We start from the raw sequence: 57,671 nt of genomic DNA on the forward strand, positions 1-57,671 counted from the left end.
CACGTGCAGCGGCATGTTGAATCGCTGCGCGTATTCGACGCAGCGCAGCGCGAGTACCTTCGAGCCGCACGACGCCATTTCGAGAATCGCGTCGTAGCCGGCGTACGGGATGCGTCGCGCGGTGGGCACGATGCGCGGGTCGGCGGTGAAGATGCCGTCCACGTCGGTGTAGATCTCGCAGATGTCGGCGCCGAGCGCGACGGCGAGCGCGACGGCGGACGTGTCGGAGCCGCCGCGGCCGAGCGTGGTCGCGTCGCCCTTCGCGTTGATGCCCTGGAAGCCGGCGACGATGGCGACGTCGCCGAGGGAGAGCGCGTTCTTCACGCGGTCCGGCTTGACGGCTTTGATGTGGGCGGCACCGTAGCGGGCGTCGGTGAAGAAGCCGGCCTGCTGTCCGGTGAACGAGTGGGCGCGGCTGCCTTCCGCGTGGATGGCCATGGCGAGCAGGCTCATGGAGATGCGTTCGCCGGCGGTCATCAGCATGTCCATCTCGCGCTCCGGCGGGTTGGAGTCGATGCTCAGCGCCTGATCGATGAGATCGTCGGTGGTGTCGCCCATCGCGGAGACGACCACGGCGACCTTGTTGCCTTTTTTCTTCGTTTCGACGACGCGCTTGGCCACACGTTTGATCGAATCGGTATCGGCGACCGACGAGCCGCCGTACTTCTGCACGATGAGAGCCACTGCTATCCAATCTTCTTCCGCTGCCTCCCGCCCTCTCGTGGGACGGGAGCGTTTGCCGCATATGCTACGTAAACGCAATGATTATAAGGAGCGGCGTGAACCGCCCGCGAACCCACACCACCATGCGGACACGCGGGGATTGCCGGCATTCCGGGCCGCGCGCCGGCCTCCGAGAGCCCCGACACGGGCGTCGTCGGCGTATCCCATGGGGATTGCCATGGTGTTCCAAGGTTTTCGCATCGTTGCGTTGAGGTTCGCGCGGTTATATGTAATCACCGGCGAACGGAAGCCCGAACCGATGAAGTCCATCATCGGAGGCTGGCGAAAGCGGACCGGCGAGGACGTTTCCCTTCTTCCCGTCCCCATAACGATAACTGAACACCTTCTTTCTTCTTCCTCTCTCCTTCGCGAAAGGCCCGGCCCCCATCGGCCGGGCCTTTCGTTTTGTGTGGGGTCCGTGTTGGCCGCTTTTCGAACACCCCCTCAGTCGCGCTTTGCGCGACAGCTCCCCCTGGAGGGGGAGCAGGGAAGGTGCGGTCCCATTGTGGTTATCCACCATAGATATGGCGCATGGGAGGGTTGTCCACAACTAGATGTGGGAGAACGGGTGGTTATCCACCGGGTTGTCCACAATCCGCCGCCGCCACGCCGCGACACGCCGAATGACGCTGTGGATAAGAAAAAGTTATCCACATTTTCGGCCGGTTTTGGCGGTGGAAATCCACTGAGTTATCCACACTATGGGGATAACTTGGTGGATAACTTGGGGATAACGTGTGGATTACTTTCCCACCCATGGACACCGACTTGCGCGACACGTAACACCGTGGTAACAGCATCGGAATCGCGTATGAACGGGCGGTGAACGGGGCTGCGCCACGCCGGCGAAGCCGGCTACTACCCCTCAGTCGGCTACGCCGACAGCTCCCCTGGCAAGGGGAGCCGGGAGGCTGGAATCCCCTCGACTACAGTGGACGGGCGGAAACGACCGACGACGAGCAGGAGCACGAGATGACCACCGACACCGGCAACTCCGAAACCTCCCCGCTCCCGGACACCCGCCGTACTACCGCGCGAATCGCGGCGCTGGCGATTCCGACGTTCGGGCAGCTCATCGCCGAACCCGCGTTCATCCTCATCGACACGGCCATCGTCGGCCATCTCGGCGAGGCCTCGCTCGCCGGCCTGTCCATCGGATCGACGATCGTCCTCACCACCGTCGGACTGTGCGTGTTCCTCGCCTACGGCACCACCTCGCAGGTGGCGCGGCTCATCGGCGCGGGCCGCCGGCGCGAAGGCCTCGAAGCCGGCATCGACGGCATGTGGCTGGCGCTCGGCATCGGCGTCGTCGTATCCGTCATCCTGTTCCTCGCGGACCGGCCGCTGTGCGCGGCGCTCGGCGCGGAAGGCCCCGTCCTCGACGAGGCGGAACGCTATCTCGACGCGATCGTCTTCGGCCTGCCGGGCATGCTGCTCGTCTACGCGGCGAACGGCATCTTCCGCGGACTCCAGAAAGTCCGCATCACCCTGATCGCCGCCATCGCCGGCGCGATCGTCAACACGCTGCTGGACATCCTGTTCGTCATCGCGCTCGGCTGGGGCATCGCCGGTTCCGGCGCGGCCACGCTCATCGCGCAATGGTTCATGGGAATCTTCCTCACCGTACCCGCGATCCTGTGGTCGCGCGCGGAAGGCGCGTCCGTGCGCCCGCGGCTCGCCGGCATCGCGCACAGCGCGGGAGACGGAGTGCCGCTGTTCCTGCGCACGCTCGCCCTGCGCGCATGCCTCGTCGCGACCGTCATGCTCGCCGCGCGCATGGGCGTGACCGTGCTCGCCGCATACCAGGCGGTCAACGCGACGTGGAATTTCGTGCTCAACATGCTTGACGCGATCGGCATCGCCGGCCAGGCGCTCGTCGCCGCGGAACTCGGCGCGCGACGTCGCGCCGGTGCGCGCGCGACGACCGCCGCGGCCGCGCGCGCCGGCGCCGTCGCGGGCGCGACGATCGGTGCCGGCATGATCGCGGTCGGCTTCGCCGCCGCTCCCCTGTTCTCGCCGGACGCGGCCGTCCAGTCGCTGATCGTCGTCGGCATGGTCACGCAGGGCGTGTTCCTGCCGTTGTGCGGATGGATGTGGGCGCTCGACGGCATCCTCATCGGCGCCGGCGACTACCGCTATCTGGCCGCGACGTGCGGCGCGACCGCCGTCGCGTACCTGCTCGCGCTCGCCTGCGTCGGCGCGCTCGCCGGCACGGCGGCGTTCGACGCGCCGGCCGCGCGCATGGTCGCGTTGTGGGCGGTGCTGAACGTCGTGTTCATCGGATTGCGCGCGACGTTCAACGGGATTCGCGCGCACGGCGACGCGTGGATGGGTGATTGAGCGGGCCGCCGCAAGATAAAGACGAGTTCACGTCCTTGATTGTCACGGTCCCATCCACGACCGTCACGACTCGCTCCTTGGTTCTCCACGGTATTCCGTGGCAAAACATGGAAGGAACCGTGACGGACGGGGATTGAAAGGTGACGGCGGCGGAGGGAACCGGGACAAACGGGACTACAGGTGATAGCGGGTGGCGGCGACCATCTGCTTGACGAGGGTCTCGCGCCACGTGCTCCAGCCGTATTTCTTCGTGATGGCCTCCTCGGAGGTCGCGCCGAGCGAGGAGCCGTCGGCGCGCGTCAGATCGTAGAGCATGTCGAGCAGCATCGGATCGTGGCGCAGACGGTTCGCGAGGTCGGAGCCGGTGTTCGGATCGTTCGGATTGCGGCCGGTCGCGAACTCGCTCAACGTGAGATGCTCGCGCACCAGCAGCGTCGCCATGCGGATCGTGTCCGCGTCATAGCCCATGCGCTTCAGGATCACCGGCGCGTGGCGCGCGCCCTCCGCCGCATGGTCGGCGACGCCGGAACGCTTGCCGATGTCGTGCAGGATGCCGGCGAGCAGCAGCGCGGTGTAGTGCGCGTCATCGTATTGCGGCGCGCTGGAGCCCGCGCCGCCGGTCACGACGCCCGCGGACCTGCCTTCGCGGTCCGCGATTGACGGGAATCCGATGTCGCGCGTGAGACGCGAGACGACCTCCACCGAGTGACGGTCGATCGTGTAGCGGTGCGCCGCCGACACCGACGGACGATTGCGGATGCCCAGCCATTCCGGCATCCACTTGCCCGGGATGTCGGCGAAATCGATCTCCTCCCACACGCGGATCAGCTCCGGACCGGACGCGAGCAATCGCACGAACAGGTCACGCGTCGTCGCATCCCACTGATTGCTGTGGATCGGGCATCGACGCAGATTCTCCAACGTGCCCGGATTGATCGGCAGCTTGCGGCGCGCCGAGGCGAGCGCGACGCGCAGCGCGAGCGAGGCGTCGCGCGACGGATCGGCGCCGGGCGCGAGCACGATCTCATGTTCGTGGACGGCCACGCCGGGCGCGACCTTCTCGAACTTCGGCGCCTCGCGGTGGCCGCCCGCACGCTGCGACATCATCTGGAAGAACGCGAACCGGGGCTTCTCGTGCGTGAGCGAATGCTCGGCGCGGGAGGCGGTCGAGTCGAGCGAGAACGCGATGCGCCGGCCGATGCGCGCGAGCAGCGTCTGCATGTCGTCGATCGACTTCGCCTCGCGCTCGCCGCCCGCGGGCAGGGTCGGATCGGCGAGGCCGAGCATCGCGGCGACCTTGTCCTGATACGGGGTGAGCAGCAGGTTCGTGTCCTTGTTCGCGACCAGGTGGATGCAATCGCGCACGTCGAGCAGCCGGTCGACCGCGTCGTCGTAGGCGCCGTGCGGGCGGTCGGCGAGCCAGGAGACGGCGAGCGCGGAGACGAGCACCGAGTCGCGCAGGCCGCCGCGCGCCTCCTTGATGTCCGGCTGGTTGATGTATTGGAGGCGGCCGAACTCGTCGAGGCGGCTCGTGGCGGAGGCGAGCAGTTCGGGCAGGCGTTTGCGCGCGGCCTTGCGCCAGCGTTCGAGAATCGAATCGGCGGTGGTTTTGATGAGGTCGATGTCGCCGGCGACGGGCTCCACGTCGAGCCATCCCATCGCGGCGGGCAGGTCATGGTCGGTCACGGATTCGCATTGTTGGCGGGTGCGCACCGAATGGTCGAGGTCGAGGCCGGAATCCCACAGCGGGTACCAGAGCTTGTTGGCGAGTTCGTTGAGTTTCTGGTCGTTCAGGGCGTGGGAGTCGTAGATGAGGACGAGGTCGAGGTCGGAGCTGGGGCCGATCTGGCCGCGGGCGAGCGAGCCGACGGCGGCAAGGCCGATGCCGTGGTCCGGCACGTCGAAGTCGACGTTCGCCTTCGCCTCGTCCCACAGGCGCGTGAGGCAGTCCATCGCCAGTTCGGTGCGGGCCCTGCGTTTCGCCGCGCCGTCGCGGTAGACGCCGTCCGCGTCCGGCTGGCTCATCGCCATGAATCGTTGCTTCAAACCATCGACCGCCGATGCCATTTCGCGTGTGCTCCTTGTTTGTTCTTCTTGCCCCCCCCGACGAAGAAGGTGGCCGCCGAAGGCGGACGGAGGGAGGTCACTCCCCCACCCGCTGCGCGGGAGCCCCCTCGTCAGAGGGGGCCGATGAGGTAAGAAAAGGTCCCCGCACGGCTTGGGGGCTGCGTGCGGGGACCTCTTGTCTCTTTGATGGCCCGACCCATCCCGGCGATCGGTGAACGATATGCGCCGGGCGGGAGGGACGTCTGCTATCAGATCGCGGCGGAGCCGGACTCGCCGGTGCGCACGCGCGTCACCGAGTCGAGCGGGGCGACCCAGACCTTGCCGTCGCCGATCGTGCCGGTGCCGGCGGCCTTGACGATCACGCCGACGAGCGTCTCGGCGTCGGCGTCGTCGGACAGGACCTCGACGCGGATCTTCGGAATCAGGTCGACGGTGTACTCGGCGCCACGGTAGACCTCGGTGTGTCCGCGCTGACGGCCGTAGCCGTTCGCTTCGGAGACGGTCAGACCGTGCACGCCGGCGGCCGCGAGGGCCTCCTTGACGTCGTCGAGCTTATGGGGCTGAATGATTGCGGTGATGAGCTTCATCTCACCTCACCTCCTTGAGGACGGAGCTGGCGGTACCAGCAAAATCGTAGGCACGTTCACCCTGGTCGGCAAGGTCGATGCCGCCGACTTCCTGGGCTTCGGTGACGCGCCAGCCGACGGTCTTCTCCAGCGCGAAGGCGATGATGCCGGTGATCACGGCGGAGTAGACGATGGCGCACAGCGCGATGAGGATCTGGACGACGAGCTGCTTCCAGTCGCCGCCGGCGAACAGGCCCGTGCCCTCGCCGAAGAAGCCGATGAGGACGGTGCCGGTGAAGCCGCCCACGCCGTGGACGCCGACGACATCGAGGGAATCATCGTAGCCGAGCTTGAACTTCAGGCCGCAGGCGAGGCAGGTGAGCACGCCGGCGATCGCGCCGAGGACGATGGCCCACAGCGGGGAGACGACATCGGCGGCCGGAGTGATGGCGACCAGGCCGGCGACCATACCGGAGGCGGCGCCCATCGCGGTGTAGTGGCCGGAGCGGATCTTCTCGGTGAAGCCCCAGGAGAGCATGGCGGCTGCGGTCGCGGCGGAGGTGGACACCCAGGCGTAGCCGGCGGTGCCGTTCGCGGCGAACGCGGAACCGGCGTTGAAGCCGAACCAGCCGAACCACAGCAGGAAGGCGCCGAGCATCACGAACGGGACGTTGTGCGGACGGAACGGCTGCACGGCGAAGCCCTTGCGCTTGCCGATGATGAGGACGATCACCAAGGCGGCGACTGCGGCGTTGATGTGGACGACGGTACCGCCTGCGAAATCGTGGGCGGCGGCGCCGATGGCGGTGGAGATCGCGCCGGAGCCGGACAGCAGGCCGCCGTTCCAGACCATGTGGGCCATCGGGGCGTAGTCGAACGTGACCCACAGCGCGACGAAGATCATCCACGTGCTGTACTTGACGCGTTCGGCGATGGCGCCGCAGATCAGGCCGACGGTGATCATCGCGAACGCGACCTGGAAGGCGACGTCCACGGACACCGGGTAGTTGTTGGAGTTCAGGCCGGTCGTGGTGAACACGCCGTCCTTGGCGACCATCGAATCCTTCAGCAGGAAGCCGGAGGCCGGATCGCCGAAGATGCCGGCGACGTCGGTGCCGGCGTAGGCGATGGACCAGCCCCACAGGGTCCAGATGATCATCGTGACCGACAGCGCGGCCGCCTCAAGCATGAACATGTTCAGCACGGCCTTCGCGCGGACCATGCCACCGTAGAAGAACGCCACGCCCGGCGTCATGAGGAAAACCAGGGACGCGGAAGTCAATATCCATGCGGTGTTTCCGGAATCCATGTCTACCTCCCTCTCTTTCACATCTTTCGCCCCGCTTCTCGGGCGGGGCCATTCGTTCTTTCGTCGTCCCCCCAGCGGGGGCTAACGGTTCGATAGTGAACGCCCGGATGGTTTTCGTTTCGTTACGGCAGGTTACGCGCTTGTTAATCGCGGTGGCGATGCGGGGTGCGTTCGCGTTGATTCCTCGGGGATTTCGCGGGGATTCGGCGAGGACGGATCGAAACGTGACGAAAACGCAAAGGTCCCGGACCATGTTCCATGACATGATCCGGGACCGTGGTCGCCTCCCTCGTCAGAGGGAGGCACGGGGGTCAGGCGAGGATGCCGTCGACGAAGCCTTCCGGGTCGAAGGGGGCGAGGTCGTCGGGGCCTTCGCCGAGGCCGACGAGCTTGACGGGCACGCCGAGCTCCTTCTGCACGCTGATCACGATGCCGCCCTTGGCGGAACCGTCGAGCTTGGAGAGCACGACGCCGGTGATGCCGATCGCCTCGGCGAACACCTTCGCCTGGGTCATGCCGTTCTGGCCGGTGGTCGCGTCGAGCACGAGCAGCACCTCGTCCACGGGAAGGTTCTTCTCGGTGACGCGGCGGATCTTGCCGAGCTCGTCCATCAGGTTCGCCTTGTTCTGGAGACGGCCGGCCGTATCGATGATGAGCACGTCGGCATCCAGCTCCTTGGCCTTGGCGCTCGCCTCGAACGCGACGGACGCCGGGTCGGCGCCGTCCTTGTCGGAGCGGACGACCGGCACGTCGACCTTCGCGCCCCACGTTTCGAGCTGATCGGCGGCGGCGGCGCGGAACGTGTCGGCCGCGCCGAGCACGACGCTCTTGCCTTCGGAGACGAACAGGCGGGCAAGCTTGCCGGCGGTCGTGGTCTTGCCGGTGCCGTTGACGCCCACCATGATGATGACGCCCGGACGGTTCGCGCCCGGCTTGTCCGCGTTGAGGCGGCGGTCCGTATCGCGGCCGACCAGGTCGAGCAGCTTCTCCTTCAGGGCGGCGCGTACCTCGGCCGGATCGGCCTTGCCGGTGACACGCGCGTCGGTGCGCAACTCGTCGACGAGCTGTTCGGAGGCTTCGGCGCCGACGTCGGCGAGCAGGAGCGTGTCCTCGACGTCCTCCCAATCGGATTCGGAGAGGTTGTCCTTCGCGAGGATGTCGAACAGCGCCTTGCCGAACGGGTTGCTCGACTTGGCGAGCTTCGCCTTGAGCCGGGCGAGACGCCCGCCCACCGACTCCGGCTTCTCCGCCTTCGGCGCCGGCTCCGGTTCAGGTGCCGGCGCAACCTCCGCCGCCGGCTCCGGCTCCTCGTTCTCGCCCCCGCTGGCGGGGGCTGCCGGCGCAGCCGACTGGGGGTGGTCCGCGGATTCAGGTTCGGGAGCCTTCTTTTCCTCCCCCTTCAGGGGGAGGTGGCGCTCCGCGCCGGAGGGGGTTTCCGAAGCAGCCTCCGGCAGATCGCGGCGCGCCTCCCGCTCCTCGATCGTCTTGTCAAGATCGCGCTTGCGCGACTTGGAGAACCAGACTGCCAACAAAATCAGGACAATCGCGACTACGGCGACGCCGACCATGGCCAATGTATTGCTATCCATGACCCCCAGTCTAACGACGGCCGTCACCCACGCCGGCACGTCCCGCGACGGCGGCTAAGCTAAGGGGCATGGCCAATTCCTCACGCATGACGTCGTATCAGCGACGCGAACAGCTCATCCGCATCGGACGATCCCTCTTCGCATCGAAAGGATTCGAATCGGTGAGCGTCGAGGAGATCGCCAGCACCGCGAAGGTCTCCAAACCGATCGTCTACGAGCATTTCGGCGGCAAGGAAGGCCTGTACGCGGTGATCGTCGACCGCGAGATGCAGGCGCTCACCGCCGCACTCACCGCCGCACTCGACGACCCGGACATGCATCCGCGCCAAATCGTCGAACGCACGGCGCTCGCGCTGCTTACCTACATCGAGGAGAACGCGGAAGGGTTCCAGGTGCTGTCGCGCGACTCGCCGAGCACCGACCCGTCCGGATCGTTCAGCTCGCTGCTCGGCGACATCTCGATGCGCGTCGAGGACCTGCTCATCGCCGCGTTCAAACGGCAGAAACTCTCCCCCAAAGGCGTGCCGTACTACGCGCAGATGCTCGTCGGCATGACCGTGTTCACCGGACAATACTGGGCGGACCGGCCGAAAGTCAGCAAGGAGCAGCTCGCCGCATACATCGTCGATCTCGCATGGCACGGACTGAGCCGACTCGACTCGAAACCGAAGCTCATCTTCGAAGGCAAATCCGCGAAAACCGCGAAATCACGGAAAACCACGCGACCGGACACGCGACCGGACGACGGCTCGGCGCGAACGCCGCAGTCGTCCGTTCCGCAGGAACCGGACGACGCGGCGGATGGCGGCGACGCCGGAACCGGCGCGACGCACGTGGCGTGACGGAACATGAACCGGATGTGCAGGATATGCGCATAAGTCCCGTCCGAGTGGGCCCGGTGCTAGGGTGAGGCGTTGAACCGAACAAACCAGATGTGATTTCGAGGATCGTGACTATGACGCAACCGGCATCGACGACGGCCGACGGACAGGCCGCCACCGGCAAGACGCTCACCTTCGTGGTGCCCTCCTACAACATGGAGGAGTATCTGGAGCGCTGCGTGCTGTCGCTCACGGCGGCGCGGCGCAACGACGACATCGAGGTGCTCATCGTCGACGACGGATCCAAGGATTCCACGCTGGAGGTGGCGCGCACGTTCGAACGCCGCTTCCCCGGCATCGTGCGCGCCATCCACCAGGAGAACAAAGGCCACGGCGGCGCGGTGAACACGGGCATCGCGGCGGCGCGCGGCACGTACGTGAAGGTCGTGGACGCGGACGACTGGGTGGGCCCGGACTCGCTCGAAGAGGTGATGGCCGCGCTGCGCGACGAGATCGCGGGCGGCGACCCGGTCGACATGCTCGTCACCAACTACGTGTACGACAAGGTCGGCAAGCGCCGCAAGCACGTGGTCAACTTCCGTCATGCGATGAAGGCCGGCGAGCGCCTCACGTGGGACGACATGGGGCATTTCGGGCTCGCCGAGTACATCCTCATGCACGCGCTGATCTTCCGCACGTCCGTGGTGCGCGCGTCCGGCATGCGGCTGCCCGAGCACACGTTCTACGTCGATTTCATCTACGCGTACCAGCCGTTCCCGTGGGTGAAGTCGCTGCGCTACCTGGACACGCCGTTCTACCACTACTTCATCGGACGCGACGGGCAGAGCGTGCAGACCGACGTGATGATCCGACGCGTCGACCAGCTGATCCACGTCAACCAGTGCATGGTCGAGGCGACGCCGGAACGCGGGACCGTGCCGGACGGGCTGTACCGGTACATGATCCACTTCCTCGCAATCGAAAGCTCGGTGGCGAGCGTGTTCCTGATCCTCTCGCGCGATCCGGAGAACTATGCGAAGAAGAAGCGGCTGTGGGCCGGAATCAAGACGTATTCGCCGTCGATCTACCACGACGTGCGCCGCAAGCCGATGTCGCGGGCGCTGAACCTGCATGGGTCGGCGGGCAGGTCCGTGATCCGGTGGGGATACCGCGTGGCGGAACGCGTGGTCGGGTTCAACTGATTGGGGTCGGCTGACCGGGGGCGGCCGCACCGGAACGCCACAGGATTCCCATGATTTTCCCAGCATTTGCACACAACACGTTGAAGAGGCGGGGGTTTACTGGGAATCACGGTTGAAAAGCCGCGATAACTGAATCCCTTCTTCTCTCTTCTCTCTCAAGCCCGGTCTTCCCACCGGGCTTTCTCTTTGCCCTGTGTCTTGCCCCTGCCTCACTTGTGTCCCGCCCGCGCCTCGCTCACGAGCAGGCCAACGTAGCCGACGGACACGGAAACCGGCGGCGCAGGGTTGCAATGTCCGCGCGGCGTGTGTATTTTAGAAACGTTGCCCCTCTAGCTCAACGGTTAGAGCAGCGTCCTTTTAAGTCGTGGGTTGTGGGTTCGAATCCCACGGGGGGCACCGCTGGCAAGCCCCGAAACCAATGATTTCAACGGTTCCGGGGCTTTCGCATATCCGCCGCGATTCGGTAGCGGCCGGAGACCTGCACCCAGATTAGGGACCACCCCCAGTCGGCATAGCCAACAGCCCCCGCCAGCGGGGGCGAGCGCACCCGGCAACCGCCTCCACCTGCGCATTCTCCAGCTGCCGCACCCACCACACCGCACCTACTACAGTGGGCAGCATGTCTTGCACCACACTTCTTGTAGGAAAAGCGGCCAGCATCGACGGATCGACGATCATCGCGCGCGATGACGACTCCGGTTCGGGCCGCTACGATCCGAAACGACTCGTCACCGTCAACCCCAAGGACCAGCCGCGCCATTACCGCGCCGTCCTCTCCCACGTCGAGATCGATCTGACGGACGCCGGCGAACCATGCCGGTACACGATCGCCCCGAACGTGCTCAACAATCGCGGCATCCTCGCCGAGGCGGGCGCGAGCGAGCGCAACGTGGCGATGAGCGCCACGGAGACGATCGCGGTGAACGAACGCGTGCTCGCCGCCGATCCGCTGGTCGAACTGCGCCCGGCCCAGGGCGAGCCGACCAATCCGGACGGCACGTCCAACCCGGACTACCGCCCCGAGCAGCCGGGCGGCATCGGCGAGGAGGACATCATCACGCTCGTCCTGCCGTACGTGCACACGGCGCGCGAGGGCGTCCAGCGCCTCGGCGAACTGCTCGAGCAATACGGCACGTACGAGTCGAACGGCGTGATCATCTCCGATGTGGATGAGATCTGGTACGTGGAGACGATCGGCGGCCATCATTGGATCGCCCGCCGCGTGCCCGACGACTGCTATGCGACCATCCCGAACCAGCTGGGCATCGACGACTTCGATCTGAAGGACGCGTTCGGCCCGCAGCGCGAGTACCTGTGCAGCGCCGACCTGCGCGAGTGGATGGCCGCGCACCGCCTCGACCGCACGATGCCGGCGCACACGTCCGCGGTGCCCACGCGCGGCGCGGGCCTCGGCGCGGCGCGCGGCGTGGTCGGCTTCGCGGCGGACGGCTCGGTGGAGACGCCGGACCGCTTCAACCCGCGCACCGCGTTCGGCACGTCCACGGCGAAGGACCACATCTACAACACGCCGCGCGCCTGGTACATGCAGCGCTGCCTCAACCCGAGCGAGGACTGGGATTCCCCGGCCGCCCGCTACACGCCCACATCCGACGACATCCCGTGGTGCCGCGTGCCGGAGAACAAGATCACGATCGAGGACGTCGACCGCATCCTCGCCTCGCATTTCGAAGGCACGCCGTACGACCCGTACGGCACGCTCGGCACGCCGGAGTCGCGTCACCGCTACCGTCCGATCGGTGTCAACCGCACCGGCCACATGGTCGCGATCCAGGTGCGCCCGTACGTGCCGGAATCGGCGCGCGCCGTCATGTGGACGTCGTTCGGTTCCGGCCCGTTCACGACGGTCGCGCCGTTCTACGCGAACGTGCGCGACACGCCCGTCTATCTGCGCGACACAACGCCGATCGTCTCGACCGGCAACCTGTACTGGACGAACCGTCTCATCGCGGTGATCGCCGACGCCCACTTCTACGAGACGAACAATCTGGTGGAGGGATATGCGGAAGGCGTGCGCGCGTACGGCCATCGTCTGGTCGACGAGACGGACGCGACGGTCACGGCGCAGGTCGCGGGCGGGCGCGGCGGAGCCGACGCCGCCGACGCGACCGCCGCCGAGCGCGCGGACGACGCGACGATCGCGGCGACGCTGGAAGCCGCGAACGAGCGGATGGCCGGCTACCTGCGCGAGCACACGACGACGCTGCTCAATGACGTGCTCTACACGTCCAGCAATCTGATGCACAACGCGTTCGCGATGTCCGATCGCTGGGCGTGAGCCGCACAATTCCGTAACAGCCCGGAAAAAGACCTCCCATACCGTTCATAGGTTGAAACCGTTCGTAATCTGAACGAGACAATGAGATGAGACGAGATGAGGGAGGACACGCATGCGTACAGCACGAGGCGACTCCGGGCTGACCGCCGGGCTGCGGGCCCGTCTGCGGGCGCTGACGGCACTGGTCGCGGCGCTGCTCGCCGCGGTGATGATGGTCGCCGGACTGTCGGCGTCGCCGGCGCTCGCCGCCGACGGCACGGAGGCCGGCGACACGACCAAGAGCATGTCGACCGTGGACGACGCGACGCGCGCGCTCGCAAAGAAGGCGAAGGGCAAGACCTACACAATCGCCACCGACACCACGTTCGCGCCGTTCGAATTCCGCGAGAACGGCAAAATGGTCGGCATCGACATGGATCTGGTCAACAAGATCGCCGCGTCGCAGGGATTCAAGGTCACGATCCAGTCGCTCGGCTTCAACGCGGCGCTGCAGGCGTTGAGCTCGAACCAGGCGGACGCGGTGATCGCCGGCATGTCGATCACCGACGAACGCAAGCAGGTGTACGACTTCTCCGACCCGTACTTCCAGTCCGGCGTGCAGATGGCCATCGCGAAGAGCGATGATGCCGTCAAGGGCTACGCGGACCTCAAGGGCAAGACCGTCACCGCGAAGACCGGTTCCGAAGGTGAGGCCTACGCGAAGTCCATCGCGAAGAAGTACGGCTTCAGCATCAAGTCGGTCGACCAGTCGGCCACGATGTACGAGATGGTGAAGGCCGGCAACGCGGCCGCCGTGTTCGACGACTACCCGGTGCTCGCCTACGGCATCTCGCAGAACAACGGCCTCAAGACCGTGACGCCGAAGGTGCCGCGGGGCTACTACGGCTTCGCCGTCAACAAGGGCCAGAGCGCCGAGCTGCTGGCCGCGTTCAACGTGGGATTGAAGGAGCTCAAGGACTCCGGCGAATACGACAAAATCCTCGTCAAGTACCTGGGCGCGAACGCCTCGACGGACGCGGACACGAACAGCGTGAAGACGGTGGAGCGCGTGAGCTTCTGGCAGCTGGCCGTGCAGTCGCTGCCCGCGCTCATGCAGGGCCTGAAGAACACGATGATCATCACCGCGCTCTCGTTCATCGTGGCGCTGCTGCTCGGCCTCGGCTTCGGACTGATGCGCGTGGGCCGCAACAAGGCGCTCGCGTGGATCTCCCGCGCCTACGTGGCCGTGTTCCGCGGCACCCCGGTGCTCGTGTGGGCGTTCTTCTTCTACTTCGGCGTGCCGCAGCTCGTCGGCCACGCCATTCCGAACTGGATCTGGTTCTCCGGCCTGTTCACGCTGTCGCTCAACTCGGGCGCGTACCTGACGGAGATCATCCGCGGCGCGATCCAGTCGGTCGACCCCGGCCAGGCGGAGGGCGCGCGTTCGCTCGGCCTCACCTACGCGCAGACGATGCGCAGGGTAATCCTGCCGCAGGCCGTGAAAATCGGCACGCCGGCCGTCATCAACCAGCTGGTCATCCTGCTCAAGGATTCCTCGCTGCTGCTCACCATCGGCTTCGCCGACCTGCTCTACCAGGCGCAGCAGCTGTACGCGGCGAACTTCCGCGTCACCGAGACGCTGCTCATGGTGGGCGTCATCTACTTCGTGGCCATCACGCTGCTGACCTGGCTCGCGAACATCGCCGATAGGAGGTTGAACAAGTAATGGCTGCATCGACTGAGAACACGGCGAACGAGTTCGTCGTCGACGTGCGCGACCTGCACAAGAGCTACGGCGGCACCGAGGTCATCAAGGGCGTCGACTTCCAGGTACGCAAGGGCGAGGTCGTGTGCATCATCGGCCCGTCCGGCGCCGGCAAATCCACGCTGCTGCGCTGCCTGAACGGACTGGAGACGCCCACGTCGGGCACGGTGGTCGTCAACGGCCACGACCTCGGCGCGAAGGACACGAACATCGACGAGGTGCGCGAGCAGATCGGCATGGTGTTCCAGCACTTCAACCTGTTCCCCAACATGACCGTCGCCGAGAACATCATGCTCGCGCCGACGCTCGTGCACAAGATGCCGAAGGACGAGGCCCGCGCGCTCGCGAAGAAACTGCTCGCGCAGGTCGGCCTCGCCGAGAAGATCGACGCGCGTCCCGCGTCCCTGTCCGGCGGCCAGAAGCAGCGCGTGGCGATCGCCCGCGCGCTCGCGATGAACCCGGACATCATGCTGTTCGACGAGGCGACGAGCGCGCTCGACCCGGAGATGGTCGGCGACGTGCTCGAGGTGATCCGCGGGCTCGCCGAGGAGGGCATGACGATGATCCTCGTGACGCACGAGATGGGCTTCGCGCGCGAGGTCTCCAGCCGCGTGGTGTTCACCCACGGCGGCGTGATCGACGAGCAGGGCACGCCGGATGAGATCTTCAACCATCCGAAGAGCGAGCGCCTGCGGTCGTTCCTGTCGAAGGTGCTGTAGCGCCGTAGACGTTACGACCGGCCACCCGGCCGGCGCGAAAGCCGCTGTAGCCCACCCGGATACCCACTCGGATAGTGGTGCAGCTCACGGGCCCACTATCCGAACATTTCCCTTAGCCGTCGGCGATACCCCGCCGACGGCTATTACTCTTATTGGTATGAGTGGGAATACCAATTGGACCAATCCGTTGCGCGATCCGCGCGACCTGCGCCTGCCGCGCATCGCGGGCCCGTGCAGTCTGGTCATCTTCGGCGTGACCGGCGATCTGGCGCAGAAAAAGCTGCTGCCCGCCGTCTACGATCTGGCCAACCGCGGACTGCTGCCGCCGAGCTTCGGCCTGACCGGCTTCGCGCGCCGCGACTGGACGCAGGAGCATTTCATCGAATTCGTCAAGACCGCCGTCAAGGCGCGCTGCCGCACGCCGTTCAAGGAGTCGACGTGGAACAACCTCGCGGCCGGCATCCGGTTCGTGCAGGGCACGTTCGACGATCCGGAGGCGTTCGAGCGCTTGAGCGCCACCGTGCAGGAGCTCGACCGCGACCGCGGCACGCGCGGTAACCACGCGTTCTACATGTCGGTGCCGCCGAGTGCGTTCCCGATCGTCTCCAAGCAGCTGGCCGCGTCCGGACTGTCGCGCTCCTCCGAAGGCGCGTGGCGACGCGTCATCATCGAGAAGCCGTTCGGCCATGACCTCGCCAGCGCGAAGGAGCTCGACCGCGTCGTCTCCGAAGTGTTCGACCCGAGCTCCGTGTTCCGCATCGACCACTACCTTGGCAAGGAGACCGTGCAGAACCTGCTGGCCCTGCGCTTCGCCAACGCGATGTACGAGCCGGTGTGGAACGCGAACTACGTGGACCACGTGCAGATCACGATGGCCGAGGACATCGGCATCGGCGGCCGCGCCGGCTACTACGACGGCATCGGTGCCGCACGCGACGTGATCCAGAACCATCTGCTCCAGCTCATGGCCCTCACCGCCATGGAGGAGCCGGTGAGCTTCACCGCGAAGGACCTGACGGCCGAGAAGACCAAGGTGCTTTCCGCCGTGCGCCTGCCCAAGGACCTCGCCGCCAACACGGCCCGCGGCCAGTACGCGAAGGGCTGGCAGGGTTCGCACGAGGTCGTCGGCTACCTGGACGAGAAGGGCATCGACCCGAAGTCCACCACCGAGACGTACGCGGCGATCCGCCTCGACATCGACACGCGCCGCTGGGCGGGCGTGCCGTTCTACCTCAGGACCGGCAAACGTCTCGGCAAGCGCGTCACCGAGATCGCCGTCGTGTTCAAGCGCGCCCCGCACCTGCCGTTCGAACAGACCGCCGTGCGCGAACTCGGCAAGAACGCGATCGTGATCCGCGTGCAGCCGGACGAGGGCGTGACGATGCGCTTCGGCGCGAAGGTGCCGGGCGGCACCACGATGGAGGTCCGTGACGTGAACATGGACTTCAGCTACGGCCGCTCGTTCACCGAGAACTCGCCGGAAGCCTACGAACGACTGATCCTCGACGTGCTGCTCGGCGACCCGCCGCTGTTCCCCACCACCGAGGAAGTGAACCTGAGCTGGAAGATTCTCGACCCGATCGAGGAGTTCTGGTCGACGCTCGGCCAGCCGCAGCCGTACCGCGCGGGCACGTGGGGCCCGGCCGAGGCCGATGAGATGCTGGCGCGCGAAGGCCGCCATTGGAGGATGCCATGATCATCGATATGCCGAACACCCGCACGCGCGAAATCGCGCACAAGATCGACGAGCTGCACGAGGAGCGCGGCGAATCGGCGACCGGCCGCGTGCTCACGCTGCTCATCGCCACCGACGAAGGCGAACTCGAGCATGCGCTCGAAGTCGCCAACGCGGCGAGCCGCGAGCACCCGTGCCGCGTCATCGCGATCGTGCCGGACACGTCGCGCCGCGACGGCGACACCGACGGCGCGGACGGCGGCGCGAAGGCGATGGAGAAGACCGACAACCCGGCCATCGACCTGACCGACGGCCCCGCGGAATCGAACCTCAACGCGCAGGTGCGCTTCGGCGCGGACGCCGGCGCGGGCGAGATCATCATCCTGCGCCCCCGCAACGGGCTCATCAACCATCCGGACACGCTCGTCATCCCGCTGCTCGTGCCGGACGTGCCGGTCGTCGCATGGTGGCCGACCACGCCGCCGTCCAACCCGGCGAAGGACCTGATGGGCGCGATGGCACGCAGCCGCATCACCGATGCGCTGCGCTCCAACAATCCGGAAGCGACGATCGAACGTCTGCGCCGCAGCTGGACGCCGGAGGACATCGACCTGTCGTGGACGCGCCTGACCGTGTGGCGCGGACTGCTCGCCTCGATGCTCGACCAGCCGCCGCACCTGCCGGTCACGGCGGTGAAGGTGACGGGACCGCGCGAATTCCTGCCGATGGACCTGCTGTGCGCGTGGCTGCGACTCACGCTCGACGTGCCGGTCGACGTGGAATACGTCGACGGCGCGACGGCGGTGACCGGCGTGGCGTTCACGCGCGCGGACGGCGTCGTGTCGCTGGAACGCCCGCACGAGGACCAGGCCGTGATCTCGATGCCGGGGCAGGCGCCGCAGGCGATCTCCGTGCCGCCGCGCACGATCGAGGACTGCCTGACCGAGGAACTGCGCCGCATCGACCCGGACGAGATCTACGCCGACGTCATCAACGAAGGCTGGGACCTGATTCGTCACTAAGGAGTTTCACATGGCAAGTCGCACACTCGTCGTCTATCCGGACAAAGACGTGATGATCAAGGCCGGAGCGACCCGTCTCGTGCTGGCGCTGCTCGACGCGCTGGACGAACGTCTGCCGGACGGCTCGCGCCGCACGCGCGTCGACGTGGCGCTCTCCGGCGGCTCGGCCGCGCAGCCGCTCGGACTGATTGCGACCGACGCTTCGATCGCCGCGCTGGCCACGTCGATCGACTGGTCGCGCGTGCACTTCTGGTTCAGCGACGAACGCTTCGTCGCCGCCGACTCCCCCGACCGCAACGCGGTCGAGGCGCGCCGACTGCTGCTCGACGGGCTCGTGGCGTCCGGGAAGCTGCCCGAGGCGAACATCCACGAGATGCCGGCGGACACGCGTCCGGCCGCGGAGATCGCGAAGGTGACGCGCGATGCGGACAGTCCCGACGAGTTCGTGCGTTCCGCCGCCGACGTGGAGAACGAGGCGCTCGTGGACGCCGCCGCACGCGTCTACGCGGACGAATTGGTTCGTGGGATGGGCCCGAAACCGGTGTTCGACCTGATGATTCTCGGCATGGGACCTGACGGGCATTACGCCTCGCTGTTCCCGGCCTCCTCGGGGCACGCGGAGGTGCAGGTGCGCGACCGGCTCACGGTCGGTGTGACCCACTCCCCCAAGATGCCGCCGCTGCGCGTCTCCCTGACCGCGCCGTTGATCGCGCGCTCCCGCCATACGTGGTTCTTCGCGGCCGGAGCGGGCAAGGCGGAGTCGCTGGCGCACGTGTTCGCCGCAGGCGGCGAAGTACCAAGTGGTGACGTCGTGCCGAAGGGAGACCCGGAATACCCGTCTTCGTTCGCTTACGGTGTGGACGAGTTCACCTGGTTCACCACCGAGGAGACGGTGACGAAGCTGTAGCCTCAGGGAGCTTCTCGGGGGCTACTCGGGGAAGCTTCGGGGCTGCTCTCCGAAGCTTCGAGGCTTCCTTCCGAGTCTCCGGGGCTTCCGAGTCTCCGAGTCTTCCCCGTTCCCCTGGTTTCCCTTCCGAGTCTCCCCGTCTTTCCAAGCGCAAGTAATCCCGGAAATAGACGGCTTCGTCCGGGAATCGTTGCACTGACTCCAGCTCAACGCAATGATTCCCGGAAAACAGCCCCGTTCTCCGGGATTTGTTGTACCGAGACGATATCAGCGCAAGTAATCCCGGAAATAGACGGCTTCGTCCGGGATTTGTTGCACTGAACTGTGGTCGGCGCAATGATTCCCGGAAAACGACCCTATTCTCCGGGATTACTTGCGCTGAGACGAGACCAGCACAAGAAATCCCGGACGAGTGGTGTGTCGTCCGGGATTTCTTGCACCGAAAAAGAGCTTCTTGCTCTTCGGATGCTGGGTTGCCCGGCTCGATCAGCAATTATGGACCGGACTACGGCCGGACTCAAATCTGGCTCGGCGGTAAACCGCCTCGCACCGAAGAGGGCCGGACGGCCCACCGGGCCGTCCTAAGCCTGAGATTGAGGAGTTTCACTCCTCAATCTCAGGCTTACCCTCTTCGGCCCACAACGTGTGGAACACGCCGGGCTTGTCGACGCGGCCGTAGGTGTGGGCACCGAAGAGGTCGCGCTGGGACTGGGTGAGGGCGGTGGGGAGGCGCTTGGAGCGCAGGCCGTCGTAGTACGCCAGGGAGCTGGAGAACACCGGGGTGGGGATACCCGCCTCGATGGCCTTGACAATCACGCGACGCCACGCGTCCTGCGATTCGCCGATGATCTTCTCGAAGTACGGGTCGAACAGCAGCGAGGCCGGCGGGTTGTCGCCCTTGAACGCCTCGGTGATGCGGTCGAGCAGGAACTGGGCGCGGATGATGCAGCCGCCGCGCCAGATGCGGGCCACCTCGGACAGGTTGATGTCCCAGCCGTACTCCTTCGCGCCATCCTGGATCTCGTTGAGACCCTGCGCGTAGGCGACGACCTTGGAGGCGAACAGCGCACGACGCACATCCTCGATGAACGCGGCCTTCTCCTCGCCGTCAAGATCGATGGTCTTGTTCGGGCCGGCCAGGTTCTCCTGCTGGGCGGCCTCGCGCAGCTCGCCGTGGGAGGAGAGGGCGCGGGCGAACACGGCCTCGCCGATCGAGGCGACCGGGGAGCCGAACTCGAGACCGGTCTGGACGGTCCACGTGCCGGTGCCCTTCATGCCGGCGTGGTCGACGACCACGTCCACGAACGGCTTGCCGGTGGCGGCGTCCTTGTGGTGCAGCACTTCGGCGGTGATCTCGATCAGGTAGGAGTCGAGGTCGCCCTTGTTCCACTCGTCGAACACGCCGGCGATCTCCTCGGCGTCCATCCCGAGGCCGCGGCGCAGGATGTCGTACGCCTCGCCGATCACCTGCATGTCCGCGTATTCGATGCCGTTGTGGACCATCTTCACGAAGTGGCCGGCGCCATCGGTGCCGATGTGCGTCACGCACGGCTCGCCGTTCACCTTCGCCGCGATCGATTCGAGGATCGGGCCGAGCGTCTTCCAGGATTCCGCGGTGCCGCCGGGCATCAGGGACGGGCCGTTGAGCGCGCCCTCCTCGCCGCCGGACACGCCGCAGCCGACGAAGTGGAAGCCCTTGGCGCGCACTTCCTTCTCGCGCTTGATGGTGTCCTTGAAGAACGAGTTGCCGCCGTCGACGATGATGTCGCCCGGCTCGAACACCTGCTCGAGCTGCTCGATGACCGCGTCGGTCGGGCCGCCGGCCTTGACCATGATGATCGCGGTACGCGGGCGCTTCAGGGACGCGGCGAACTCCTCCAGCGTCTTGGTCGGGACGAACGCGCCCTCGGAGCCGTGCTCCTCCATGAGCTTCTCGGTGCGCGAGTAGTGGCGGTTGAACAGCGCCACCGTGTTGCCGTGGTGCGCGAGGTTGCGGGCCAGGTTGGAACCCATCGCCGCAAGTCCGATAACACCGATGTTTGCCGTAGCTTCGGCCATTTGCCTTGCCTTTCAGTCGATTCAGCTTGTTCCGAGAAAAGTCTATCCCGCTCAGGGCCGATGCGCGAGTGGCATCTTATGTCAAGCGGCCGTATGGGCGGCGGGGACTACCCCTCAGTCATGCTGCGCATGACAGCTCCCCTGCAAGGGGAGCCGGGGTGAGGGGCATACCGACGGGCGAGCAGCATCTTACGCCGGATGAACCGCGTGGGTGGCGGGGACTACCCCTCAGTCATGCGAAGCATGACAGCTCCCCTGCAAGGGGAGCCTGGGTGGGGAGGCGATGTGAGGAAGACGACATTTTCCGTTTTGCGGCGATTCCGGCCGCGGCCGGGCCGACCTCGCCCACGGCGTGTCCTTTGGGATTCCAATGATTTGCCGACGTCAGACGCAGACACTACATCTAGCGAAATCATCGACGACACGCCACTATGGATAGTGTTTACTCGTCAATCAATCCTCGATAGGCTGTCTCCCGCACCACATCACACCCGTCCGATCGGAGACCACCATGACCGTCACCGTGTTCACCAAGCCGCGTTGCCCGCAGTGCGACGCCACCAAGCGCCAGCTCGACAAGCTCGGCATCCCGTTCGAGACGGTCGACCTGACGCAGAACCCGTCCACGCTGGAACAGCTGCAGCAGGCGGGGTTCCGGCAGGCACCGGTCGTCATCACCCCGGACAACTCGTGGACCGGCTATCGTCCGGACCTGATCCGCGAACTCGCGAAAGCCGCGGCGGCGAACGCGACGCAGGACGTCGAGCAGCACACGGTCGCCGCATGAACGTCACACCGAACGTGAGCGGCGGCACGGGAGGGGACCTGTCCGGCCTGACCGGGGCGACGCCCGTCCGTCGCGCGCAAGGCGCGGGAGGCGCGGGAGGCGCGGGAGGCGCGGGAAATCTGTCCGCACTGACCGGCGTCGCGGCGGGCGGACGTCGTCACGGCGCCGCCGCGGCGCGACGTGACGACGCGGACGGCGGCGACGCGACGCGCGCGGGACGCCGTAGCGCGCCCGTCGCGCTGCACGGGATGAGCGAGACGCCGGACCATGACGATGCGACGCCCGGCACGCCGGAAACGGCGGCGGCGGGCGGACGCGCCAAGGCGATCGGCGCGCTCGTGTACTTTTCCTCCGCATCGGAGAACACGTCACGGTTCGTCGCCGGACTGAAGCTCGGCGAGGCGGGGATCAACGTGTACCGGATTCCGCTGAAACCGAACGCGGCGATGCTCAACGTGCGCGAACCGTACGTCATCATGGTGCCCACATACGGCGGCGGAGACGCGCGCAAGGCCGTGCCGCCGCAGGTGAAACGATTCCTCAACCATGCGGGCAACCGCGCGTGGATCCGCGGCGTGATCGCCTCCGGCAACACGAACTTCGGCACCGCATACGGCGCGGCCGGCGACATCATCGCCGCGAAATGCCGCGTCCCGTACCTGTACCGCTTCGAACTGATGGGCACGCGCGAGGACTCCCGCAAAGTGCGCGACGGCCTCGTCAGGTTCTTCACGCGGTGAGGTAAGTCCGCCGAATCGGCGACATGCGCCGCCGTCTCTCCCCCAGTCTCACTCCGTTCGACAGCCCCCTCGTCAGAGGGGGCCAAGCACCTTACCGGCATAACGACGCCGCCTCCCCAACACGACACGACGCAGCCTCCCTCTGACGAGGGAGGTGGCACGGCGCAGCCGTGACGGAGGGAGAGACCCCGACATCTCACCGTGGCGAAAGCCACCGACGCCCAACCGTGACCGAACAATCTCCTGAAGGGTATTCCATGACCACCACCTACGATCCGTCGACCGACTACCATGCGCTGAACGCGATGCTCAACCTGTACGACGAGCACGGGCTCATCCAGTTCGGCAAGGACAAGGAGGCCGAGCGCGCCTACGTCACGAGCGAGATCGAGCCGAACACGAAGCGTTTCGCCACGGCCGGCGAGCGCCTGCGTTGGCTCATCGACCACGACTACTACGACGGCGACGTGTTCGCCCGCTACAGCGCCGACTTCCTCGAATCGTTCTACACGCACGCCGCGCAGGCCGGCTTCGAGTTCGAGACGTTCCTCGGCGCGTTCAAGTTCTTCCGTTCCTACGCGTTGAAGTCGTTCGACGGCAAGACGTATCTCGAGGACTTCCCGCAGCGTTGCGCCGCGGTCGCCCTCGACCTGGCCGCCGGCGACGAATCCGCCGCCACCGCCTATCTCGACGAGATGCTCGCCGGCCGTTTCCAGCCGGCCACGCCGACGTTCCTGAACCTCGGCAAGGCGCAGCGCGGCGAGCCGGTGAGCTGCTTCCTCGTGCGCATCGAGGACAACATGGAGTCGATCTCGCGTGGCATCAACGCGGCCCTGCAGCTGTCGAAGCGCGGCGGCGGCGTGGCGCTGCTCCTGTCCAACCTGCGTGAGCTGGGCGCGCCGATCAAGCACATCGAGAACCAGTCGAGCGGCGTCGTGCCGGTCATGAAGCTGCTCGAGGACTCGTTCTCGTACGCGAACCAGCTGGGCGCGCGCCAGGGCGCGGGCGCCGTGTACCTCAACGCGCATCATCCGGACATCATGCGTTTCCTTGACACGAAACGCGAGAACGCGGACGAGAAGATCCGCATCAAGTCGCTCGCGTTGGGCGTGGTCGTGCCGGACATCACGTTCGAACTCGCCAAGCGCAAGGAGCGGATGGCGCTGTTCAGCCCGTACGACGTGGAGCGCGTGTACGGCAAGCCGTTCGCCGACATCTCCGTCACCGAGAAGTACGACGAGATGCTGGCCGACGACCGCATCAGGAAGACGTACATCGACGCGCGCAGGTTCTTCACGACACTCGCCGAGCTGCAGTTCGAATCCGGCTACCCGTATCTCGTCTTCGAGGACACGGTCAACCGCGCGAACCCGATCGACGGCCGCGTGACGATGTCGAACCTGTGCTCGGAGATCCTGCAGGTGCAGGAGGCGAGCGTCTACCGCGACGACCTCTCCTACGAGCACGTGGGCCGCGACGTGTCCTGCAACCTCGGCTCGCTTAACATCGCGAAGGCGATGGACGGCGGTCTCGCCGGCACGGTCGAGACGGCGATCCGCGCGCTGACGGCCGTCGCCGAGCACACGTCGATCGACGCGGTGCCGTCGATCCGACGCGCGAACGACGAAGGCCACGCAATCGGTCTCGGCCAGATGAACCTGCACGGCTTCCTCGCGCGCGAGGGCCTGCGTTACGGCTCCGACGAGGCGCTCGACTTCACCGACATGTACTTCATGACCGTCGCCTACCACGCCTACCGTGCGTCGCATGATCTGGCGGTCGAGCGCGGCAAGGCGTTCGTCGGATTCGAACGTTCCGATTACGCGAAGCCGGCCGGCGCGGGCAACTACTTCGACAAGTACACGGACGGCCGCGCGCCCGCCGCGCCGCGCACGGAGCGCGTGCGCGAGCTGTTCACGCGCTATGGGGTCGCGGTGCCGAGCGTCGCCGATTGGGAGGCGCTGCGCGACGCGATCCTGCGCGATGGGCTGTACAACCAGAACCTGCAGGCCGTGCCGCCCACCGGGTCGATCTCGTACATCAACCACTCCACGTCGTCGATCCACCCGATCGCCTCGAAGATCGAGATCCGCAAGGAAGGCAAGATCGGGCGCATGTACTACCCGGCGCCGTACATGACCAACGACAATCTCGAATACTTCCAGGACGCCTACGAGATCGGATGGCAGGCGATCGTCGACACGTACGCGGCCGCCACGCGCCACGTCGACCAAGGCCTCTCGCTCACGCTGTTCTTCCCGGACACCGCCACCACGCGCGACGTGAACAAGGCCCAGATCTACGCCTGGCGCAAGGGCATCAAGACCCTCTACTACATCCGCATCCGCCAGCAGGCGCTTGAAGGCACCGAAGTGGCCGGCTGCGTCTCCTGCATGCTCTGATGGAGCGTATACCGCCTTTCCTCGACACTCGACGTACCTCCGTACGCCTTCGGTCTCGGACGGCGGTCTCCGCACACATCAGTCTGATGGAGCGTCGTCCGCGTTGCTCCTCGGTCGACGTACCTTCGTACGCCTTCGCTCGGTGCACCTTGATGCCGCACACGTCACGCACGATTCCATGGGGGTGCCATCTTGCCTCCCTCTGACGAGGGAGGTGACCGCCGAAGGCGGTCGGAGGGAGAGATACCGCCGACGTTACGTTCCGGCTATCTCTCCCCCAGTCCGCTACGCGGACAGCCCCCTCGTCAGAGGGGGCCAAGAAATAAGCCGGCTTGCACACCGCCTGCGAACGCCTCCAGCGTTTGCTCCACGGCGACGTCCCGTCAGAGGGGGCCAAGAACCGTCGCCGTCTCTGCGCCCCCTTTAGGGGGAGCTGGCCCGCGTAGCGGGACTGAGGGGGTATACAGACACCGGGCCCACTTACCTACGTCATCGCACCACACATCACCACATCAGAAGGGGAACATCATGTCGAAAACCGTGTACCGGATGATCCTGCGGCTCACCGCGCCCGAGGAGTTCGCGGACCGCGACAATCGCGACAGCGAAACCGACTGAATCCCGGATCTTCCGAATCACCCCCCTCAGTCGGCCTTCGGCCGCCAGCTCCCCCTTCAGGGGGAGCAAGAGATACGCATGCACCGGCAGGTGTATTCGGAACAATCGGACACACGCACCACCGAATCACCGAAACGTAACGAACCAACCGAAAAGGAGAGAACCATGGCGCCGATTTCCGTGCCGCGCAAACCGCTGAAGCTCATCGACCGCGTCTCCGCGATCAACTGGAACCGACTCGAGGACGAGAAGGACCTCGAGGTGTGGGACCGCCTGACCGGCAACTTCTGGCTGCCGGAGAAGGTGCCGGTCTCGAACGACATCCCCTCGTGGCAGGCGATGAGCGAGGAGGAGCACACGCTCACGATGCGCGTGTTCACCGGTCTCACGCTGCTCGACACGATCCAGGGCACGGTCGGCGCGGTGTCGTTGATTCCGGACGCGCTCACCCCGCATGAGGAGGCCGTGTACACGAACATCGCGTTCATGGAGTCCGTGCACGCGAAGTCGTATTCGTCGATCTTCTCCACGCTGTGCTCGACCGAGCAGATCGACGCCGCGTTCGCGTGGAGCGAGGAGAACGAGTACCTGCAGAAGAAGGCGCAGATCGTGCTCGACTACTACGAGGGCGACAGTCCGTTGAAGCGCAAGGTCGCCTCGACGCTGCTCGAATCGTTCCTCTTCTACTCGGGCTTCTACCTGCCGATGTACTTCTCCAGCCATGCGAAGCTCACGAACACGGCCGACGTAATCCGCCTCATCATCCGCGACGAGGCCGTACACGGCTACTACATCGGCTACAAGTACCAGAAGGGGCTCGAGCGTGCGAGCGAGGCGAAGCGCGAGGAGCTGCGCGAGTACACGTACGACCTCTTGAACGAGCTGTACGACAACGAGGTGGAGTACACCGAGTCGCTGTACGGCGGCGTGGGGTTGACCGACGACGTGGAGAAGTTCCTGCGCTACAACGGCAACAAGGCGCTGATGAACCTCGGCTACCCGGCGCTGTTCCCGGCGGAGATCTGCGACGTGAACCCGGCGATCATCGCGTCCCTGTCACCCAACGCGGACGAGAACCACGACTTCTTCTCCGGTTCCGGCTCCTCCTACGTGATGGGCAAGGCCGAGGAGACCGACGACGACGATTGGGACTTCTGATTCCCGATCGGCAGGCCTCCGGTTCACGATTCCCTCCAGCTCGGAACCGTGGACCGGAGGCCCTAGAGAACAGCCCCTTGGGCGATGGCCTGCAACGCGGCCAGGTGCCCGGCGAGCGCCCGGCGGCCCTCCGGCGTGATGGCCGCCCATGTGACCATGTGACGGGTCGATTCGCCCGGCCGCTTGACCAGGGCGATGTACCCGTCGCCGGCGAGCGTGTTGAGGTGGCGGGAGCACATCGCGTCGCTCAGCCCGAGCGCCTCGCGGATGTCGGCGAAACGCATCTCCCTGACCGAGGAAAGCAGTCCGCAGATGCGCAGGCGCGTCGGCTCGTGGATGACGGCGTCGAACCGGGGCTCAACGGCACCGAAGCCGCGGATGCCTGGAGCCTTGCCCAAGCCCGGCGCTTTGCTTGCATCACCGCCCATGGCGCTCACCGCCCCTCCTTCTTGATCGTCGCGACGAAGTATCGATCGTACAGGTAATCCCAGAGGGCGAGCACCGCGCCCATCACAACGCCGACGACCATGGGCATCTCCGGCATCGCCGATTGATGGAGCATCCACCAGAGCAGCAGGACGAACACGCCGATCTGGACGATGAGCTGCGCAATCAGCACGACCCACATGAACACGTTCCGTGGCCGCAGTTCGCCCATGAACACGCTGTAGTCGGAGCCGATCTGGCGTTTGCGCCACTCTCCCAGCTCGAACAGCGCATAGCACAGCGCTGCGGCCGCGGCCATATACGATACCGATTCGAGCAACGGGAATCGGGCTTCCACAAGCCAGCCGTCCGCATCGAATTCGATGACGGCGAACTGTGCGAACAATTGCGCACACAGCAGGTACATGACCCCGGCGATCACGCCGTTGACCGGATACCACCATTTCGGGGGCATCAGCCGTTCGGCGTTGCCGTCGCGGTCGGCGGCTATCTGGTTCAGCGCCGCCGCGGCCGCCGCCGGGTCGATGGCGGGTTGCGGCGCGCCGGTCCGGCTGTCGGTCCGGTCCGGGGGTCCGGCGGCTGCGCTTGATGCATCGGTGCCGGCAAGGCCGACGGTCTTGACGGTTCCGGCGGCGGCATGGGTCGCTTCGGTGATTCCGACGGTGCTCAGAGGTGTCGTGGCCATGATGGGACTCCTTGCGTTGATGACGGCGCGCCGGCGGCGCGCGCGAAACGTTCCGTGCGATGGGCTGTCTGATTACACAAGCGAATGATGATTCGACCGGGAGGAGATGGCGATGTCGACATGCCCAGTATATCACTTTACTTGCATGAAAGTAAAGTGATACCCCCGATTCCGGTTCACGATTTTCACCCGGGGAATCGTGGACCACGGAGCGCCGCACATTTTATCATCTAAAAATGTGGAAGTCAGCCACATTTTTAGATGATAAAATGTGGGAGTCAGCCACATTTCAGGAGGATAATCATGGGTGAGCGACTCAGCAGAGGCCTGATGAACGACCTGTCGGCATGGAAGCAGCAGCCGAATCGCAAGCCCCTGCTGCTTCGGGGAGCCCGCCAAACCGGAAAGACATGGATCGTCAGCGAATTCGGCAGACGATTCTACGACGACATCCTGCGCATCGACTTCATGCGCGACATCGACGCCATCGGCCTGTTCGACCACACCCTCGACCCTCACACCGTCCTCGACAATCTATCCATCTATGCCGGAAAGGACATACAGCCGGGCAGGACCTTGATCTTCCTTGACGAGATCCAGGAATGTCCGCGAGCGCTCACCGCATTGAAATACCTGAGCGAGGAGACTCCGGAGCAACACATCATCGCGACCGGCTCCTATATGGGCGTGTCCAAGCATCCGGACGCATCGTTCCCCGTAGGCAAGGTCAATATGATGACCCTCCATCCGTTGTCCTTTCTTGAGTATCTGGACAACGCCGGGCAACAACGATTGGCGGATCTGATCAGAAACGGAGAACCCGAACGCATCAACCCGACGTTCACCACGCGCCTGACCGACCTGTTGAAGCGCTACACGGTGGTCGGCGGCATGCCGGCCGCCGTATCCGCTCATCTGGGAGGTTCACCGATGCAAAAAATCCGATCTATCCAACAGGAGATTCTCGACGCATACGATCTGGATTTCTCCAAGCACGCACCACCACGGATGCTGGAACGAATCCGATTGGTATGGCGCACCCTGCCGACCCAACTCGCCAAGGAGAACCGCAAGTTCGTATACGGCGTGGTACGCCCCGGAGCGCGAGCACGCGACTTCGAGGAGAGCATCATGTGGCTGAAGGATTATGGCATCATCCAACAGGTGCATTGCGTCACGGCGCTGCGTGAACCATTGAATGGCTACATCGATACCTCCACGTTCAAAATGTTCACGTCGGACATCGGCCTGCTCGGTGCGCTGGCCGGCCTCGACCCGTCCGTCGTCACCGAAAACCGCCGCGTGTTCACCGAATTCAAGGGGGCGTTGACCGAGCAATACGTCTGCCAACAGCTGGTGGCCCAAGGGTACGAGCCGACCTACTGGTCGAATCCGCAGGGGCACGCGGAAATCGACTTCTCCATCGAGAAAGACGGCGCCGTGTATCCCATCGAGGTGAAGGCGGAGCAGAATCTGCGGGCAAGAAGTCTGAAAGTGGCGTATGCGCGATTCCCGATCGTCCATGCCATACGAACCAGTCTCGCCGACTACCGTGATGAGTCATGGGTCGCCAACCTGCCTCTTTGGGCCGTTGGCGGGCTCGGCCGATTCATCACGCGTCATGCTGATACGTGGAGGGAGCACCACGAATCGGACGCAACGGTGGTTGAATAGGGGTATCTGACTTCGAACAAGGAGCGACCCATGATCAACGAGGAATACAAGGCGATGCTGGGCGGCAAGTCCGTCATCCGCGAGCTGAGCGAGTACGCGACCGCCCGCGGCAAGGAGATCGGCTACGAGAACGTGTTCGACTACTCGCTGGGCAATCCGAGCGTGCCCGCCCCGCCGGACTTCGCGAAGACGATGGTCGACCTGTACGAGCACGGCGATCCGGTCGCCATCCACGGCTACTCCCCGTCGCTCGGCATCCCGTCCGTCAAGGAGGCGATCGCCGACTCGTTGAACCGCCGCTTCGGCACCAGCTACACCGGCAACCACATCTTCCCGACGACCGGCGCGGCCGGCGCACTCGCGCACGCGATGCGCGCCGTCACCAAGCCCGGCGACGAGATCATCACGTTCGCGCCGTACTTCCCCGAATACCAGCCGTACGTGAACGGCACGGGCGCGCACCTGACCGTCATCCCCGCGGACACCGCGAACTTCCAGATCAACTTCGACGCGTTCGAGGCGGCCCTCAACCCGAACGTGCAGGCCGTGCTCATCAACACGCCGAACAACCCGTCCGGCGCCGTCTACTCGGCCGATACGCTCAAGCGTCTCGCCGCGATCCTCACCGCCAAGCAGACCGAATACGGCCACGACATCTTCCTCATCAGCGACGAACCGTACCGCGAGATCGTGTTCGACGGCGGCACCCAGCCGTACCCGGCGAACTTCTACGCGAACACGCTCACCTGCTACTCGTGGTCGAAGTCGCTCTCCCTGCCGGGCGAGCGCATCGGCTACGTGGCGGTGAACCCGACCGCCACGGATGCCGACCTGCTCGTGCCGATGATGGGCCAGATTTCGCGCGGCACCGGCCACAACTGCCCGCCGAGCTCGATCCAGCTGGGCGTCGCGAAGGTGCTCGACGAGACGAGCGACCTGAGCGTGTACGAGACGAACATGAACCTGCTGTACGACGCGCTCACCTCGATCGGCTTCGACGTGGTGCGCCCCGGCGGCACGTTCTACATCTTCCCGAAAGCGCTTGAGGAGGACGCGACCGCGTTCTGCCTCAAGGCGAAGGAGTACGACCTGATCCTCGTGCCGTCGGAGAGCTTCGGCGTGCCCGGCTACTTCCGCATGGCCTACTGCATCGATACCGAGAAGGTCAAGCGCTCGATCCCCGCGCTGGAGAAGTTCGCCCACGAACAGTACGGCCTGTGACGGAACGCTGATGCTCCTTTTCCATCGCCTCCCTCTGACGAGGGAGGTGGCCGCCGAAGGCGGTCGGAGGGAGAGATACCGCGAACAGCCATGTTCCAGCCGTCTCTCCCCCACCCGGCTTCGCCGGGAGCCCCCTCGTCAGAGGGGGCCAAATGAAGGCAGCCGACCCCTACACCCTGCCGGCCTTGGACGGGTCGATGGTCATCGTCTGGAAGCGGTTCGCCATGTACGCGTCGCCGTAGTGCGTGGCGAACCATCGGGTGATGGGCGAATCCTGCGGCAGGCCCGCCATGCGGCCGTACCAGCAATCAAGCGCCATCAGCGTGAACGCGATGTCGACGAGCATCAGCACGGCGCATACGGCGGTGAGCGAATACCGCACCTTCCACGGGATCCGGTTGATGAGCCGCAGCAGCCGCGGCAGGATCCACCGCACCCATACCACGCCGATCAGCCCCCAGAACACCATGTATTTGCCGGACGTGCGCCCGTCGATCGACAGCCATTGCCCGGTGTAGTCCCATGCGGTGATGCCGAACGCCACCTCCATGAACCAGCTGGTCGCGTATTCGAACGTGCCGCCGATCACCGCGCTCGCGCAGAAGATCAGGAACGGGTTCGACTTCCACAAGCGGTTCAGCGCCACGGTGACGAGCACCGCCCCGCACCCGTAGATCGGCGAGAACGGGCCCCAGAGCAGCCCGGCGCGGTCCTGGAGTTCGCCGTGGTACATCGCGAAGTGGTACACGGTCTCGACGGCGAGTCCGAACACGCAGGCCACGGTGAACAGCCAGAAGATGTTGAAGAAGTCGAACGCGATGTACCCTTTGCCGGACGGGTCGCGCCCGAGCATGCCCGCTTCGACGGCGCGCTCGTAGTCGTCGCGGTCGTCCATGCGTTTGAGCGTGCGTTGCAGCCGTCGCTCCTCGGCGAGCCCGGGATCGCACGCGATGGACACGGCGACGAGGATCGCCATGCGCACGGCCGGCGCGATGAGGTTCGCGCCGAGGCCGTCGAGTGCGAGCGACAGCATGCCTTCGGCGAGCGTGACCGGCATCAGCACGTACGCCCATCGGGCCGCGTAGCGTCGCCGGTTGCGCAGCAGCAGCACGCCGAACACGATGAGCGCGGCCGCGTTGGCGATGAGGACGAGCGCCTGCAGTCCGGTGAGGATGGCGGTCAGGCTAGCCGCGTGGAACGTGAGTTCGCCGCGCATGATCGCGCGTACGGCGTCGACGGACGCGAGCACGACGACCGGCAGCGTGACGAGGCCGTCGAGCAGCACCAGCACGCCGTACATGCGGATGAGCCACGGCAGCCGTCGTGCGTCGAGACGGCTTTGTTCGTCAAGTTCGGCGGCGACGAGGTCGGCGGTCACCGCCGCCTCCTCGCCCGCCGCCGTGCGTCCGTTTGTCGTCGTGCGTCCGTCCGTCGCCGTGCGTCCGTCCGTCGCGGCGCCGTTTCGCGATGATTCCGTTTGCGATGACTTGTTTCGCGACGATTGTGACGATGAGGCTTGCGATGACTCGGCCTTCGGCGATCGCGATGACTCGGTCCCCGATGGTCCAATCCTCGATGACCTCCCCATGACGACTCCTTCCCACGCACGATGCCAACAGGCTAACATGCCGGCTACGCGCTCCCGCCGGCGGGACATCGCCGTGAAGCAAACGCCGGAGGCGTTTGTAGGCGATGTGCGAACCGACAGGCGAGCCGATGTGGGGTCGGCCGCAGGCCGTCCGTGATTGCGGGGCCCGCGAAGCGGGACTGAGGGTGGCCCCAGACATCACAAACCCCCGGCTCAAACCCCCGTTCTCCTGGATTTACAGCGCTAAACACCCGTTTCACCCCCATCGAAACGGGTGTTTGACGCTGTAAATCGGGAATATCGTCCATTTGGCACCCCTTTTTTGAGCGGGGAGCAGTGCCTCCCTCTGACGAGGGAAGTGGTCCACGGCGGACGACGCGACCCGTCCGGCCCCGAATTGCCTCCCTCTGACGAGGGAGGTGGCCGCCGAAGGCGGTCGGAGGGAGAGATACCGCGAACAGTCACGTTCCAGCTATCTCTCCCCCACCCGGCTTCGCCGGGAGTCCGACCGCAATCAAGGACAGCCTACGGCTGACCCCACATCAGCTCGCCTGTCGGCTCACACATCGCCTACAAACGCCTCCGGCGTTTGCTTCACGGCAATGTCTCGTCAGAGGGGGCCAAGGCGAACGGGGCCAAGGCGGAGGGGCTTTCAGGTAACGGTCAAGAATTATTCAGAGGTTGCTTTGCAAGGTCGCAGACGACCTGAACGTTTGCGCAAGGGCGCTCCCCGGAACCGGCGGTGTACTGATATCAGCAAGCACGAAAGGCCCGCCACCGCAAGCATCGCGGCGGGCACGACGAAAGGCACGATCATGGGCATCAGGAACACCTCCGGCAAGCGGCGGGGCGGCACCACCTCCACAAGCTTCCGCGAATCGCACGAATCGGCCACGGGCCGCGGCACGCGCCGCCCCCGTGACCCCCGCGGCGCGCGTACCGCACAGGTCACGACCGGCAAGCTCGCCGCGATCGCCGCGGGCACGGCGCTCATCGTCGGCTTCGGCGGCGGCGCGGCAGGCACGGCGATCCTGCGCGGTGCCGCGGGACGCGGCGACAATACAATCGTCTCCGGTCAGATGGCCGGCATGGGCGGCGCGAACACGATGACCTACGACTACTCCGGCTCATACACGGCGGCGCTCACCGCCGACGGCGAGGAAATCACGTCGTCCGATACGACGGCCGCGACCAACGCCGACCAGAACGCGGCCCTCGCGCAGAACGGCGGCACGCTGACGCTCACCGGAGCGACGCTCACCAAATCCGGCGACTCCGACAGCGCCGACAACAACAACTTCTACGGCACGAACTCGGTCAGCCTGACCGTCGGCAAGAAGTCGAAGACCGTCATCGGCGGCTCGAAGCTCACCGCCGACTCGTCCGGCTCGAACGGCGTGTTCGTGACCGACTCCGGCACCGCGCTCGTCCACGACACGACGATCTCGACGACCGGCGACAACTCGCGCGCCCTCGACGCGACCTATTCCGGCACGATTCTCGCCGGCGAAATCACCGCGGATACGCAGGGCGACCACAGCGCGACCGTCGCCACCGACCGCGGCGGCGGCTCGATCTCGCTCAACGAGGCGGACCTCAAGACCGCGGGCTCCGGCTCGCCGCTCCTCTACTCGACCGGCGACGTGCAGGTGACGAACGTGACCGGCACGTCCACCGGCTCGCAGATCGCCGGCATGGAGGGTCTCAACACGATCCTCATCAAGGATTCGACGCTGACGAGCACCATCACGGACAAGACGGCCAGCGACCCGGTCGCCAACGGCGTGATCATCTACCAGTCGACCTCCGGCGACGCCGAGGCCTCGACCGGCGAACACGCGACGTTCCAGGCCGCCGATTCGACGCTGAAATCGTCGATCGAATCCGGCTCGATGTTCTACTTCACGAACACCACCGCCGACGTGGTCCTCTCGAACACGACGCTCGACTTCGATTCGTCGAAGGCGGCGCTCATCACCGCGGCCGGCAACGACGCGAACAACTGGGGGTCCGCCGGATCGAACGGCGCGACCGTCACGTTCACCGGGCGTGGCCAGACGCTCGCCGGCACGGTCAGCGCGGACACGATCTCGTCGGTCACGTTGAACCTGCTCGACGGGTCGACGTGGACCGGCGCCGCGAGCATCACCGAGAACGCGAACGCGAGCGACGGCACGACGAGCGACGCGCCGATCACGGTGAACGTGGACGGCTCCTCCACGTGGGTCGTGACCGACAGCACGACCGTCTCCGCGTTGAACGTCGCGGACGGCGGCAAAGTCGTCGACGCCGACGGGAACACGGTGACGATCAAGGCGGACGGCAAGACCGTCGTGAAGGGCGATTCCGACGTGACGGTCACCGTGACCGGCGACTACGCGACGACCCTGCCCGACACGGCCACCGGCGACGACACCACGCTCGCCACCGACCTGATCGACCGCTCCGACTACGACACCCAGTTCAACACCTCCACCACCTGGACGATGTGACCCCTCCAACTCGGCCTCTCCAACTCGGCCTCTCCAACTCGGCCCCCTCTGACTCGGCCCCCTCTGACGAGGGGGGCTGTCATCCGAAGGATGACTGGGGGAGAGACCACCTCACAACTTCACCCACACTTCCCGCGAAAGGACCCCACCATGACCACCAACGACACGAACAAGACCCAGGTGCTCGACACCGCCAAGACCACCGCCGCGACCGATGCGACGCAGGTCATCCCCGAGAAGGAGCGCCCGGCGTCCGCCGACGCACGCGCCACCGCGGCGACGCAGACCCTGCCGCCGACGGGCAGCGCGGCCGGCACCCCGACCACCGCCGGCGACTCGGCCACCGGTGACTCGGCCCGGGCGACCGCCGGCGCGAAACCGGCGTGGGAGTCCGCCCAGCAGCCGGCCTACCAGCCGATCGGCGACCAGTCCCGCTACGCCGGATACGCCGGCGCCCCGGCCGGCAACGGCACCGGTTCCACCGGCGCGTTCACCCAGTCCGCCGGCTACCCGGGAACGGGCGCGGGCACCGGAGCGAACACCGCCGCCCCGAACGGATTCGCCGCTTCGGGCGCACCGCAGGCACCGTATGCACCGGGTGCCCCGGCCGGTGCCACGCCCACCAATGGCGTGCCGGGAACGCCCGGCGCCGACACCCCCGGAGCACCCGGCGACGGCAAGGCGAAGCATCCGAAGCTGGGCGGCAAGACGGTGGCGATCATCGCCGGCGTGACGCTGGTGTGCGGCCTGCTCGGCGGCATCGCGGGCGGCGCGGTCGTCACCGCGTTCTCCGATTCCGGCCGCAGCGAAGGCACGAGCCAGATGGGCCAGATGCCCAGCGGCTCCTCGAACGGCAACGGCCAGGGCGGCGGCATGGGCGGCCAGATGGGCGAGCCGCCGAGCGGCGGCATGGGCCCCGGCGGTTCGTCCAACGGCCAGGGCGGCTCCTCCAACGGCGATTCCGACTCGTCCGGCTCGGGCTCCTCCGGTTCGAGCAGCTCCGGCTCGTCCAGCAGCTCGTCCGACACTGAATCTGGCTCCACCGCCTCCGGCGACTCCATCGCCTCCTGACCGACGGCTGGCTGGGGGAGAGATACCGCGAACGTCACGTTCCAGCTATCTCTCCCCCACCCGGCTTCGCCGGGAGCCCCCTCGTCAGAGGGAGCCAAAAATAAGCACACATCAGCCATCACAAATTAGGCAGATTGACTAGCGACACGGCAATCGGCGGGGTTCCTTCATCACCCTCCACTAGGGTGAACACTGGAAAATCGTTTCGAGCAACAGCATCGAACGACGGCAAGTAGAAGGAATCACAGGCATGGGCAACGTTCTCGCGATCGTGAAACGCGACCTCATCCGCATGCTGAAAGTGCCGGCCGCATGGGTCATCGCCGCCGGACTGACTTTCATCCCCCCGCTGTACGCATGGTTCAACATCGTGGGATTCTGGAACCCGTACGGCAACACGCAAGGCATCCAAGTGGTCGTCGCCAACAACGACAAAGGCACGAACAGCGCGCTCATCGGCAAGCAGAACCTCGGCGACCAGATCATCACACAGCTCAAGGCGAACCACCAGCTCGGCTGGACGTTCGCCGACGAGGCCGAGGCGATGAACCGCGTCCAATCCGGCAAGGCGTACGCGGCCATCGTCATCCCCAAGGACTTCAGCGACCGTCTCGCCGGCGTCGTGACCGGCGGCGCGCGACCGAAACTCGAATACTACGTGAACGAGAAGGCGAGCGCCATCGCCCCGAAGATCACGGACATCGGCGCGAGCACGGTGGACACGCAGGTCAACGGCACGTTCGTCTCCACGGTGAGCGAGGTCCTCTCCGAAACCGTCAACAAGGCGACCGACACGGTCGAGACCACCGCCGGCACGCTCCAGACGAAGACCCTGCAATCCCTCGACGACGCGCTGCGCGACGTGACGAACACGCGCGGCAAGGTCGAGGAACTCGCCGAAACGCTCAAAGCGACGCCGCAGAAGACGCAACAGGCACGCGAGGCGCTGGCCGACGTGCAGCGCCTCGCCGCCGACGCGAGCACCGGACTCGGCAGCGCGTCGCAGCTCATCGGCACCACGCAGTCGACGCTCAACACGTTCGTGGCGACCACGTCGGGCACGCTCGACACCGGCACGTCGCTGCTGTCGCAGACCTCGCAGCAGGCGACGGACGGCGTCACGCGGGTGGCGGGCGGCATCACCGTCGCGAACGGCGCGGTCGGCGACGCGGTGACGACGCTCACGCAGGTCAACCAGACGAACAAGCAGGTCCTCGACCAGCTCAAGGCCATCGTCGCGAACCCGCCGGCCGGACTCGACACGACCGCGCTGCAGCAGGTCATCGACAAACTCGAACAACGCAACGCGGCCACCGCCGAAACGCTCGCCAACGCGAAAACCCTCAACGACGACACGGCGAAGACCGTCACGTCGGTCTCCGGCCTCGCCACGACCTTCAACACGGCCACCCAGTCGACGCTCACGACGACGACCAACGCGCGCAAGACGCTCACCACCGGCGCGCTGCCGCAGCTCAACAGCGGACTCAACACGCTCGCCGGCACGACCGGCACGCTCGCCGGCGGCCTCGCCGGCCAGGGCACGCTCATCAGCCAGACGAACGTCGTGCTCGACCAGATCGACCGCGCGGCCGCCGACACGGTCACCGCGCTCGGCGACACCGACAAGGCGCTCGCCGGCGTGCAGACGCGGCTCGACACGGTCGCCACCGACCTGCGCGCGCTCGACACGTCCAGCATGCTCGGCGAACTGTTCGGCACCAGCGGCGCGGACGGCGGCATCACGCTCGACACGAAGCGCATCGCCGAGTTCATGCTCTCCCCCACCGTGCTCGACACGAAGATCCTCTACCCGGTGAACGCGTACGGCTCCGGCATGGCGCCGCTGTTCACCAACATGGCGCTGTGGGTGGGCGCGTTCGCGCTCGCCGTGATCCTGAAGCTCGAGACCGACGACGAGGGCATCGAGAACATGACGATCACGCAGGGCTATCTGGGCCGCTTCACCCTGTTCTCCGTGTTCGCCGCCGCACAGGGATTCGTGACGACGGTGGGCGACCTCGTCATCGGCGTGCAGACGGTGAACGCGTTCGCGTTCGTCCTGACCGGCATGATCACGTCGCTCGTGTACGCCTCGCTCGTGTTCGCGCTGTCTACCACGTTCCTGCACGTCGGCAAGGGCGTGTGCGTGGCGCTGATCATCCTGCAGATCCCGGGCGCGTCCGGCCTGTATCCGATCGAGATGATGCCGGACTTCTTCCGCAACCTGTACCCGTTCTTCCCGTTCACGTATTCGATCGACGCGTTCCGCGAGACGATCGGCGGATTCTACGGCGCCCACTGGTTCACCCGGATCGCGCGCCTGCTGCTGTTCGCCGTGATCGGCCTCGCGCTCGGCCTGATCGTCCGCCCGCTCATGGCGAACGTGAACCGCCTGTTCGCGCGCGAAATCGAGGAGAGCGACATGATCATCGGCGAGCCGGTGCACATGCCCGGCACCGAATACCGGCTCTCCACGGCCGTGCGCATGCTCTCCAGCCACGAAGGCTACCGCGAGCGCATCGAGCGGCAGGCGGCGCGCTTCGCCGCCCACTACCCGCGGCTCAAGCGCGGCGCGCTCGTCGCCGGCATCGTCGTGCCGATCGTGCTCGCCGTCACGTTCTCGCTCACCACGAACACGAAGCTCGAGGCGCTGCTCACGTGGATCGTCTGGATCCTGCTGATCATCGCGTTCCTCGTCACCATCGAGTTCATGAACGACAGCCTGCGCCGGCAGGTGGAGCTCGGCAACCTGGACGACGAGGCGATCCGCGCGTACATCCGCGACAAGGAGCGGCTGCGGGAGCGCAACAGGCGGCGGGTGAAGGAGAAGCTCGCCAAGCCGCTCACGTACACGTTCGACACGTTCGAACCGTTCGACACGCGCGGCGGCGACCAGCACAACGGCAACCAACACCACGAGGGGAGGTCCGCGCGATGAGGACGATCTGGCGACTGTTCACCGGCGACGTGAGGCGCATGACCAGCAACGTCGTCTCCATCATCATCACGATCGGCCTGGTCGCGATCCCCGGCCTGTTCACCTGGTTCAACATCGCGGCCAGCTGGAACCCGTTCGATAACCTCAAGAACCTGAAGTTCGCGGTCGCAAGCGTCGACGAAGGCTACAAGTCCGACCTGATTCCCATCAAGATCACCATCGGCGACACGGTCGTCAACACGCTGCGTGCCAACTCGCAGCTCGACTGGACGATCACCACGAAGGACGACGCGATCGACGGCGCGAAATCCGGCAAATACTACGCGGCGATCGTCATCCCCAAGGACTTCAGCAAGAAGATGATGACCTTCTTCTCCGCCGACGTCGACCACGTGAAGATCGACTTCTACAACAACGAGAAGAAGAACGCGCTCGCCCCGAACCTCACCAACGAGGGCGCGAACGAGGTGAGCACGCAGGTCAACCAGATGTTCGCCAAGACGCTCACCGGCACCGCCCTGTCGATCGCGTCGCAGCTCGCCGACGACCTCTCCTCGCCGAACGCCAAGACCGCGCTCGACCGGTTCAGCGCGAACATCGGCGACTTCGCGACCACGCTGAACGACACGTCGTCGATGCTGTCCAGCTACGCGACGATCACCGGATCGGCGAGCTCGCTGCTCACCGAATCCGACGCGCTGCTCGACACCGCCTCCGACGCGGCGGACGCCGCCGGAACGCAGCTCGACACCGCGAAACAGGGCGCGACCGACCTCTCCGGCGCGATGACCACCGCCGCCGACACGCTCGCCAGCGCGCTCGCCGCCAGCGCGAACAGCTACGGCGCGGTCGCCGATTCGGTCGACGACCTGTATGCGAACGCGGGCAAGCAGGCCACGGACACGGCCGCCGCGCTCGACACGCAGGCGAAGCACGTGGGCACGCAGATTGCCGACTACCAGACGATCCGCCAGTCGATCGCCGATTTGCAGGCCAAACTGCCCACCGATCTGCAGTCCGCGCTGCAGCCGATGCTCGACCGTCTCGACACGGCGATCGCCCTGCAGCAGACGATCCAGACGCGGCTCACCGATGCAGCGAACGCCGTGCGCGCGAAGAACACGGACGCGCAGAACCAGCATGCGCAGGTCAAGAGCCTCGCCACGCAGGCGAAGCAGGCGATCGCCGGCGTGAAATCCGATTTCGATACGCAGGTCAAGCCGCAGCTCAAGCAGCTGAACGCCTCGGTGACCGACGCCACGCAGGTGCTCGACGCGGGTGCCACGCGGCTCAGAAGCACGCTCGGCGATCTCGATACGACCACGACGGACGCGCAGGCCAATCTGGCCGACGTGCGCGAGACGCTGGAATCGGTGTCCGACAAGCTCGCGAAGGCCGGCGAGGAGCTCGGCTCGTTCGACGAGAAGCTGGCGGCCGCGTTGGACAGCGGCGACATGAGCACGGTCCGGGCGGTACTCGGCAATAATCCGGATACGCTGGCCGCCACGTTGGCGGCGCCGGTCCAGCTCACGCGCAAGGCGCTGTTCCCGGTGAGCGACTTCGGTTCGTCGCTCGCGCCGCTGTACATCCTCCTGCCGCTGTGGGTGGGCGCGCTGCTCATGGTCGTCACGTTGAAGACCACGGTGTCGCGCCGCACGCGCAAGGAGCTCGGCGACCCGCGGCCGCACCAGATGTACCTCGGCCATTACGGGATCTTCGCGCTGATCGCGCTGCTGCAGAGCACGTTCTCGCTGGGCGGCGCGCTGCTGTTCATCCACGTGCAGGCCGTGCATCCGCTGCTGTTCATGCTCACCGGATGGGTGAGCTCGCTGGTGTTCTCGTTCTTCACGTACACGATGGTGGTGAGCTTCGGCAACGTGGGCAAGGCGATCGGCGTGCTCATGCTCATCGTGCAGATCTCCGGTTCGAACGCCGCCTACCCGCTGCAGATGCTGCCCGACTGGATCGGGGCGATCAGTCCGGCACTGCCCGTCACCCACTCGGTGACGATGATCCGCGCGGCCATCGCCGGCATCTACGACATGGACTATTGGAAGGCGCTGGGCGCGCTGCTGCTGTTCGTCCCGCCGATCCTGCTCGTCGGACTCGTGCTGAGGAAGCCTTTGGTGCGGTTCAACCAGTGGTACGTGGCCAAAGTCGAGAGCACGAAGATCATGGCGTAGTGGCGTAGGTTCGCGCCGGGAACGTCACGGTTCGCTCCCCCATCGTCACGGTTCGCTCCGGGGTTTGTCACGGTTTTCTGTGCCGAATCCCGGAGCGAACCGTATCAGGCATGGAGCGAGCCGTGAGCATCGCGGAGGAACGGCAGGGCCGTGAACAGCGGCAGACCATAGAACACCGGAATCGGATACCAGAACAGTGCCTCGGGCGAGGCGTACAGCGACATCACGGTGAAGACCAGCAATCCGAACGCGGCGACACGCGGGCCGATCGACGCGTCGACGCCCGCGAGCGCTCCCCCATCATCATGGGAATCATAGGAATCACGGAAATCACGGGAACCGGCGATGACGGTGCGACGACGACGTCGCGTCACCGACTCCGCAATCAACGCGATCGCGGCTGCCGACGGAATCCACGTGACATAGAGCGCCATCGACGTGAACGGATTGCCGGCGGCGGTGCCGGAGGCCGCCGCGACCGTGCCGGCGCCCGTGCCGCGCACCCAGTCGCGGACCGAACGCAACGTGCCACGCTGCCACCGTGGCTTATCCGACGTGCCGGCGAGCGGCGCGAGGTCGCGCGCGATGGCGGCCATGCGCGCGGACCCGGCGGACGTGCCGGAGCCGCCGGTGCCGCCGCCCGCGCGGCGCACCTCGGCGGCGGTCAGATACGTGGACCACTGCTTCAGATAGCCGCCGCGCAGCAGGTAGTCGGAGTCCGTGGGGTAGGCGAAGTTGACGCGCGGATCCCACCATCCGCGCGTCTGGGCGGCGTATGTGCGCGCGTAGACGAGCGGATGCGCGAGGCCGAGCCGCGCCCACGCGCGCACGGCCGCGAGCTTCTGCATGGTCGTCGGGCCGGGCGCGACGACGGTGCCGTCGTCGGCGCGACGCGGCTCCTTGAGCGTGTGGAACGTCTCGTCGGACCGGTGCGGATTGATGGTCGCGGCGGCCTTGTCGAGATCCATGATGCCGTCCAATGCGCGGCGCTGGGCGGGGTCGATCGCGGACGGGTCGTCGTGGGCGAGACGCGCGACCGGCTGCGTGACGATGCCCCAGACCTCGCGACCGGGTGACGGGGTCGCATGGGTCGCGGCGGCGGCGATCGGCGCGAACACGGTCTGCGCGAGGAGGACGGCGACGACAAGGCAGATAGCGGCGCGAACGCGGTCGGAGAGGCGCGGCGCGGCGGTGCCGACGGGGGAATCATCGCGACGGGGCTTCCCGGCGCAGACGCACAGCAATCCGATGCCGGCGCAGACGACGATGGGCAAGGCCGTGCGCTTCGACGCGACGGACGCGAACGTGAGCAACGTGAACGCGACGGCGACCGGCATGCAGCGCAACACGCGGCCGCGCGTGAGGCATGTTTCGGCGAAGATCACCGCCATCGGGAGGAAGAAGACCGTGTGGAGGGAATCCTTGCCCATCGTGGTCGAGGCGGCGACGACCACGTAACTCGTCGCGGTGTAGACGAGGCCGAGGGTGACGAGCCACAGGGGCGCGCCGAGCTTGCGGATGTAGCAGAGCATGAATGCGATGCCGGCGGCGAGGGCGAGCGCCTGCACGATCGTGTAGACGGCCTGGCCGGCGAGCGGGGAGCCGAAGACCGCGGCGCCGAGATGCCAGAAGAGCCCGAAAATCAGGGTGTCGAACAGCGGATGCTGCGTGTAGTAGTGGTGCAGGCCCATCGCCTGAAGGTATTGGGCCATCGTGTCGTCGCGCATGGCGCCGGGCCACGTGAGCGCGATCCACGGCAGCCAGCACACAACGATCAGGGCGAAGTAGAGGACGAAGCGCTCGCGCAATGCGACGGCGAAGGCCGACGGCCGGCGGTCGGCGAACCAGAGACGGGCAGTGACGAGCCAAGTGCGGGCGGCGGCGAGCCAAGTGCAGATGATGCCGGAGCCGGCCCGCGCGGCGGCGGACCGAGTCCGCGCGGCGGATGACCATGTATCCCATTCAGACACCCCACCAGTGTACGCGGCTTCACGGCGACATGGCCTCACGGCGACGCGGCTTCACGGTTGCACATCGTTCGGCGCAAGGAATCCCGGAAAACTGAGGTATCGTCCGGGAATAGTTGCACTGAGACACGGTCAGCGCAAGTTTTCCCGGGAAATGGGACTTTCTTCCGGGATTTATTGCGCTGAGGACCAATCAGTGCAAAGATTCCCGGACGAAGCCGCGTATTCCCGGGAATAGTCGCGCCGAAAAGCGACGGGGACGCTGTTGAAACCCCGGAGACCGGTGGCCAGAGACCGAAGACCGGCGGCTACTGGATGGCTATTGGATGGCTACTGGACGGAGGCCTGTTCGCGGGCCAGGTCGAGGGCCTTGTTGAACGCGTCGGACGTCCAGCTGGCACCGGCGACCTTGTCGACCTTGAGGCCCTTGAGCGGCTTGCCGTCCACCACGCCGTTGATCGCGTTCGCGAAATCGGTCTGATGCTTCTTCGAAATCGACGTGAACGGGTGGCCGATCACCTCGACGGTCTGGACGTTCTGGTCCTTGATTGTGATGTGGACGTCGATGGAGTCCTCGCCCACCGGACCGTACTGGCCGTTGATCGAATACGTGCCGTCCTTGTAGTTGCCGGTGTCCTTCGCGGCGGAGGAATCGCCGGAGCCGGACGACGAATCGGACGACGAGTCGCCGGACTGCGACTGCTCCTCCTGCGACTTCTCGGTCTCGCCCGAATTGCCGGCGTACTGGTCGTCCATCGGCGTGGCCTTCGACTCGGCGCAGCCGGCGACGCCGCCCAGCAGCACCAACGTCGCGGCCGTCAGCGCGACCGTCCTGACGGCCTTCCGTGTGTTGTCGTTCCTCTGTTCGTGCATATCGACCATCCTAGCCGCCGGCCGCTCAGTCCTCGCCACCGGTCTTGGCGGCCTTGGTGGGGTCGGCGAAGCCGATGGCGGTCTCGCCGGTCTGCGCGCCCTCGACCTGCGCGCCGGTGGAGGCCGGGCGTCCGCCGGCGGCCTCGTACGCCTCGCGCGCCGCCTCGTCATTCCACTTCTCGCCGACGAGCACGCCGTGATTGAGCATGATCTCGCGCTGGGCGCAGCTGGCGACGAGCGCGTCATGGGTGACGACGATGATCGTCGTGCCCTGCTCGTGCAGCTGACGGAACAGGTCGAGCACGATCTTCTCGTTCTTCTCGTCGAGGTTGCCGGTCGGCTCGTCGGCGAGGATGAGCTTCGGCTCGTTGATGAGGGCGCGCGCGATGCACACGCGCTGCTGCTCGCCGCCGGACAGCTGGCTCGGCAGATGGTGGGCGCGGTCCTTGAGGCCGACGCGCTCCAGCGCCTTCATGGCCTGGTCCTCGTCGACGACCGAATGGTAGTACTGGGCGACCATCACGTTCTCTACGGCCGTCAGATGCGGCACGAGGTAGAACTTCTGGAACACGAGGCCGATCATGTTCTTGCGCACGTCGGCGAGCTGCGAGGCGTTGAGGTCCTCGAGCTTGCGGCCTTCGAGCTTCACGGAGCCCTTCGACGGGGAGTCCATGCAGCCGATCATGTTCATCAGCGTGGTCTTGCCGGAGCCGGACGAGCCGACGATCGCCAGCCATTCGCCTTCCGGCACGGTGAGGTTCAGATCGTCCACGGCATGCAGGTCGCCGTAGATCTTCGAAATATGGTCGAGTTCAAGCAACATGGTGGTTTTCCTTACTCCTCTTATTCCTCGCGGAGCACGATGGCGGGGTCGATGCGGGTGGCGCGGTGGACGGGCGGGATGGAGGCGACGACGGCGACGAGCGCGGCGAGTACCACGGACGCGACGCCGAGCGCCCAGTTGAACGCGATCGCGCGTTCGAACACGGCGACGCACAGCCAGCTTGCGAGCCCGTAGCCGATCGCCGTGCCGACGAGGCCGCCGATCAGGCCGTACATCGCGGATTCGACGTAGAACTCGACGCCGATCGCGGCGGAGCTCGCGCCGAGCGCCTTGCGCAGGCCGATCTCGTTGCGCCGCTGCGAGACGATCGAGCTGATGGTCGTGCCGACGCCGACGAGCGTGAGCACGAGCACGACGAGCGAGACGATCCAGAACAGGGTCTGCAGCATCGTGATGATGCGCGTGTCCGACGCGGTGATCTTCGTGACCTGCTGCGCCTTCACGTGCATCGACGTCATGTCGTTGATGCTGGCGACGAGCGCGTTCAGATCGCTCGCACCGGACGAGTATTCGATGACGTCCACGCCGCGCTTCACGCCGGTGAGTTTGTCGACGTCGGCGTTGGTCGCGTAGATGATGGAGTCCTCACTACCGCCGGTGTCGACGATGCCGGCCACGCGGAACTCGGTTCCGGTGGTGTCCATGATGTCGCTGTTGACGCGGCCGTCGCGCATCTGCTGCGACGATTGCGAGGACTGGGAGGCGGCGTCGGATTCGGGGGATTCGGCGGTGGAGGCCGAAGAGGAAGAGGCGTTGTCGGAGGCGCGGTAGCCGATGGTGATCGAGCCGCCGACCTTCAAACCCATCGCGTCGGCGACGTCGCGGCCGACGAGCACCTTGCCGGCGGTCGGCCAGGAGCCGTCCACCACCCAATGATGGTTGAGGTTCCTCACCTGCGCGGCGTCCACGCCGGCCATCACGTACGGCGCGGCGTTGACGCGCACGTTCTCGTAACGGTAGGTGGCGTGCTTCTGCGAGCCCTTCGCCGCGACCATCTCGGTAGTGTGCTGCACCATCGCCGCGTCGATGCCGGTGGATTTCGCATCGGAATCACCGGACGTCGAGGCGTCGGACTCCGTACTCGAGCCGGAATCACCGGTGGGCGTGACGATGAGGTTCGCGCCGTACGCGCGCATCTCCTGGTTCATCTGCTGCGGCACGGCGATGCAGATCATCGCCAGGCAGAACAGCGTGGCCGCGCCGACCATCGACGCGATGACCGCCATGACCGCACGCGAACGGCGGCGGAACACGGCACTGAACAGCATCCGGAAGAACATGCCGGTATTCGTCATCGCAACCCTCCTTCTTCTTGGCTCCCCTTGTCAGGGAAGCTGTCGTCGACAGACGACTGAGGGGTAGTCACCATACCACTCGTCTCTCCCTCAGTCAGCTTCGCTGACAGCCCCCTCGTCAGAGGGGGCCGCATAGTTTGACGATCAGCGACCATGGAGCACCTCCGCGGGCTTGAGGCTCAGAATCGAGCGGATCGACGAAGCGCTGGCCAGCGCGACCGTGAGCGCGAGCAGCACGAACACGAGCACGAACACCATCGGACGCATCGTGATGCCGGAACCGAACACCACCTGCCCGATGATCTGCGCGACGCCCGAACCGAGCCCCGCGCCGACCACGGCACCGAGCAGCGAGACGGTCGCCGTCTCCGCCATCATCAGGCGGGAGACCGCGCCGTCGGTCGCGCCGATCGCCTTGAGCAACGCGAGTTCGCTGGAACGCTCGCCGATCGACGCGACCATCAGGTTCGCGACGGCCACGGCGGCGGCGATCAAACTCAGCACCGTCATCAGGATCATCACGGCCTGCGTCTTCTGCAGGACGTTGCCCTGCAATGCGGCGACCTGACGCACCTGCTTGGCGACCGCCCCCGGAATCACCTCTTCGATCTGGTAGGCGATCGAACTCGGGTAGGCGGTGCAGTACCAGGTCTCCCACTCGTCCTGGCTCAACGCGGCCGGGTTCTTCGCGGCCTTGCGCGCCAGATCGTTCTCCGGCGTGGTGAGCGCCTTCACCTCGATCTTGTCGATCGAATCGGGCAGGTCGGCGAGCACCTGCGCGGTGGACGAGGCGATGTACAGCGAACCGTTCTCGTCGTCTCCGGAATCGTAGACGCCAGTCAGCCTGATCTTCTGCGTATGCGTCTGCCCGGACGCGGTCTTCTTGGTGAGCGTGACCGTGTCGCCGCGCTTGACGCCGAGCTGCTGCGCGAGCGTCGCGCCGATCACGCCCTGATCGGAATCGTCCTTCGGCCACGTGCCGTCGAGCGTCCACCACGAGCGCATGCCCTCGACGCCCACGACGGTGGTCTCACCGGATTCGAGCTTCAGCTTCTTGTTGAACCACGTGCCGACAATCGGCGCGGTGGCCTTGGCGCCACCGTCCGCCCCCGAGACCTCGGCGTGCACGTTGAGCTGCGGCGCGAAGTTCGTGATGTTGAACGCCCAGAAGATCGTCTTGATCTTCGCCGCGTCGGACTCCTTGAGGAACGACGTCGGGTCGGATTCGGCGGCCGCGCCGCCCGTCGCGCCCTCCGTGTTGTACAGATCGGAGACGACGGCGTCCGACTTCGGCTGCACGGTGATGTTCGAGCCGTACGTCGATAGTTCGGCGTTGAGCTTGTCGCCCACGTCGAACACGACGCCGAGCATCGCCACGCTCACCGTGGCCGACAGGCACACGGTGAGGGCGATGAGCAGCCGCCTGCGCAGCTGGCGCGTGAACGACCGCGCGATCATTCGCAGAAAGAACATTGTTCCTCCTTGTTCCGTTGTTGCCTCCCTCTGACGAGGGAGACCATCTCACGTTCCACCCCGCTCCCCCTGAAGGGGGCGCATGCATAATCACTGGAAGTGGGCGCTTAGGGCGTCCAGGTCGGCGGTGTGGATCGTGATCTTGCCGTTGCCGGTCTTGTACGGGAACGGGATCGGGTTGCATCCGCCCTTGAATCCGATGGTCGCCAGGTTGATCGCGACCTCGCACTTCTTGCAGATGATCTTGCCGTCCTTCTCGTAGTAGCCGGCGTCGCCGCAGTTCTCGCACGCGTCGAGGCCGATGCCGTACGCGCCGCCGTTCTTCTTGATGATGATGAACCGCATCGAGGTGCCGTCCTTCGCCTTGTATTCGAAGCGGTGCAGATGCCCGTCCTCGACCTGGCTGAACGGGATCGTCGCCACGCCGTCCTTGAGCGAATACGCTTCCGGCGGCGACAGCGTGATCGTGCGCGTGGTCGCGGCGACGCCCGCGGTGAGCGTCACGGTCACGCCGATCGCGGCGACGAGACTCCACACGGCCGCGGCGACGGCACGACGGCGGAACGCCTTGTGCCGTCGCACGTCGGCCTCGTTCTCGCCGTCGCGCGGTTTCGTCGGCGTGCGGAAGCCGGCGACGATCGACGCGATGGCGGGGATGACGAACACGACGCCCTGCGCGATGATCATCTGCGTGTTGTGGTTGATGGACCAGACGAGCGGCTGGAACAGGAAGTGCGGGAAGAAGAGCGAGTGCGCCTGGATGATCTGCAGCAGTCCGGTCGCGTGCTGGATGAACAGGATCGCCATCATCAGCGCGGCGGCCGCGGTGAACGCGGGCCGCACGGCGGTGTTGCGCATCGTGCGGAAGATCGCCGCGACGATGACGGACATGACGACGCCGAGCACGAAACCGAGCGCGCGCAGCAGCATCGCGGACGTGAACGCGGTCTCGCCCGGCTCCACCCAGATCGTGAGCTGGAGGATCACGTCCGGCAGCGCGTAGAAGACGGTGAGCGCGATGGCGAGGGTGCCGACCGCGTTGGCCGCGTGCATGAGCGGCGCGTGTTTGCGCCAGTCCGTGGTGATCCAGTGCCCGGCGATGACGGCCACGATGGCGAGCACGTCGACGACGACGGCCACGGTGAGCACCGGCTGGTTGACGAAGGTGCGCTGGTTGATGACGGCGGTGGCCCTGAGGGCGGCGAACACGATGGCCGCGACCGTGCCGAGCAGCAGGCCGTAGAGACGCCAGTGGGCGCTGAACGGTTTGTCCTTGCCTTCGCCGACCGTGAGCGTCACGCTCAGGCACATGACCAGCAACGCGGGTGCCAGCGTCCCCGGCATCACCGCAACGAATTGTTCCAGCATTCGCGCCCTTTCCTTATCTGCATATCCGTATGCCCCCTCAGTCCGCCTTCGGCGGCCAGCTCCCCCACATCCGTGGGGGAGCGTCTGCGTCCCCTTCAGGGGGAGCTGTCAGGCGAAGCCTGACTGAGGGGGTGTCCGCAACCGGCGAAAACGCCGAAAGCCCCCTCCCTGGGAGGGGGCTTTCAACAAGTCATTACCATTGGCGAGGAGTGTACTCCCAGTTGTCGAAGGTGACTTCGAGGGGCTCGGTCCAGAAGTGGCCCTTGACGCCGGTCTCCGGGTCGACGTGGAGCATCCAGCCCTTCTTGGCCGGGGACTCGATCGAGAGCTTCAGCTGGTAGGTGCCGGCCTTGTCGAGCTTGACGTTGGCGCCGTAGTGCGGGCCGTCGGAGGCGTTCATCTGCATGAAGGTGCCGGAGGTGGCGGTGCCGCCCTCGACTTCCTTGCCGGTGGACTTGTCGATGATCGTGTAGTTGACGGTCAGATCCGGGATGAAGTCGCCCTTGCCGTAGCCGAGCTCGGTGCCCTTCTTGTTGGCGTGGATGTCGGCCTCGAGGTGGAAGGAGGCGTCCGCGGCCTTGAGGCCCATGGAGGACGGCTCCATGTCGATCGGCTGGAAGTAGACGGCGCCGACGGTCAGCGGGCCGACTTCCTGATCCTGCTCCTCGGCGGTGCCGGACGGGCCGACCGGGACCTCTTCGAAGCCGGTGCCGGAATCGGAGGCGGAGGAATCGGAGTTCGAGTCGGAGGACTGCGAGGAGGAGTCTGACTTGGCGGAGGTGTTCGAGCTGTCGGAGGAGCCGCAGGCGGCCAGCGAGAACGCCATGGAACCGGCGAGCAGCACGCCGAGCAGGGCGGCGATCTTCTTGTTCTTCATCATTTCTCTATCCTTTTCTTGTGGGAGTGAAGGAACCCCACAACAGGGACTTCACAGCTTGTTGGTTGAATTATCGATTACTCGGGAAAGTCTTACTTGGCGGAACCGGCCTTCGCGGAACCGGCCTTCGCTGCGGACGCCTTGAGCTTGCGCTGCTTGGCGAAACCGACCACGAACAGCGCGATCACGGCGACGGCCGCGAGCACCTGCGCGACGATGCACTCGACGTACGGGTAGAAGCCGAGCCAGTCGTTCGTCGGCACGCCGTCCAGATAGATGGCGGGCAGCAGGTCGCCTTCGATGAGCGCGTGCACGCCGCCGCCGGCGAAGACGACGACCAGCACGGACATCAGGATCGACGTGACGAGGAAGAACGGGCCGATCGGGATCTTCACGGAGGTGAAGCGGATAATCAGGAAGATGATCACCAGCACGACGGCCGCGGCGATGCCGCCCGTCCACATGCCCTTCGAATCCTGGCTCATCGAGTAGATGGACTGATAGAAAATCACGGTCTCGGCACCCTCGCGGAACACGGCGAGGAAGCTCAGCATGGCGAGTGAGACGATCGTGCCGAACGCCACCTTCTCGCCGGCCTCGACCTGTGCGGAGACGGACTTGACGGCTGCCTCGGTCTTGGTGCGGATGTAGCGGTTCCACGCCTCGACGCTCGACTTGTTGAGCATCCAGTTGCTGGTCCACAGGAGCATGCCCATGGCGATCAGGGCGCACACGCCCTCCATGATCTCCTGCTGCGGGCCGGAGCCGCCGAACAGGAGCGTGAAGATCACGGCGATGATGCCTGAGCCGGCGAGGCCGGCGACGACGCCCAGGTAGATCCACTTGGTGAAACGCTTGTTGCCGGACTTGACGAGGTAGGCGATCACGGCGGCGACGACGAGCAACGCCTCAAGACCCTCGCGGATGAGGATGAGGAACGCCTGGCCGACGGCGCTGGTGATGAACTTGGTGAAACCGCCCTCCTTGTCGGCGGCGCCGCCGTCGAGGATGCCGGCGTCCTTGACGAGCATGGCCTTGAGGTCGTCGACGAGCTTCTTCGTGGACTTGAGGTCCTTGCCCTTGTTCATCGCGGAACGGGTCATCTTGAACTGGTATTCGACCTGCGAGACGCGGTTGCCGGAGATCGCGTTCATCACGTTCTTCTCGAAACCGAGCTTCTCGTAGTACTGGTAGTACGCGTCGTTGACGAGCGTGGCGCCCTTGGCTCCATCGCCGTTCTCGTACGCCTTGTACGCGTTGTCGAGGATCGGGGTCATCTCGTTGGCCACGTCGGTCCAGGAACGGTTGCCCTTGCCCGGGTTCTTCTTCTTTTTGGCGTCGAGCTCCTTGCGCTCCTTGTCGAGCTCGGCCTGCAGGGCCTTCGCGTACTCCTTCGGCTTGGCGAGCCCGGTGTTCGCATCGAGCTGCTGCGCGGTGGCGTCGAGGTCGGCGACGAGCGCGGTGATCTTCTGATCGAGCTCATCGTTGTTGCCGGGCACGTAGGAGAGGTTCTGGATGTCCTGGAACGCCTGCTGCTGGGAGGTCTGCTTGTCCGCGCCGATCGTGGAGTTCACGACGGCGGTGAAGTTGGAGGCGACGTAGATCGAGTTGTACGCGGCCATGAAGTCGGAAGTCGCGCCGGACGTGTTGCCGTCCTCGTACTCCTGCTGGCCGTCCTGCAGCTGCTCGGCCATCGCCTCGGAGACCGCGGACCACGTCTTGTAGTCCGTGGCCTTGCTGGTGGCGGAGGACAGTCCGGACGAGGAGCCGGCGGCGAGCGCGGTCTGCGGGACGGCGGCGAACGGGGTCACGGCCATCGCCACGATCATCATCAACGCACCGGCGAACGCGACGAGCTTCACCGGAACGCGCTTGAGCAACGCGGACATTCCAGGGTCTTCCTCTCTAATTTCACAATCCATCAGAACGATAGAGAAAAAATTCCCGGAACAACAGTCTTGATTTTTGCGGATTATTGAGGTAGTCGGCATGCGGAGCGACGTTTTCGGGGTGGAAATCCTTGTTTCGTCACGGTTTTGGCACGTCCATGCCGGGAAGACGCCATTCGCCGCGTCTCACATCGCGAACTGGACATACCGCCGCCCATGTCTCATTCCATATTGCGGACCCTCCGCACCCCCTCAGTCCGGCTTCGCCGGCCAGCTCCCCCTGAAGGGGGCGCAATCCGCCATGCGTCACACGCATGACAATCCTCCTCTCAAGGGGGCGCAATCCTCTTCGCTCCCCCTTTGAGGGGGAGCTGTCGGCCATAGGCCGACTGAGGGGGTATGACCGTCACCCTTCCATAGCCGTCACCCTTCCATACCCGTCACCCCTCCAGCACGCGCAGCACCTTGCGTTCGTCGTAGAAGGCGAAGACCACGCCACCGATGCCGCACAGTATCGCGGCGCTCACGGCGGCGATGCGGTAGCCGGCGCCGGACGCCATGCCGATCGTGGAGACGCCGGTGAACAGCAGCATCGCGACGGACTGGCCCATCTTCATCGCGAACGTGCGGGCCGCGTAGAACATGCCCTGACGGTCCTGGCCGGTGGTCTTCGAGCTGGCGTCGGCGATGTTGGCGACGATCGCCTGCGGCAGGATGCCGAACGCGGCCATCGGCACCGCGCCCACGACCGACAGCAGCACGCCCTGCGCCATCGGCGGCAGGAACGAGACCGCGCCGGAGCCGAGCGCGCCGGCGAACGCGAACGCGCAGGTGAAGATCACGAACGCGACGAGCAGCAGCCGCTTCTTGCCCACCCGGTTGGCGAGCAGGTTGACGGGCACGTAGAACAGCACGGAAACGCCGGTCATCAGCACGAAGTAGACGGTGGTCGTGGTCTCGGGGAGCTTGAGCAGCGAGGTCACGAAGAACGGCAGGCCGGTCTGGAACGTGGTGATCGCCACCCAGTAGACGACGTCGGAGCAGACGAACTTGCGGAACTCGCCGTCGCCGAACGTCTGCCGCAACGATGCGACCGTCGATTCGGACGTGGGCTGCGAATCGACGTAGTCCTTCTCGCGGATGGCGAGCGGCGGCACGAGCATGCACACGAACGCGACCGCCGCCATAATCGTGAACGTGACGCGGATCGCGTCCACGCGGCCGAACATCGGCACGAATCCGCCCCAGATGACGGGCGCGACGTAGGCGACGGCCGTGCCGAACACCCACGTGAACGAGATGGCGGTGGAGATGGCGAGCTGCTGTTTGGAATCGTGCCCAAGTTCGGCGATGAGCGCGTTGTACGGCGTGCAGTAGAAGGTGAGCGCGATGTAGTAGCCGATCACGGTGACGAACAGCACGGCCGCGTTCGCCCAACTCGTGCCGTCGACCGGACTCCAGAAGACAAGCACGGTGACGAGCGCAAGCGGGAGGGCCGCGAACTTGAGGAACGGCATGCGGCGACCGGCCTTCGCGTCGCAGCGGTCGGACAGGGAGGCGACGGCCGGGTCGATGAACGCGTCGAAGAAGCGGGCGAACGCGGTGATGCCGCCCACCACGGTGACGACGCCGAGCACGGCGAGCCCCTGCGGCACGAACACGGTCTGGCCTTGGGCGATGGTCTCGTTGTCCGGCTGGTAGAAGTACACGAGCCAGTTCGAGATGATGCCGGAGAGCAGCGCCCAGCCGAACTGTCCGATCGCGAACGCCCAGATCTTCGGGGTGGGCAGGTCCTTGACCAGCGCGGCCTTGCCCCGTACAGCGTCATCCGTCATATGCAACCTCCGTGACCTCATTGACACCGCGTCAATCCTAGCATCGGGATATATCCGATCGATGCGCTTCCCTCCGAGGTCAGCCCCGTTCCCCCTCAGTCCGGTCTTCGACCGGACAGCTCCCCCACGTCCGTGGGGGAGCAAAGGTACATCCGTCACTTTGCGCCCCCTTCAGGGGGAGCTGGCGGCCGAAGGCCGACTGAGGGGGGTACCCGCCTTGAGCTCCCCGCATCCGTGGGGGAGCAAGCCGGCGGATGGACGTCCGGAGGAGTGCGCTCCTACACTTGGACGGTATGACGTCACTCGCCGAACGCATGCCGTATACGATGGCCTTTCCGCACGCCCTGGGCACCGGAATCATCGTGCAGTCGTCCGAAACCGCCGGCGACGGACGGCGGATCGACGGGTTCATCGAACAGTATGAACGCGTGTTGTCGCGGTTCCGCGACGATTCCCTCGTATCGGCGATGCGACGCGCCGAGCGTGGCGGCACGTTCGCGTTCCCCGATTGGGCGGGGCCGCTGTTCGACCTCTATGATCTGCTGTGCGAGGCGACCGACGGCGCCATCGACCCGTGCGTCGGCGAAGACCTCATCCGCCTCGGCTACGACGCCCGCTACTCATTCACCCTCTCCCCCGGCGCGATTCCCACCACCGCGGACTCCGCCACCGCGATTCCCACCACCATGGATTCCGCCGATAGCTCCCGCGCAATCCTCGCCCCGACCGGCCGACCCGACACGCGCGACAACACACTCAGCGCAATCCACGGCCAATCCGACGCGCGCGGCAGCACACTCGGCACAATCCACGGACGGCCGACGTGGCGCGGAGACGTGACGCGTACCGGCGAACACGGCACGACGCTCGTCACCCACCGCCCGGTCGCCCTTGATTTCGGCGCCTGCGGCAAAGGCTACCTCGTCGACCTCCTCGCCGCCCGCCTCACCGCCCCTTCATCCCCCGCCCCTGCGTCCCCTTCAGAGGGAACCGGCGACAGAAATCCGACTGAAGGAGCAAACCCCACATTCGCCACCACCTCCCCCGTGCCCCCTTCAGGGGGAGCTGTCGCGCGAAGCGCGACTGAGGGGGTCCCCGAGCCCGCGCCTATCCCTGCCTCGACCCCGACCTTCGTCATCGACGCCGGCGGCGACCTCCGCACCTGCTCCCCCGCCCCCGTCACCATCGCCCTCGAGGACCCGTCCGACGACTCCCGTGCGATCGGCACGGCGAGCGTCACCCGCGGCGCGTTCTGCGCGAGCGCGCCGAGCCGCCGCCGCTGGACCGCGCACACCCCCGACGAACGCACGACGATGACGGTCCATCATCTGCTCAACGCGGTCGACGGTCTCCCGGTCGACGACGTGGCCGCGACCTGGGTGTACGTACCGACCGCGGGCACGAATCATGATTCCCGCGGGACGGACGATACCGCGGCGCTCCCCCGCCATGCCGCGCTTCCCCTCTACCCCACCGCGCTGGCCGACGGACTGGCGACCGCGCTGTTCGTCGCCGACCCGAACACGCTGCACGCGCGGCTGACCGCGCTGCACCCCGGAATCACGTTCGAGTGCGCCGTACTCAAGGCCGACCGCACGGCCATCGTCTCCGGCGGGTTCCCCGGCACGCTGTTCACCGCATAACCCAGCCGTCTCACGGTTTTCCACGGTTTTCGGGCAATCAGGCCCTTACGATTGCGCGGCTGCGGAACATGAGTAAGATTATTCCGGCCTGATTCGCCGAAGACGGCGGAAATCCGCGGGCGGCGACGGCAACGAGCGCGCACGATCGCGCATATCACACACGAACCGGACACAACCTCACACGGGCATACGCACGAAGGAGCGGAGATGACGAACGACCAGCAGCACGCCACCGACACCCCTGACACCACCAACACCACCGAATCCCCCGAAACCGCCAACACCGCCACCGCCGAATCCCCGGCCCAGTGCACGAAGAAGGACATGCGCATCGGCATCATCGTGGCCATCGTGGTCGTGATCGCCTCGATCGCCACGTTCGCCTTCACATGGGGCGGCGGCAAGGCAAGCGCCGAATCCGTGGAGAACTGCGAGACGCAGATCGTCGCGCTCAAGGCGCATCAGGACGCGCTCAAGACCGTGAAGGCCGAGGCCGACGAAGCCGTCAAGAACGCCGACGGCAAGACCGACCCCGACCAGCTCAAGGCCATCAAGGCCGCGCAGGCCGCGGTGGACAAGCTGGGCGACGCGCCCACCTGCCCGTCCGACGGCTCCCAGCAGGACGTGGACGAGGCGATCGCCGCGATCCGCGACTACTCGGACGATCTGCGCAACGCGACCAGCGGCCTCGACGCCGCGGCGAAGGCCCTCGGCGGCGACGCCGAGTGATCGTGCTTCCGGAATCACACGGCCAAACACGACCGAACAGGAACCGAACGTGATGGTCGTGTGAGACCCGGAAGCGTCCAGCCGACGTTCAGCGTCCCCGTGCCATACTGGAGCCGATACAACGGACCGGACGAACCGTCACGGCCCGTAACGCCACAGAAAGCCGGGGACCACACATCACATGCTGTTGACCACGCCGCCGGGCACGCCGAGCACCACGCCGCTGGTCTCCGTCATCGTGCCCGTGTACGACACCGAGGATTACGTGCGCTACTGCGTCGACTCGATCCTCAGGCAATCGCACCCGCGGCTCGACATCATCCTCGTCGACGACGGCTCCACCGACTCAAGCGCTGCCATCCTCGACGAATACACGCTGCGCGACGACCGCGTGACCGTCATCCACCAGACGCACGCCGGCGCGGCGAAGGCACGCAACGCGGGCCTCGACGCCGCGCGCGGCGAGTGGGTGACGTTCGCCAACAGCGACGACATTCTCGACCGCCGATACGTCGAACTGCTGCTGCACGCCGCCGAACGCACCGGCGCGGACCTCGCCAAGGCACGCTGGAAGCAGTTTGGCGTCGCGCGGCTGTACGACGTGGCGGAGGCCACGGCGGAAGGCGCGCGCGAGCCGGAACGCGTGACCGTGTTCACCGACGCGCTCAAGGCGTACCAGAACGTGTTCTGCAAGAGTCTGCGGCTTGTCGGCACCGAATTCGGGCGCAACACGGAAGCCCGGTATTTCAACGATTCCTGCTGGGGGCGGCTGTACCGGCGCGAACTGTGGGAGGGACTGCGGTTCCCGGAAGGCACGCGCGCGCACGTCGCGATGGTGGCGGGTGAACTGTATCTGCGCGTGCGCAAGGTCGCCGACATCGACGTGACGCTCTACCACCAGCTGCAGCATGAGGGCGACGAGCCGCCGGAACGCGAGTTCGACTACCAGCATGACCAGGCGGTCGCCGCCGCGCACAACTTCGATCTGGCGATGGAGCACGGCGTGCTGCCGGCGCGCAGCTACTACGCGATGTCGAGCGCGTGCGACGCGGAGGCGGCGGCGGATTCCGATGCGGCTGCCGACGGCGACGCGGACGATGCGACGCGCGAGGCGCATCAGGAGGCGTATCAGGACGATCTGCTCGCGTTGTCGGAGATGACCGGGCGGCTCACGCCGGCGCAGCGCGTCAAGTGCACGACCACGCAGCTGATCCGGCGGCTGGAGCATCGCGTGTACTGGATGCGCGCGGACCTGCTCAAGCGCGACCGGAAGCCGTGGACGACGGCGGACATGCACATCGACGAGGATGGGGCGGACGAGGGCACCGGGACGGACACGGACGCCGGAACGGACGGTGCAACGGGCGCGGGCGCCGGCGACGCTACTCCACGCTCTTGAGCGCGCCGACCGGGTCGATGCGGTCGAGCACCGGCTTGGTGAGCCAGGCGACGAACTCGGCGAAGACGAGCGTCGCGAACGCGGCCGCAAGATAGCTGGTCGGGCGCAGATCCACTTCGAAATACAGGGACGGCATGCCGAGCGCCGCGGTAAGGAGGCCACCGATCCAGCGGCCGAGCGGCAGACCGACCGCCACGCCCATCCACGTGAGCACGCGCATCTCGCGGTTCACGTACTGGTGGATCTCGCGCTTGCGGAATCCGAGCACCTTGAGCGTGGCCATCTCGCGCACGCGTTCGGAGATGTTCGTGTTCGCGAGCGTGAACAGCACGACGAGGCACAGCGCGCCCGCGAGTCCGACGATCAGGGCGACGACCGCGCCCATCAGGTCGAAGGAGAAGCCGTCGGCGAGTTCGGCGGTGCCGACCGCGCTG

General features: G+C 66.0%; 40 protein-coding genes, 1 tRNA gene and 1 pseudogene (2 of these 42 running past the window's edge). 23 read left to right on the forward strand and 19 right to left on the reverse strand.

The features are described 5' to 3' along the window. Nucleotides 1–684, reverse strand: the 5' portion of a protein-coding gene (locus tag AC1AYN_RS05035; RefSeq protein WP_163197055.1) for an aspartate kinase. It extends 81 nt beyond the left edge of the window; the window shows 684 of its 765 coding nt (coding positions 1–684); it begins with the start codon at nucleotides 682–684; its stop codon lies off the left edge, out of view. Between the two features lie 1,011 nt (nucleotides 685–1,695). Here AC1AYN_RS05035 and AC1AYN_RS05040 point away from each other — a divergent pair. Further along, nucleotides 1,696–3,063 carry an MATE family efflux transporter gene (locus AC1AYN_RS05040; RefSeq protein ID WP_476532408.1) on the forward strand — a complete coding sequence of 456 codons (1,368 nt, stop codon included), beginning with the start codon at nucleotides 1,696–1,698 and terminating at the stop codon, nucleotides 3,061–3,063. A 174-nt stretch (nucleotides 3,064–3,237) separates the two neighbouring features. Here the strand turns inward: AC1AYN_RS05040 and AC1AYN_RS05045 are convergent, their stop codons facing one another. The 4 genes and pseudogenes from AC1AYN_RS05045 to ftsY all read right to left on the reverse strand — a co-directional run. Beyond that, complete coding sequence (locus AC1AYN_RS05045) at nucleotides 3,238–5,130, reverse strand: nucleotidyltransferase domain-containing protein (protein ID WP_476532409.1); 1,893 nt, start codon at nucleotides 5,128–5,130, stop codon at nucleotides 3,238–3,240. 248 nt (nucleotides 5,131–5,378) lie between these two features. Beyond that, nucleotides 5,379–5,717 (reverse strand): P-II family nitrogen regulator, encoded by a 339-nt coding sequence (locus tag AC1AYN_RS05050; protein WP_034529718.1) that lies wholly within the window; start codon nucleotides 5,715–5,717, stop codon nucleotides 5,379–5,381. A gap of 1 nt (nucleotide 5,718) precedes the next feature. Then, nucleotides 5,719–7,005: an ammonium transporter gene (locus tag AC1AYN_RS05055; RefSeq protein ID WP_476502981.1), complete on the reverse strand. Its 1,287-nt coding sequence runs from the start codon at nucleotides 7,003–7,005 to the stop codon at nucleotides 5,719–5,721. A 311-nt stretch (nucleotides 7,006–7,316) separates the two neighbouring features. Continuing rightward, nucleotides 7,317–8,315 (reverse strand): annotated as a pseudogene (gene ftsY / locus AC1AYN_RS05060) (signal recognition particle-docking protein FtsY); the annotation flags it as partial. A 365-nt stretch (nucleotides 8,316–8,680) separates the two neighbouring features. On the opposite strand from ftsY, the gene AC1AYN_RS05065 reads away from it, so the two are divergent. From AC1AYN_RS05065 to AC1AYN_RS05105, 9 genes are all read left to right on the forward strand, one after another. After that, a complete protein-coding gene (locus AC1AYN_RS05065; protein ID WP_476532584.1) occupies nucleotides 8,681–9,436 on the forward strand; it encodes a TetR/AcrR family transcriptional regulator in 756 nt (251 codons plus the stop codon). Nucleotides 9,437–9,549: 113 nt separating this feature from the next. Beyond that, nucleotides 9,550–10,617: a glycosyltransferase family 2 protein gene (locus tag AC1AYN_RS05070; RefSeq protein ID WP_476532410.1), complete on the forward strand. Its 1,068-nt coding sequence runs from the start codon at nucleotides 9,550–9,552 to the stop codon at nucleotides 10,615–10,617. 323 nt (nucleotides 10,618–10,940) lie between these two features. Then, a tRNA-Lys gene (locus AC1AYN_RS05075) sits at nucleotides 10,941–11,013 on the forward strand. Nucleotides 11,014–11,236: 223 nt separating this feature from the next. Next, nucleotides 11,237–12,913, forward strand: a complete 1,677-nt coding sequence (locus AC1AYN_RS05080; RefSeq protein ID WP_476532411.1) for a C69 family dipeptidase — start codon at nucleotides 11,237–11,239, stop codon at nucleotides 12,911–12,913. A 112-nt stretch (nucleotides 12,914–13,025) separates the two neighbouring features. Beyond that, the gene (locus AC1AYN_RS05085; protein WP_476532412.1) at nucleotides 13,026–14,618 is read left to right on the forward strand and encodes an amino acid ABC transporter substrate-binding protein/permease; all 1,593 of its coding nucleotides are present in this window, start codon (nucleotides 13,026–13,028) and stop codon (nucleotides 14,616–14,618) included. Continuing rightward, nucleotides 14,618–15,376, forward strand: coding sequence for an amino acid ABC transporter ATP-binding protein (locus AC1AYN_RS05090; RefSeq protein ID WP_034529733.1), 759 nt, complete (start codon nucleotides 14,618–14,620; stop codon nucleotides 15,374–15,376). The genes AC1AYN_RS05085 and AC1AYN_RS05090 overlap by 1 nt, the downstream gene beginning before the upstream one ends. Before the next feature lie 157 nt (nucleotides 15,377–15,533). After that, nucleotides 15,534–17,072 carry a glucose-6-phosphate dehydrogenase gene (gene zwf, locus AC1AYN_RS05095; protein WP_034529736.1) on the forward strand — a complete coding sequence of 513 codons (1,539 nt, stop codon included), beginning with the start codon at nucleotides 15,534–15,536 and terminating at the stop codon, nucleotides 17,070–17,072. Beyond that, complete coding sequence (locus AC1AYN_RS05100; protein WP_476532413.1) at nucleotides 17,069–18,073, forward strand: glucose-6-phosphate dehydrogenase assembly protein OpcA; 1,005 nt, start codon at nucleotides 17,069–17,071, stop codon at nucleotides 18,071–18,073. Before zwf ends, AC1AYN_RS05100 begins: the two co-directional genes overlap by 4 nt. A gap of 10 nt (nucleotides 18,074–18,083) precedes the next feature. After that, nucleotides 18,084–18,980, forward strand: a complete 897-nt coding sequence (locus AC1AYN_RS05105) for a 6-phosphogluconolactonase (RefSeq protein WP_476532414.1) — start codon at nucleotides 18,084–18,086, stop codon at nucleotides 18,978–18,980. Between the two features lie 603 nt (nucleotides 18,981–19,583). Here the strand turns inward: AC1AYN_RS05105 and gndA are convergent. Continuing rightward, nucleotides 19,584–21,038: an NADP-dependent phosphogluconate dehydrogenase gene (gene gndA / locus AC1AYN_RS05110; protein ID WP_476532415.1), complete on the reverse strand. Its 1,455-nt coding sequence runs from the start codon at nucleotides 21,036–21,038 to the stop codon at nucleotides 19,584–19,586. Nucleotides 21,039–21,549: 511 nt separating this feature from the next. Here gndA and AC1AYN_RS05115 point away from each other — a divergent pair. The 4 genes from AC1AYN_RS05115 to nrdF all read left to right on the forward strand — a co-directional run bounded on the left by AC1AYN_RS05115 (nucleotide 21,550) and on the right by nrdF (nucleotide 26,743). Continuing rightward, a complete protein-coding gene (locus tag AC1AYN_RS05115) occupies nucleotides 21,550–21,825 on the forward strand; it encodes a glutaredoxin family protein (RefSeq protein ID WP_476532416.1) in 276 nt (91 codons plus the stop codon). 248 nt (nucleotides 21,826–22,073) lie between these two features. After that, on the forward strand, nucleotides 22,074–22,565 hold the full coding sequence (nrdI, locus tag AC1AYN_RS05120; RefSeq protein ID WP_476532585.1) for a class Ib ribonucleoside-diphosphate reductase assembly flavoprotein NrdI: 492 nt from the start codon (nucleotides 22,074–22,076) through the stop codon (nucleotides 22,563–22,565). 257 nt (nucleotides 22,566–22,822) lie between these two features. Further along, complete coding sequence (nrdE, locus tag AC1AYN_RS05125) at nucleotides 22,823–24,967, forward strand: class 1b ribonucleoside-diphosphate reductase subunit alpha (protein WP_476532417.1); 2,145 nt, start codon at nucleotides 22,823–22,825, stop codon at nucleotides 24,965–24,967. 783 nt (nucleotides 24,968–25,750) lie between these two features. Beyond that, a complete protein-coding gene (nrdF, locus tag AC1AYN_RS05130) occupies nucleotides 25,751–26,743 on the forward strand; it encodes a class 1b ribonucleoside-diphosphate reductase subunit beta (protein WP_476532418.1) in 993 nt (330 codons plus the stop codon). 62 nt (nucleotides 26,744–26,805) lie between these two features. Here the strand turns inward: nrdF and AC1AYN_RS05135 are convergent, their stop codons facing one another. Together AC1AYN_RS05135 and AC1AYN_RS05140 are read right to left on the reverse strand one after the other, a co-directional pair. After that, on the reverse strand, nucleotides 26,806–27,171 hold the full coding sequence (locus AC1AYN_RS05135; protein WP_476532419.1) for a transcriptional regulator: 366 nt from the start codon (nucleotides 27,169–27,171) through the stop codon (nucleotides 26,806–26,808). Nucleotides 27,172–27,176: 5 nt separating this feature from the next. Further along, nucleotides 27,177–27,875 (reverse strand): hypothetical protein, encoded by a 699-nt coding sequence (locus AC1AYN_RS05140; protein WP_476532420.1) that lies wholly within the window; start codon nucleotides 27,873–27,875, stop codon nucleotides 27,177–27,179. Between the two features lie 303 nt (nucleotides 27,876–28,178). On the opposite strand from AC1AYN_RS05140, the gene AC1AYN_RS05145 reads away from it, so the two are divergent. Together AC1AYN_RS05145 and AC1AYN_RS05150 are read left to right on the forward strand one after the other, a co-directional pair. After that, nucleotides 28,179–29,549 (forward strand): ATP-binding protein, encoded by a 1,371-nt coding sequence (locus AC1AYN_RS05145; protein WP_476532421.1) that lies wholly within the window; start codon nucleotides 28,179–28,181, stop codon nucleotides 29,547–29,549. Nucleotides 29,550–29,579: 30 nt separating this feature from the next. Beyond that, nucleotides 29,580–30,770 (forward strand): pyridoxal phosphate-dependent aminotransferase, encoded by a 1,191-nt coding sequence (locus AC1AYN_RS05150; protein WP_476532422.1) that lies wholly within the window; start codon nucleotides 29,580–29,582, stop codon nucleotides 30,768–30,770. Between the two features lie 169 nt (nucleotides 30,771–30,939). Here the strand turns inward: AC1AYN_RS05150 and AC1AYN_RS05155 are convergent, their stop codons facing one another. Further along, the gene (locus AC1AYN_RS05155) at nucleotides 30,940–32,358 is read right to left on the reverse strand and encodes a putative ABC transporter permease (RefSeq protein ID WP_476532423.1); all 1,419 of its coding nucleotides are present in this window, start codon (nucleotides 32,356–32,358) and stop codon (nucleotides 30,940–30,942) included. An 815-nt stretch (nucleotides 32,359–33,173) separates the two neighbouring features. On the opposite strand from AC1AYN_RS05155, the gene AC1AYN_RS05160 reads away from it, so the two are divergent. The 4 genes from AC1AYN_RS05160 to AC1AYN_RS05175 all read left to right on the forward strand — a co-directional run bounded on the left by AC1AYN_RS05160 (nucleotide 33,174) and on the right by AC1AYN_RS05175 (nucleotide 41,045). Next, nucleotides 33,174–34,850 (forward strand): adhesin, encoded by a 1,677-nt coding sequence (locus AC1AYN_RS05160; protein WP_476532424.1) that lies wholly within the window; start codon nucleotides 33,174–33,176, stop codon nucleotides 34,848–34,850. 150 nt (nucleotides 34,851–35,000) lie between these two features. After that, nucleotides 35,001–35,921 (forward strand): hypothetical protein, encoded by a 921-nt coding sequence (locus tag AC1AYN_RS05165; RefSeq protein WP_476532425.1) that lies wholly within the window; start codon nucleotides 35,001–35,003, stop codon nucleotides 35,919–35,921. A gap of 250 nt (nucleotides 35,922–36,171) precedes the next feature. Further along, entirely contained in the window at nucleotides 36,172–38,862 is a 2,691-nt protein-coding gene (locus AC1AYN_RS05170; RefSeq protein WP_476532426.1) for a YhgE/Pip family protein, read from the forward strand. Continuing rightward, nucleotides 38,859–41,045 (forward strand): YhgE/Pip domain-containing protein, encoded by a 2,187-nt coding sequence (locus AC1AYN_RS05175; protein WP_476532427.1) that lies wholly within the window; start codon nucleotides 38,859–38,861, stop codon nucleotides 41,043–41,045. The genes AC1AYN_RS05170 and AC1AYN_RS05175 overlap by 4 nt, the downstream gene beginning before the upstream one ends. Nucleotides 41,046–41,149: 104 nt before the next feature. Here the strand turns inward: AC1AYN_RS05175 and AC1AYN_RS05180 are convergent, their stop codons facing one another. The 9 genes from AC1AYN_RS05180 to AC1AYN_RS05220 all read right to left on the reverse strand — a co-directional run bounded on the left by AC1AYN_RS05180 (nucleotide 41,150) and on the right by AC1AYN_RS05220 (nucleotide 53,466). Continuing rightward, nucleotides 41,150–43,015 carry a DUF6020 family protein gene (locus tag AC1AYN_RS05180; protein WP_476532428.1) on the reverse strand — a complete coding sequence of 622 codons (1,866 nt, stop codon included), beginning with the start codon at nucleotides 43,013–43,015 and terminating at the stop codon, nucleotides 41,150–41,152. Between the two features lie 327 nt (nucleotides 43,016–43,342). Beyond that, nucleotides 43,343–43,885, reverse strand: a complete 543-nt coding sequence (locus tag AC1AYN_RS05185; RefSeq protein WP_476532429.1) for an FMN-binding protein — start codon at nucleotides 43,883–43,885, stop codon at nucleotides 43,343–43,345. Nucleotides 43,886–43,910: 25 nt separating this feature from the next. Beyond that, complete coding sequence (locus tag AC1AYN_RS05190; protein WP_476532430.1) at nucleotides 43,911–44,708, reverse strand: ABC transporter ATP-binding protein; 798 nt, start codon at nucleotides 44,706–44,708, stop codon at nucleotides 43,911–43,913. A gap of 20 nt (nucleotides 44,709–44,728) precedes the next feature. Next, the gene (locus AC1AYN_RS05195; protein WP_476532431.1) at nucleotides 44,729–46,024 is read right to left on the reverse strand and encodes an ABC transporter permease; all 1,296 of its coding nucleotides are present in this window, start codon (nucleotides 46,022–46,024) and stop codon (nucleotides 44,729–44,731) included. 144 nt (nucleotides 46,025–46,168) lie between these two features. After that, nucleotides 46,169–47,497: an ABC transporter permease gene (locus AC1AYN_RS05200; protein ID WP_476532432.1), complete on the reverse strand. Its 1,329-nt coding sequence runs from the start codon at nucleotides 47,495–47,497 to the stop codon at nucleotides 46,169–46,171. Between the two features lie 90 nt (nucleotides 47,498–47,587). Next, nucleotides 47,588–48,865: a Fe-S-containing protein gene (locus AC1AYN_RS05205; RefSeq protein ID WP_476532433.1), complete on the reverse strand. Its 1,278-nt coding sequence runs from the start codon at nucleotides 48,863–48,865 to the stop codon at nucleotides 47,588–47,590. 193 nt (nucleotides 48,866–49,058) lie between these two features. Next, on the reverse strand, nucleotides 49,059–49,745 hold the full coding sequence (locus tag AC1AYN_RS05210; protein WP_476532434.1) for an iron transporter: 687 nt from the start codon (nucleotides 49,743–49,745) through the stop codon (nucleotides 49,059–49,061). 89 nt (nucleotides 49,746–49,834) lie between these two features. Continuing rightward, complete coding sequence (locus AC1AYN_RS05215; protein WP_476532586.1) at nucleotides 49,835–51,574, reverse strand: FTR1 family iron permease; 1,740 nt, start codon at nucleotides 51,572–51,574, stop codon at nucleotides 49,835–49,837. 497 nt (nucleotides 51,575–52,071) lie between these two features. Further along, nucleotides 52,072–53,466, reverse strand: coding sequence for an MFS transporter (locus AC1AYN_RS05220; RefSeq protein WP_476532435.1), 1,395 nt, complete (start codon nucleotides 53,464–53,466; stop codon nucleotides 52,072–52,074). 284 nt (nucleotides 53,467–53,750) lie between these two features. Between AC1AYN_RS05220 and AC1AYN_RS05225 the strand changes: the two genes are divergently transcribed. The 3 genes from AC1AYN_RS05225 (at nucleotide 53,751) to AC1AYN_RS05235 (ending at nucleotide 57,237) form a co-directional block, all read left to right on the forward strand. Beyond that, on the forward strand, nucleotides 53,751–55,109 hold the full coding sequence (locus AC1AYN_RS05225) for an FAD:protein FMN transferase (RefSeq protein WP_476532436.1): 1,359 nt from the start codon (nucleotides 53,751–53,753) through the stop codon (nucleotides 55,107–55,109). A 207-nt stretch (nucleotides 55,110–55,316) separates the two neighbouring features. After that, complete coding sequence (locus tag AC1AYN_RS05230; protein WP_476532437.1) at nucleotides 55,317–55,838, forward strand: hypothetical protein; 522 nt, start codon at nucleotides 55,317–55,319, stop codon at nucleotides 55,836–55,838. A gap of 181 nt (nucleotides 55,839–56,019) precedes the next feature. Beyond that, a complete protein-coding gene (locus tag AC1AYN_RS05235) occupies nucleotides 56,020–57,237 on the forward strand; it encodes a glycosyltransferase family 2 protein (RefSeq protein WP_476532438.1) in 1,218 nt (405 codons plus the stop codon). Here the strand turns inward: AC1AYN_RS05235 and AC1AYN_RS05240 are convergent. Further along, a protein-coding gene (locus tag AC1AYN_RS05240; protein ID WP_476532439.1) for an FtsX-like permease family protein crosses the window boundary here: on the reverse strand, nucleotides 57,221–57,671 show its final stretch. It continues 2,627 nt past the right edge of the window; only the last 451 of its 3,078 coding nucleotides appear in the window; its start codon lies beyond the right edge, outside the window — the gene reads right to left on this strand; the stop codon is at nucleotides 57,221–57,223. The genes AC1AYN_RS05235 and AC1AYN_RS05240 overlap by 17 nt on opposite strands.

The organism is Bifidobacterium sp. LH_413, assembly GCF_056357015.1.

Excerpts from the sequence above, each read along its gene's own strand:
- AC1AYN_RS05040 (WP_476532408.1), top strand. The coding sequence starts at position 1,696 with ATGACCACCGACACCGGCAACTCCGAAACCTCCCCGCTCCCGGACACC.
- AC1AYN_RS05045 (WP_476532409.1), bottom strand. The coding sequence starts at position 5,130 with ATGGCATCGGCGGTCGATGGTTTGAAGCAACGATTCATGGCGATGAGC.
- AC1AYN_RS05050 (WP_034529718.1), bottom strand. The coding sequence starts at position 5,717 with ATGAAGCTCATCACCGCAATCATTCAGCCCCATAAGCTCGACGACGTC.
- AC1AYN_RS05055 (WP_476502981.1), bottom strand. The coding sequence starts at position 7,005 with ATGGATTCCGGAAACACCGCATGGATATTGACTTCCGCGTCCCTGGTT.
- AC1AYN_RS05065 (WP_476532584.1), top strand. The coding sequence starts at position 8,681 with ATGACGTCGTATCAGCGACGCGAACAGCTCATCCGCATCGGACGATCC.
- AC1AYN_RS05070 (WP_476532410.1), top strand. The coding sequence starts at position 9,550 with ATGACGCAACCGGCATCGACGACGGCCGACGGACAGGCCGCCACCGGC.
- AC1AYN_RS05080 (WP_476532411.1), top strand. The coding sequence starts at position 11,237 with ATGTCTTGCACCACACTTCTTGTAGGAAAAGCGGCCAGCATCGACGGA.
- AC1AYN_RS05085 (WP_476532412.1), top strand. The coding sequence starts at position 13,026 with ATGCGTACAGCACGAGGCGACTCCGGGCTGACCGCCGGGCTGCGGGCC.
- AC1AYN_RS05090 (WP_034529733.1), top strand. The coding sequence starts at position 14,618 with ATGGCTGCATCGACTGAGAACACGGCGAACGAGTTCGTCGTCGACGTG.
- zwf (WP_034529736.1), top strand. The coding sequence starts at position 15,534 with ATGAGTGGGAATACCAATTGGACCAATCCGTTGCGCGATCCGCGCGAC.
- AC1AYN_RS05100 (WP_476532413.1), top strand. The coding sequence starts at position 17,069 with ATGATCATCGATATGCCGAACACCCGCACGCGCGAAATCGCGCACAAG.
- AC1AYN_RS05105 (WP_476532414.1), top strand. The coding sequence starts at position 18,084 with ATGGCAAGTCGCACACTCGTCGTCTATCCGGACAAAGACGTGATGATC.
- gndA (WP_476532415.1), bottom strand. The coding sequence starts at position 21,038 with ATGGCCGAAGCTACGGCAAACATCGGTGTTATCGGACTTGCGGCGATG.
- AC1AYN_RS05115 (WP_476532416.1), top strand. The coding sequence starts at position 21,550 with ATGACCGTCACCGTGTTCACCAAGCCGCGTTGCCCGCAGTGCGACGCC.
- nrdI (WP_476532585.1), top strand. The coding sequence starts at position 22,074 with ATGAGCGAGACGCCGGACCATGACGATGCGACGCCCGGCACGCCGGAA.
- nrdE (WP_476532417.1), top strand. The coding sequence starts at position 22,823 with ATGACCACCACCTACGATCCGTCGACCGACTACCATGCGCTGAACGCG.
- nrdF (WP_476532418.1), top strand. The coding sequence starts at position 25,751 with ATGGCGCCGATTTCCGTGCCGCGCAAACCGCTGAAGCTCATCGACCGC.
- AC1AYN_RS05135 (WP_476532419.1), bottom strand. The coding sequence starts at position 27,171 with ATGGGCGGTGATGCAAGCAAAGCGCCGGGCTTGGGCAAGGCTCCAGGC.
- AC1AYN_RS05140 (WP_476532420.1), bottom strand. The coding sequence starts at position 27,875 with ATGGCCACGACACCTCTGAGCACCGTCGGAATCACCGAAGCGACCCAT.
- AC1AYN_RS05145 (WP_476532421.1), top strand. The coding sequence starts at position 28,179 with ATGGGTGAGCGACTCAGCAGAGGCCTGATGAACGACCTGTCGGCATGG.
- AC1AYN_RS05150 (WP_476532422.1), top strand. The coding sequence starts at position 29,580 with ATGATCAACGAGGAATACAAGGCGATGCTGGGCGGCAAGTCCGTCATC.
- AC1AYN_RS05155 (WP_476532423.1), bottom strand. The coding sequence starts at position 32,358 with ATGGGGAGGTCATCGAGGATTGGACCATCGGGGACCGAGTCATCGCGA.
- AC1AYN_RS05160 (WP_476532424.1), top strand. The coding sequence starts at position 33,174 with ATGGGCATCAGGAACACCTCCGGCAAGCGGCGGGGCGGCACCACCTCC.
- AC1AYN_RS05165 (WP_476532425.1), top strand. The coding sequence starts at position 35,001 with ATGACCACCAACGACACGAACAAGACCCAGGTGCTCGACACCGCCAAG.
- AC1AYN_RS05170 (WP_476532426.1), top strand. The coding sequence starts at position 36,172 with ATGGGCAACGTTCTCGCGATCGTGAAACGCGACCTCATCCGCATGCTG.
- AC1AYN_RS05175 (WP_476532427.1), top strand. The coding sequence starts at position 38,859 with ATGAGGACGATCTGGCGACTGTTCACCGGCGACGTGAGGCGCATGACC.
- AC1AYN_RS05185 (WP_476532429.1), bottom strand. The coding sequence starts at position 43,885 with ATGCACGAACAGAGGAACGACAACACACGGAAGGCCGTCAGGACGGTC.
- AC1AYN_RS05190 (WP_476532430.1), bottom strand. The coding sequence starts at position 44,708 with ATGTTGCTTGAACTCGACCATATTTCGAAGATCTACGGCGACCTGCAT.
- AC1AYN_RS05195 (WP_476532431.1), bottom strand. The coding sequence starts at position 46,024 with ATGACGAATACCGGCATGTTCTTCCGGATGCTGTTCAGTGCCGTGTTC.
- AC1AYN_RS05200 (WP_476532432.1), bottom strand. The coding sequence starts at position 47,497 with ATGTTCTTTCTGCGAATGATCGCGCGGTCGTTCACGCGCCAGCTGCGC.
- AC1AYN_RS05205 (WP_476532433.1), bottom strand. The coding sequence starts at position 48,865 with ATGCTGGAACAATTCGTTGCGGTGATGCCGGGGACGCTGGCACCCGCG.
- AC1AYN_RS05210 (WP_476532434.1), bottom strand. The coding sequence starts at position 49,745 with ATGATGAAGAACAAGAAGATCGCCGCCCTGCTCGGCGTGCTGCTCGCC.
- AC1AYN_RS05215 (WP_476532586.1), bottom strand. The coding sequence starts at position 51,574 with ATGATGATCGTGGCGATGGCCGTGACCCCGTTCGCCGCCGTCCCGCAG.
- AC1AYN_RS05220 (WP_476532435.1), bottom strand. The coding sequence starts at position 53,466 with ATGACGGATGACGCTGTACGGGGCAAGGCCGCGCTGGTCAAGGACCTG.
- AC1AYN_RS05230 (WP_476532437.1), top strand. The coding sequence starts at position 55,317 with ATGACGAACGACCAGCAGCACGCCACCGACACCCCTGACACCACCAAC.
- AC1AYN_RS05235 (WP_476532438.1), top strand. The coding sequence starts at position 56,020 with ATGCTGTTGACCACGCCGCCGGGCACGCCGAGCACCACGCCGCTGGTC.